The 56841-nt window shown below is 52.0% G+C and carries 56 protein-coding genes, 2 tRNA genes and 2 rRNA genes (1 of these 60 only partly in view); 22 read left to right on the forward strand and 38 right to left on the reverse strand.

The features are described from left to right. The 4 genes from L4D19_RS27715 to L4D19_RS27730 all read left to right on the forward strand — a co-directional run. A 23S ribosomal RNA gene (locus tag L4D19_RS27715) occupies positions 1–235 on the forward strand; the annotation flags it as partial. Between the two features lie 167 nt (positions 236–402). Continuing rightward, positions 403–518: ribosomal RNA gene (gene rrf / locus L4D19_RS27720) — 5S ribosomal RNA — on the forward strand. Between the two features lie 42 nt (positions 519–560). Further along, a tRNA-Asp gene (locus tag L4D19_RS27725) sits at positions 561–637 on the forward strand. 107 nt (positions 638–744) lie between these two features. Next, positions 745–821, forward strand: a tRNA-Trp gene (locus L4D19_RS27730). A gap of 198 nt (positions 822–1019) precedes the next feature. On the opposite strand, the gene L4D19_RS27735 is transcribed toward L4D19_RS27730, so the two are convergent. Then, positions 1020–1355 carry a hypothetical protein gene (locus tag L4D19_RS27735; protein WP_428455085.1) on the reverse strand — a complete coding sequence of 112 codons (336 nt, stop codon included), beginning with the start codon at positions 1353–1355 and terminating at the stop codon, positions 1020–1022. 333 nt (positions 1356–1688) lie between these two features. On the opposite strand from L4D19_RS27735, the gene L4D19_RS27740 reads away from it, so the two are divergent. Continuing rightward, positions 1689–2024 (forward strand): DUF1904 domain-containing protein, encoded by a 336-nt coding sequence (locus L4D19_RS27740; RefSeq protein ID WP_428455086.1) that lies wholly within the window; start codon positions 1689–1691, stop codon positions 2022–2024. Between the two features lie 73 nt (positions 2025–2097). Continuing rightward, entirely contained in the window at positions 2098–2943 is an 846-nt protein-coding gene (locus tag L4D19_RS27745) for an endonuclease/exonuclease/phosphatase family protein (RefSeq protein ID WP_428455087.1), read from the forward strand. Here the strand turns inward: L4D19_RS27745 and L4D19_RS27750 are convergent. From L4D19_RS27750 to gloB, 3 genes are all read right to left on the reverse strand, one after another. Continuing rightward, positions 2930–3619, reverse strand: a complete 690-nt coding sequence (locus L4D19_RS27750; protein WP_428455088.1) for a Yip1 family protein — start codon at positions 3617–3619, stop codon at positions 2930–2932. The genes L4D19_RS27745 and L4D19_RS27750 overlap by 14 nt on opposite strands. Next, complete coding sequence (locus L4D19_RS27755; protein WP_428455089.1) at positions 3616–5187, reverse strand: lytic transglycosylase; 1572 nt, start codon at positions 5185–5187, stop codon at positions 3616–3618. The genes L4D19_RS27750 and L4D19_RS27755 overlap by 4 nt, the downstream gene beginning before the upstream one ends. Positions 5188–5257: 70 nt before the next feature. Next, on the reverse strand, positions 5258–6016 hold the full coding sequence (gene gloB / locus L4D19_RS27760) for a hydroxyacylglutathione hydrolase (protein WP_160657543.1): 759 nt from the start codon (positions 6014–6016) through the stop codon (positions 5258–5260). Positions 6017–6055: 39 nt separating this feature from the next. Between gloB and L4D19_RS27765 the strand changes: the two genes are divergently transcribed. Next, positions 6056–6802, forward strand: a complete 747-nt coding sequence (locus L4D19_RS27765) for a methyltransferase domain-containing protein (protein WP_075765027.1) — start codon at positions 6056–6058, stop codon at positions 6800–6802. Positions 6803–6826: 24 nt separating this feature from the next. Here L4D19_RS27765 and rnhA read toward each other — a convergent pair whose 3' ends face one another. Beyond that, a complete protein-coding gene (gene rnhA, locus L4D19_RS27770; protein ID WP_428455090.1) occupies positions 6827–7288 on the reverse strand; it encodes a ribonuclease HI in 462 nt (153 codons plus the stop codon). A 51-nt stretch (positions 7289–7339) separates the two neighbouring features. Between rnhA and dnaQ the strand changes: the two genes are divergently transcribed. Both dnaQ and L4D19_RS27780 read left to right on the forward strand, forming a co-directional pair. Then, positions 7340–8071 (forward strand): DNA polymerase III subunit epsilon, encoded by a 732-nt coding sequence (dnaQ, locus tag L4D19_RS27775; RefSeq protein ID WP_075765023.1) that lies wholly within the window; start codon positions 7340–7342, stop codon positions 8069–8071. A gap of 7 nt (positions 8072–8078) precedes the next feature. Next, positions 8079–9320 carry a TIGR03503 family protein gene (locus L4D19_RS27780; protein ID WP_428455091.1) on the forward strand — a complete coding sequence of 414 codons (1242 nt, stop codon included), beginning with the start codon at positions 8079–8081 and terminating at the stop codon, positions 9318–9320. Between the two features lie 115 nt (positions 9321–9435). Here L4D19_RS27780 and fadE read toward each other — a convergent pair whose 3' ends face one another. Beyond that, on the reverse strand, positions 9436–11886 hold the full coding sequence (gene fadE, locus L4D19_RS27785) for an acyl-CoA dehydrogenase FadE (RefSeq protein ID WP_428455092.1): 2451 nt from the start codon (positions 11884–11886) through the stop codon (positions 9436–9438). A 427-nt stretch (positions 11887–12313) separates the two neighbouring features. Here fadE and dauA point away from each other — a divergent pair, with 427 nt between their 5' ends. The 3 genes from dauA to L4D19_RS27800 all read left to right on the forward strand — a co-directional run bounded on the left by dauA (position 12314) and on the right by L4D19_RS27800 (position 15516). Next, the gene (dauA, locus tag L4D19_RS27790; protein WP_428455093.1) at positions 12314–14032 is read left to right on the forward strand and encodes a C4-dicarboxylic acid transporter DauA; all 1719 of its coding nucleotides are present in this window, start codon (positions 12314–12316) and stop codon (positions 14030–14032) included. A 70-nt stretch (positions 14033–14102) separates the two neighbouring features. Then, the gene (gene lpcA, locus L4D19_RS27795) at positions 14103–14684 is read left to right on the forward strand and encodes a D-sedoheptulose 7-phosphate isomerase (protein ID WP_075765016.1); all 582 of its coding nucleotides are present in this window, start codon (positions 14103–14105) and stop codon (positions 14682–14684) included. 52 nt (positions 14685–14736) lie between these two features. Continuing rightward, a complete protein-coding gene (locus L4D19_RS27800; RefSeq protein WP_160657528.1) occupies positions 14737–15516 on the forward strand; it encodes a class II glutamine amidotransferase in 780 nt (259 codons plus the stop codon). Between the two features lie 88 nt (positions 15517–15604). Here the strand turns inward: L4D19_RS27800 and purN are convergent, their stop codons facing one another. Next, the gene (gene purN / locus L4D19_RS27805; RefSeq protein ID WP_428455094.1) at positions 15605–16249 is read right to left on the reverse strand and encodes a phosphoribosylglycinamide formyltransferase; all 645 of its coding nucleotides are present in this window, start codon (positions 16247–16249) and stop codon (positions 15605–15607) included. Between the two features lie 4 nt (positions 16250–16253). After that, positions 16254–17294, reverse strand: coding sequence for a phosphoribosylformylglycinamidine cyclo-ligase (gene purM / locus L4D19_RS27810; protein WP_428455095.1), 1041 nt, complete (start codon positions 17292–17294; stop codon positions 16254–16256). A gap of 196 nt (positions 17295–17490) precedes the next feature. Here purM and upp point away from each other — a divergent pair, with 196 nt between their 5' ends. Then, positions 17491–18117 (forward strand): uracil phosphoribosyltransferase, encoded by a 627-nt coding sequence (gene upp, locus L4D19_RS27815; RefSeq protein ID WP_428455096.1) that lies wholly within the window; start codon positions 17491–17493, stop codon positions 18115–18117. Between the two features lie 139 nt (positions 18118–18256). On the opposite strand, the gene L4D19_RS27820 is transcribed toward upp, so the two are convergent. Further along, entirely contained in the window at positions 18257–19507 is a 1251-nt protein-coding gene (locus L4D19_RS27820) for a uracil-xanthine permease family protein (RefSeq protein ID WP_160657520.1), read from the reverse strand. 354 nt (positions 19508–19861) lie between these two features. On the opposite strand from L4D19_RS27820, the gene L4D19_RS27825 reads away from it, so the two are divergent. Beyond that, entirely contained in the window at positions 19862–21097 is a 1236-nt protein-coding gene (locus tag L4D19_RS27825; RefSeq protein ID WP_428455097.1) for a DUF2066 domain-containing protein, read from the forward strand. Positions 21098–21191: 94 nt separating this feature from the next. Here L4D19_RS27825 and L4D19_RS27830 read toward each other — a convergent pair whose 3' ends face one another. From L4D19_RS27830 to bepA, 4 genes are all read right to left on the reverse strand, one after another. Then, positions 21192–21620: a DUF2069 domain-containing protein gene (locus tag L4D19_RS27830; RefSeq protein ID WP_075765002.1), complete on the reverse strand. Its 429-nt coding sequence runs from the start codon at positions 21618–21620 to the stop codon at positions 21192–21194. Positions 21621–21639: 19 nt separating this feature from the next. Then, a complete protein-coding gene (gene wrbA, locus L4D19_RS27835; protein ID WP_428455098.1) occupies positions 21640–22221 on the reverse strand; it encodes an NAD(P)H:quinone oxidoreductase in 582 nt (193 codons plus the stop codon). Further along, on the reverse strand, positions 22221–22571 hold the full coding sequence (gene arsC, locus L4D19_RS27840) for an arsenate reductase (glutaredoxin) (protein ID WP_428455099.1): 351 nt from the start codon (positions 22569–22571) through the stop codon (positions 22221–22223). Before arsC ends, wrbA begins: the two co-directional genes overlap by 1 nt. A 134-nt stretch (positions 22572–22705) precedes the next feature. Then, complete coding sequence (gene bepA / locus L4D19_RS27845) at positions 22706–24160, reverse strand: beta-barrel assembly-enhancing protease (RefSeq protein WP_428455100.1); 1455 nt, start codon at positions 24158–24160, stop codon at positions 22706–22708. A 200-nt stretch (positions 24161–24360) separates the two neighbouring features. Between bepA and L4D19_RS27850 the strand changes: the two genes are divergently transcribed. Both L4D19_RS27850 and L4D19_RS27855 read left to right on the forward strand, forming a co-directional pair. Further along, the gene (locus L4D19_RS27850; protein WP_239410425.1) at positions 24361–24588 is read left to right on the forward strand and encodes a sulfurtransferase TusA family protein; all 228 of its coding nucleotides are present in this window, start codon (positions 24361–24363) and stop codon (positions 24586–24588) included. A gap of 7 nt (positions 24589–24595) precedes the next feature. Continuing rightward, positions 24596–25669, forward strand: a complete 1074-nt coding sequence (locus tag L4D19_RS27855) for an AI-2E family transporter (RefSeq protein ID WP_428455101.1) — start codon at positions 24596–24598, stop codon at positions 25667–25669. A 138-nt stretch (positions 25670–25807) separates the two neighbouring features. On the opposite strand, the gene L4D19_RS27860 is transcribed toward L4D19_RS27855, so the two are convergent. From L4D19_RS27860 to L4D19_RS27870, 3 genes are read right to left on the reverse strand one after another with little or no spacing between them, the layout of a single operon-like run. Next, complete coding sequence (locus tag L4D19_RS27860) at positions 25808–26077, reverse strand: FeoB-associated Cys-rich membrane protein (protein ID WP_428455102.1); 270 nt, start codon at positions 26075–26077, stop codon at positions 25808–25810. Next, entirely contained in the window at positions 26077–28632 is a 2556-nt protein-coding gene (gene feoB, locus L4D19_RS27865; protein WP_428455103.1) for a ferrous iron transport protein B, read from the reverse strand. Before feoB ends, L4D19_RS27860 begins: the two co-directional genes overlap by 1 nt. 22 nt (positions 28633–28654) lie before the next feature. Next, positions 28655–28897 carry a FeoA family protein gene (locus tag L4D19_RS27870; protein WP_428455120.1) on the reverse strand — a complete coding sequence of 81 codons (243 nt, stop codon included), beginning with the start codon at positions 28895–28897 and terminating at the stop codon, positions 28655–28657. A 256-nt stretch (positions 28898–29153) separates the two neighbouring features. Here L4D19_RS27870 and L4D19_RS27875 point away from each other — a divergent pair, with 256 nt between their 5' ends. Together L4D19_RS27875 and L4D19_RS27880 are read left to right on the forward strand one after the other, a co-directional pair. Beyond that, on the forward strand, positions 29154–29468 hold the full coding sequence (locus tag L4D19_RS27875) for a hypothetical protein (protein WP_428455104.1): 315 nt from the start codon (positions 29154–29156) through the stop codon (positions 29466–29468). A 49-nt stretch (positions 29469–29517) separates the two neighbouring features. Beyond that, on the forward strand, positions 29518–30306 hold the full coding sequence (locus L4D19_RS27880) for a DUF4198 domain-containing protein (RefSeq protein WP_428455105.1): 789 nt from the start codon (positions 29518–29520) through the stop codon (positions 30304–30306). A gap of 91 nt (positions 30307–30397) precedes the next feature. On the opposite strand, the gene bcp is transcribed toward L4D19_RS27880, so the two are convergent. Together bcp and L4D19_RS27890 are read right to left on the reverse strand one after the other, a co-directional pair. Beyond that, positions 30398–30868, reverse strand: a complete 471-nt coding sequence (bcp, locus tag L4D19_RS27885; protein ID WP_428455106.1) for a thioredoxin-dependent thiol peroxidase — start codon at positions 30866–30868, stop codon at positions 30398–30400. Positions 30869–30879: 11 nt separating this feature from the next. Next, positions 30880–31419 (reverse strand): ACT domain-containing protein, encoded by a 540-nt coding sequence (locus L4D19_RS27890; protein ID WP_428455107.1) that lies wholly within the window; start codon positions 31417–31419, stop codon positions 30880–30882. Between the two features lie 305 nt (positions 31420–31724). Here L4D19_RS27890 and dapA point away from each other — a divergent pair, with 305 nt between their 5' ends. Next, positions 31725–32606: a 4-hydroxy-tetrahydrodipicolinate synthase gene (gene dapA / locus L4D19_RS27895; protein WP_160657494.1), complete on the forward strand. Its 882-nt coding sequence runs from the start codon at positions 31725–31727 to the stop codon at positions 32604–32606. Between the two features lie 30 nt (positions 32607–32636). After that, positions 32637–33665, forward strand: a complete 1029-nt coding sequence (gene bamC / locus L4D19_RS27900) for an outer membrane protein assembly factor BamC (RefSeq protein ID WP_428455108.1) — start codon at positions 32637–32639, stop codon at positions 33663–33665. 115 nt (positions 33666–33780) lie between these two features. Here bamC and lipA read toward each other — a convergent pair whose 3' ends face one another. The 12 genes from lipA to leuS all read right to left on the reverse strand — a co-directional run bounded on the left by lipA (position 33781) and on the right by leuS (position 46568). Further along, positions 33781–34749, reverse strand: a complete 969-nt coding sequence (gene lipA / locus L4D19_RS27905; protein WP_428455109.1) for a lipoyl synthase — start codon at positions 34747–34749, stop codon at positions 33781–33783. After that, entirely contained in the window at positions 34733–35407 is a 675-nt protein-coding gene (gene lipB, locus L4D19_RS27910) for a lipoyl(octanoyl) transferase LipB (protein ID WP_370646487.1), read from the reverse strand. Before lipB ends, lipA begins: the two co-directional genes overlap by 17 nt. 102 nt (positions 35408–35509) lie before the next feature. After that, positions 35510–35785 (reverse strand): DUF493 family protein YbeD, encoded by a 276-nt coding sequence (gene ybeD, locus L4D19_RS27915; protein WP_075764973.1) that lies wholly within the window; start codon positions 35783–35785, stop codon positions 35510–35512. 162 nt (positions 35786–35947) lie between these two features. Then, the gene (locus L4D19_RS27920) at positions 35948–37123 is read right to left on the reverse strand and encodes a serine hydrolase (RefSeq protein WP_160657488.1); all 1176 of its coding nucleotides are present in this window, start codon (positions 37121–37123) and stop codon (positions 35948–35950) included. Between the two features lie 159 nt (positions 37124–37282). Beyond that, complete coding sequence (locus L4D19_RS27925) at positions 37283–38089, reverse strand: septal ring lytic transglycosylase RlpA family protein (RefSeq protein WP_160657486.1); 807 nt, start codon at positions 38087–38089, stop codon at positions 37283–37285. Then, positions 38090–39211 (reverse strand): rod shape-determining protein RodA, encoded by a 1122-nt coding sequence (gene rodA / locus L4D19_RS27930; RefSeq protein ID WP_428455110.1) that lies wholly within the window; start codon positions 39209–39211, stop codon positions 38090–38092. Beyond that, positions 39208–41163, reverse strand: a complete 1956-nt coding sequence (gene mrdA / locus L4D19_RS27935) for a penicillin-binding protein 2 (RefSeq protein WP_428455111.1) — start codon at positions 41161–41163, stop codon at positions 39208–39210. Before mrdA ends, rodA begins: the two co-directional genes overlap by 4 nt. Before the next feature lie 6 nt (positions 41164–41169). Further along, on the reverse strand, positions 41170–41640 hold the full coding sequence (gene rlmH / locus L4D19_RS27940; RefSeq protein ID WP_075764963.1) for a 23S rRNA (pseudouridine(1915)-N(3))-methyltransferase RlmH: 471 nt from the start codon (positions 41638–41640) through the stop codon (positions 41170–41172). Positions 41641–41646: 6 nt separating this feature from the next. Further along, entirely contained in the window at positions 41647–41964 is a 318-nt protein-coding gene (rsfS, locus tag L4D19_RS27945) for a ribosome silencing factor (protein WP_075764961.1), read from the reverse strand. 182 nt (positions 41965–42146) lie between these two features. Further along, positions 42147–43178, reverse strand: a complete 1032-nt coding sequence (gene holA, locus L4D19_RS27950) for a DNA polymerase III subunit delta (protein ID WP_428455112.1) — start codon at positions 43176–43178, stop codon at positions 42147–42149. Then, positions 43175–43837: an LPS assembly lipoprotein LptE gene (locus tag L4D19_RS27955; protein ID WP_160657476.1), complete on the reverse strand. Its 663-nt coding sequence runs from the start codon at positions 43835–43837 to the stop codon at positions 43175–43177. The genes holA and L4D19_RS27955 overlap by 4 nt, the downstream gene beginning before the upstream one ends. A gap of 154 nt (positions 43838–43991) precedes the next feature. Continuing rightward, on the reverse strand, positions 43992–46568 hold the full coding sequence (gene leuS / locus L4D19_RS27960) for a leucine--tRNA ligase (protein WP_428455113.1): 2577 nt from the start codon (positions 46566–46568) through the stop codon (positions 43992–43994). A 186-nt stretch (positions 46569–46754) separates the two neighbouring features. On the opposite strand from leuS, the gene L4D19_RS27965 reads away from it, so the two are divergent. Continuing rightward, positions 46755–47237: a zinc ribbon-containing protein gene (locus L4D19_RS27965; protein WP_075764955.1), complete on the forward strand. Its 483-nt coding sequence runs from the start codon at positions 46755–46757 to the stop codon at positions 47235–47237. Positions 47238–47283: 46 nt separating this feature from the next. Here the strand turns inward: L4D19_RS27965 and L4D19_RS27970 are convergent, their stop codons facing one another. From L4D19_RS27970 to mtgA, 8 genes are all read right to left on the reverse strand, one after another. Further along, positions 47284–48846, reverse strand: coding sequence for a S8 family serine peptidase (locus L4D19_RS27970; protein ID WP_428455114.1), 1563 nt, complete (start codon positions 48844–48846; stop codon positions 47284–47286). A gap of 375 nt (positions 48847–49221) precedes the next feature. Beyond that, a complete protein-coding gene (locus tag L4D19_RS27975) occupies positions 49222–49794 on the reverse strand; it encodes a lipid-binding SYLF domain-containing protein (RefSeq protein WP_428455115.1) in 573 nt (190 codons plus the stop codon). Between the two features lie 153 nt (positions 49795–49947). Beyond that, a complete protein-coding gene (lnt, locus tag L4D19_RS27980) occupies positions 49948–51501 on the reverse strand; it encodes an apolipoprotein N-acyltransferase (protein ID WP_428455116.1) in 1554 nt (517 codons plus the stop codon). A gap of 3 nt (positions 51502–51504) precedes the next feature. Then, complete coding sequence (gene corC / locus L4D19_RS27985; protein WP_160657465.1) at positions 51505–52377, reverse strand: CNNM family magnesium/cobalt transport protein CorC; 873 nt, start codon at positions 52375–52377, stop codon at positions 51505–51507. A gap of 112 nt (positions 52378–52489) precedes the next feature. Continuing rightward, a complete protein-coding gene (gene ybeY, locus L4D19_RS27990) occupies positions 52490–52954 on the reverse strand; it encodes an rRNA maturation RNase YbeY (protein ID WP_428455117.1) in 465 nt (154 codons plus the stop codon). Beyond that, positions 52954–54039 carry a PhoH family protein gene (locus L4D19_RS27995; RefSeq protein WP_428455121.1) on the reverse strand — a complete coding sequence of 362 codons (1086 nt, stop codon included), beginning with the start codon at positions 54037–54039 and terminating at the stop codon, positions 52954–52956. The genes ybeY and L4D19_RS27995 overlap by 1 nt, the downstream gene beginning before the upstream one ends. A gap of 82 nt (positions 54040–54121) precedes the next feature. Next, a complete protein-coding gene (gene miaB, locus L4D19_RS28000) occupies positions 54122–55546 on the reverse strand; it encodes a tRNA (N6-isopentenyl adenosine(37)-C2)-methylthiotransferase MiaB (protein ID WP_075764941.1) in 1425 nt (474 codons plus the stop codon). 237 nt (positions 55547–55783) lie between these two features. Beyond that, complete coding sequence (mtgA, locus tag L4D19_RS28005) at positions 55784–56470, reverse strand: monofunctional biosynthetic peptidoglycan transglycosylase (protein WP_428455118.1); 687 nt, start codon at positions 56468–56470, stop codon at positions 55784–55786. Positions 56471–56684: 214 nt separating this feature from the next. Between mtgA and L4D19_RS28010 the strand changes: the two genes are divergently transcribed. After that, positions 56685–56841 carry the beginning of a 2-octaprenyl-3-methyl-6-methoxy-1,4-benzoquinol hydroxylase gene (locus L4D19_RS28010; protein ID WP_428455119.1) on the forward strand. 1004 nt of this gene lie beyond the right edge of the window, so 157 of the gene's 1161 nt are visible here — the first part of the coding sequence; the start codon lies at positions 56685–56687; the stop codon falls past the right edge of the window.

The raw sequence follows: 56841 nt of genomic DNA on the forward strand, positions 1-56841 counted from the left end.
AGTGGACGAACCTCTGGTGTTCGGGTTGTGTCGCCAGACGCATTGCCCGGTAGCTAAGTTCGGAATCGATAACCGCTGAAAGCATCTAAGCGGGAAGCGAGCCCTGAGATGAGTCATCCCTGATACTATAAGTATCCTGAAGGGTTGTTGGAGACTACGACGTAGATAGGCAGGGTGTGTAAGCGCTGTGAGGCGTTGAGCTAACCTGTACTAATTGCCCGTGAGGCTTAACCATACAACACCCAAGGGGTTTTATTACTGAAATCGTTCCAGACGATTATCAGTATTTCCTACATCCATGTAGGTCACGGACTCCACATACGCTTGAATGTAAGCGCGAGAATACTAGTTAACTTTCCAAGATTGTATCTTCCGTCAGCGACGTAAGATAAACAGAATTTGCTTGGCGACCATAGCATTATGGACCCACCTGATCCCATGCCGAACTCAGCAGTGAAACGTAATAGCGCCGATGGTAGTGTGGGGTCTCCCCATGTGAGAGTAGGACATCGCCAGGCTTCCAATTTAGATTATCGCAGTGAACGTGCGGTGATTTGAGTGGAGCGGTAGTTCAGTTGGTTAGAATACCGGCCTGTCACGCCGGGGGTCGCGGGTTCGAGTCCCGTCCGCTCCGCCACTTTATTTAGAAGGGTTCGCCCTTCGGTCGAATGAGTCCCGCTTGAACGCAAGCCCGGCCGTTCCGCCACTTTATTTAGAGTTTCAGCTCTTAAAAACTGAGACAACAGGGGTGTAGCTCCAATTGGCAGAGCAGCGGATTCCAAATCCGCGTGTTGGGAGTTCGAATCTCTCCACCCCTGCCATATATGAAGCCTCAGTCGAAAGACTGGGGCTTTTTTTCGTTTGTTGCTTCTGCGAAGTAATGTTGGGATAACTAGGCGTCCCCTTGGTTCGCCAGCTCACTTGCTGGCAAGTCCTATCGAATCCCTCTGAGTTCTGGCTCATATACAAAGCTTCACTATCGATGAGGCTTCACAGCTGTCTGTGCACAGAAAGCGATATTAATATTTCTGACACTGAACACTATCAGGGCGACAGAACATGTCTTCCTGGGCATCAGTACATGCATCGACAGCTTTGGTGACTGCACTTCCCCTGTTGGCAGAGCGGCCGGTATATTGTTCGCCAAAGACACGGATTTTGCACTGGTACATATGATCGCCGCTTTCATTGATACCATCCTGAAGTGCAATTTGTCTCTCTAGATATTTAATTTGCTTGGAGAGCAACCGGACCTGCTGCTCGAGTGATGCGATTCTTGTCTCATGATTACCCTGACCGAATGCCCAGCTAGGTACTGAAAATGCTAAGGCTGTGATTAAAATGATCTTTTTCATAAATAGTAATTGAATGGTGTTTTATTTGTGTGAAAGGGTATCAAATATGTAACCGGTAGCCAATTATTTCAGTAGCAAGCTCGTTTTTCTGAGTATGCTCTAGCGGGTTCTTGCTTAGTGGAATCGATAATAGTTGACGTTTAAATCCTAGAAGTGTGATCTTGGTTCAAGTGGGTTATTCTATTTTACCTTCAACCGATTAGCGTCAGAGCTGCTAAAATTGACTCTTATATATTGACGTTAATCGTCATCAAGAGCACAGAAATTGGTGCGCAACACACGAATTCAATGGTATCTTGTTGGCTTTTAGCAGTGAGCGATTTGGGAGTAAGTATGCCGCATCTTCGTTTCCGTGATGTAGAATTTGATACCGTAAAATCACTGTCGACGGCATTGGTAGATGATCTCCAGCCTCTGATGGCCTGTCCTCGCGAAGATTTCACTCTAGAGCATATTTCGACAACCTTCATTTTTGATGGTGAGGTGTCGTTTGCGTATCCATTCGTTGAGGTGCTTTGGTTCGACCGTGGCCAAGAGATCCAAGATCAGGTCGCGCAACATATCACAGAAGCCGTCCGTAATGCTCTGGAAGAGTCAGAGCAAGATGTTGCAGTTATTTTTACCGCGCTGACTCCAACGGCATATTACGATAACGGCAAACATTACTGATTAACTATCTTTTCTAGGTTTTCTATGGCAGCCCTGTTGCCAGGGCTGGTTTCGTTTCAAAAAGGGGATGTAAATGGCGCGGTATGCAAAAGTAGCGGCAGGGCTTGGTGTGGTAGCCGGAGTATTAGGTGTCAGTGCTTTTAACTGGTCATTTGATGTTGCCGACACACCTGAAGTCAGTGCGAATGTACTGGCTCCGCAGTTTTCCTATCGCTGTATTGAAAATGCTATCGCGCATCCTTTGGACACCGATGGTGAGTTTACTGTGTCGGTATGGAACATCTATAAGCAACAAAAAGAAAACTGGCGCTCAGCCCTGGAGACATTTTCACAAGATAGTGAACTTGTCCTGTTACAGGAAGCAAGCTTGAATACCGACTTACGTGATTACCTGGATGACAGCAACTGGAAAGTGCGGATGGCTAATGCGTTTAAGTTTATGAATACGCCGGCGGGAGTGATGAACTTATCGAGCGTCAACGCCAAAAGTACCTGTGCCTACCTGACGATGGAGCCCTGGCTCCGGTTGCCCAAATCAGCGCTATTGTCTGAGTTTGCGCTTTCAGACGGCAATACACTGATCGTTGTGAATTTGCATGGTGTGAACTTTGCGGTAGGGCTTGATGAATATCAGGAGCAGCTCGATAGCCTGCGGACGGTATTGGCTGTTCATTCCGGGCCAATTATTTTGGCCGGTGACTTTAACACCTGGCGCCAGGCTCGGATCGATGTTGTTAATACGTTTGCCGAAAGTCTGGGGCTTCGTGATGTCCATTTGAGAGAAGATCAGCGGATCAAGGTGTTTGGCAAGCCGCTGGATCATTTGTATTACCGCGATCTCCAGCTTGTCAGTGCAGAGGCACCGAAAACCGATGCCTCAGATCATAATCCCATTATTGCCAGCTTCAGACTGCAATGATCATGATTGGCCAAATGATCAGTGCGAGCAGCCACGGAAGAATGGCGACGACAATTGATTTGGCCCGATCAAAGTCAGTCCATGCTGTCACAACAGCATAAGTCAGTGTGATATACCATGGTGCCAGTAGCGGGATTGTTGCCGCAAAAGACGCCCATGGATTGCTCATCGGCAATTTTATCAGACCATTCAAGCTATTGAGATCAGCTGCATTCGGCATGATATTGTTGCTGTTGAACATGATGTTGGTGTAGCTGGCAAAATCGCCGATCAGAGTCGGTAGCATGATAAAGCACGATGCGGCCAACCATTTGCCATAGCTGTGCTGGTACTGATTACTCTTGGTGGCCAGGTGCAGCCAAAGTGCCAGAACAAAGACACACAACGTGCGTCCGGCAATATCAGCGACGACTTCGCTAGCATGCAAAGCTTCTTTGGTTAGCAATGACGGCTCCATCTGCTGGTTCAGATTGGTAAACTGAACCATTAGCTCCTGCTGTAGCCAGGCCATGTCCACATTGCTGAAATAACTGCTCCAGAAGAAAATGGGTCCCAAAATAGCGATCAGGTAGGGCAGAATGGCCCATCTAGGACGATCGTATACGGCCGCAAAGCAGTCAATAGGGGAGCGGAATGCATCGAATACCGCAATGAATGGGTTTTTAGACGGTGTCATACACTGACCTTAGTTACATCAACATAGAGTTTTAATTTTTGGCCGGGTTTTAGATACTTCTGGCCGTTAATTTGATTCCATTTTACAAGGTCTGAAACTTTGACTTTGTACCGCTGGGCTATGGCGCTGAGGTTATCACCGGAGCGGACCTTGTAGTAGACAGTACGGATGACGCCACCCGTTGCACTGTTCTTCCAAAGGGTCAGCTTCTGTCCGATACGTAGCGGCTTATTCTTGCTTAGGCCATTCCACTTGGTGATTTGGTCAATAGAGACTTTCTCACTGCGGGCAATAGTCCACAGACTGTCGCCAGACTTCACTACGTAGGTTGTACGATAGCCGCTGCCATGGCTTTTCTGGGTTCGGGCGGCAAGCTGAGCCGATATACTCTCGCCATCTTGCATCGCGACAGGGATCAGAATATGGCGGCCAACACGAATATTGCTGCCGGACATATTGTTGGCCCGCTGGATCTGTTTGGTGGTGGTCTTATGTTTCTGTGCAAGTACACTCAATGTATCGCCAGATTTCACTTTGTAGCGAACCACTTTCATTCCCTGGCGGCCGTTACTGGCAAACTGACTGTTGAAGTGGTCAACTTTGTCGATTGGCAATAGTAGGTGGTTAGGGCCATCCGGTGAGGTCGCCCAGTGGTTATAGGCAGGGTTGAGGTTTTGCAGATCTTTGAGCTTCATGCCGGCATAGCTGGCGGCCATGGCCAGATCCATCTGGGTACCCGGCTTGACGAGCTCAACCGCAGGTTCATTAGGGATCGCAGGGATGGTTATACCGTATTTCTTCTGGTTTTTGATCACGTCGGCAACAGCCAGCAGCTTAGGTACATAACCGCTGGTTTCTTTCGGAAGATCCAGTGACCAGAAGTCAGTCGGCTTGCCGGCAGCCTTATTCTTGCGAATTGCCCGGAATACACGTCCTTCACCGGTGTTGTAAGCTGCGAGGGCATGAAGCCAGTCGCCATCAAATTTTCGGTTCAGGTACTCCAGCAAGTCCAATGCTGCCTGGGTCGATTCAACAACATCGCGGCGACCGTCATACCACCAGTTTTGCTCTAATCCGAAACGACGACCGGTATCTGGAATAATTTGCCATAGACCTGCTGCTCTGCCGTGGGAGTAGGCAAACTGATCAAAAGAGCTTTCAACAATAGGAAGCAGGGCGAGTTCCAGTGGTAGGTTACGTTTTTCGATTTCTTCGGTGATGTAATATAGAAAGGGTTCGGCGCGCCCGGCAACGGTTTTAAGATGGCCCGGATAGCGCAGGTACCAGTTACGGTAGTATTTGACGCGTTTGTTCTCAGGAATATCGGCGGTCAGCTGCATGGTAATGCGCTTCCATACATCGTCTTGGTCCTGAGGCGTTGCTACGATGACCTTTTCAATGGCGACAGGTTTGGTTGTTTCTTCCTGTGCAGAAGCCGCTGGCACTTGTACAGAGGCTTCTTCGTTCTTATTGGTTGTATTTGTTTGTTCTTCTACTGTATTTGTCGTATTCGTAATTTGGCAACCAGCCAGTAATAGCGCGCTCGCTAAAAAAAATCGGGATTTCATGGAACCTGCCTAAAGCCAAAATAGTTGGAGATGATACTTGGCCAACTACCTTGGAGACAAGTGACCCAGGTCAAAATTCGTCTTTCCAACGACGCAGTGCAGCGAAGGTCTCCAGATCACTGTCGTCAAATGCCTTATCTGCAACGGATTTTTTGATACTGGCTTGATCACAGCGTAAAAACGGATTTATTAATTTTTCTTGTCGTAATGTCGACGGGATCGTGCTGATACCCTGTGCCCGCAGTCGGCTGACATCTTCGCGGTAACGTTGCAGGTGAGGGTTGTCCTGTTCGGCGACTAAGGCAAAGGCAATATTACTGCTTGTATATTCATGGGCACAGTAGACTTCAGTTTCGTCTGGTAGCGCTGCAATTTTCTGTAGCGAGCTGTACATTTGAGCCGGAGTGCCCTCGAACAAGCGGCCACAACCACCGGAGAACAGGGTATCGCCACAAAACAGCTTTTCGTCCCCGACATAGGCAACATGGCCTGCGGTGTGTCCGGGAACGCTCAGTACCATAAAGCGTTCGCCGAATATTTCTACCTGGTCGCCATCGTCGACAGACTGCGAGACGCCGGGAATGGGCTCGGCAGAAGGGGCAACTATATTGACATGGGGAAACGCGCGCTTGAGCTCGCTGATCCCGCCAATATGGTCATGATGGTGATGAGTGACCAGAATGGCATCAAGAGTGAGCTCTTCTTCTTGTAACACCTTGATTACTGGCGTTGCATCACCAGGATCAACGACGACGCAACGTTTGTCCGGACTGTGAATAAGCCAGATGTAATTGTCATTAAATGCAGGTATGCTTTTTACTGTAAGCATGTAATTTGTCTCCAGCCTTTAGGTGTTGAGCAATAACTTATGAAGCCAGCCCGCACGTTAACAGATATTGAATCACCACATACCTGGTCACAAGTCGTCAATGGCGAATGGGCGGCGGAGCTGCTCCAGGCCCAGCTTGATGAATGGTGGCCTAAGCTATTCGGCTATCATATGTTAAAGCTTGGTGGGCTAAGTTGTGAGCTCGCCAGTGGCCATTGTAACATCCAGCATCAGATTTGCATTGATAAGTTCAATCCGCTGCATACGGTCATTGCCGACCACTTTTCCTTGCCTTTTGTGGAAAAGTCGTTTGATGCCTGTGTGATCACCCATCAATTAGATTATTGTTCAGACCCCCACCGCTTGCTGCGGGAGATCGACCGGGTGATGGTGGACGACGGCTATATCCTGTTAAGTGGCTATAACCCGGTGAGTATTCTTGGTATGCGGGGCTTGCTGCCATGGAATCGCAAGCGCTTTCCGTGGAAAGGGCGGATGTTTATGCCGATGCGGGTGAAAGACTGGCTGGGAGTCCTGAATTACGAGGTGGTCTTTCACGAGAACTTTGCGGTACTGCCGGCGACAAAGCATCAGGCCTGCTCGGCCTGGGCAGAAAGCGTGTTGTCTGAAACGTGTTCGTCGGTTGGCAGCATGTACTTGATTGTCGCCCGTAAGCGGACGGTTCCTCTCAAGCCGATAAAACCAACCTGGAAGTTGCGGCGTCAGCTAACGCCGCTAGGCCTCAATTGCCGGACCAAGGCAAGCCAGAAAATAAAGGGGGCGTAACATTGTTGCTGTGAGTTGAAGTCGTTACGCCTTATAGCCGGTATCATCCTGGGTCGGGGACTCGGCAGCGGCACGGGCCAAATCGTCACAGCGTTCATTCTCCGGATGGCCTGCGTGGCCTTTTACCCAGTGCCACGACACTTGATGGCGCTGTGTCTCTGTATCGAGACGCTGCCAGAGATCGGCATTTTTAACCGGCTTTTTATCGGCAGTCTTCCAGCCGCGTTTCTTCCAGTTATGGATCCACTGGGTGATCCCCTGTCGGACATATTGGCTGTCGGTGGTGAGATCAACCTGGCAGGATTCTTTGAGGCTTGACAGGCCGATAATGGCTGCCAGCAGTTCCATTCTGTTATTTGTCGTCATGTGAAAGCCGCCACTGAGCTCTTTTTCGTGCTGCTTGTAACGCATGACGGTACCATAACCACCTGGCCCCGGGTTACCGAGGCAAGAACCATCGGTGAAAATTTCTACCTGCTTGGTCATATTTGGTAGTATTCGCTTTAGGAAAAACTTTAGTCTGACACAATCGCTACTATGAAAGCTACTAACGAACGTATTATCGTATTCGATACCGAAACAACCGGTATGAATATGACCGGCCCTCACTATGAAGGCCACTGTATTATCGAGATCGGTGCAGTTGAAATTATCAACCGTAAGCTGACGGGTAACAGTTTCCATGTCTATATCAAACCGGATCGGGAGATCGATGCGGAAGCGGTTGATGTTCACGGTATTACCGATGAGTTCTTGCTTGATAAGCCGACATACCGGGAAGTCCATGAAGAGTTTATGGAGTTTATCCGTGGGGCAGAGCTGGTGGCTCACAACGCGCCCTTCGATATCGGCTTCATGGATTACGAATTCAGGAAAATGGGTTCGTCAATCGGCAAGACCGAGGATTTTTGCAAGGTCACCGATACCCTGGAGATGGCCAAGCGGTTATTCCCGGGAAAAAGAAACAACCTTGATGTACTGTGTTCGCGATACGGTATAGATAACTCGCACCGTACTCTCCACGGGGCATTGCTCGATGCCGAGATCCTGGCTGATGTCTACCTGATGATGACAGGTGGCCAGACATCGCTGGCACTCAGCGCCGGCAGCGAAGAAAGTGACACTGGTACAGAAAGTGCCATCCGCCGTCTGGCATCGGGAAGAAAATCATTAAAGATCATCAAGGCATCGGCCGATGAAATACAAGCGCATGAATCGCGCTTGGATCTTATCGAGAAAAAAGGTGACGTCTCGCTGTGGCGTCAATAGAGGTGCTATGCGGCGGTTATTATTGCTAGTGATGCTGATACCGGTACTGTCTTGGGCAAAAGACAGTACGGCTATGTCGTGGCTGGATAACCGATTTCGTGTTGATCCGACGGTCGAACAGGTCTCGTTTGTCGTCAAACGGGGAGACAACAGCCGGGCGATTGTCTTGGTGCGTCCTGATGGCAAGAAATACTATTCCTTTCGTCATCCGAAGAATGTTGCTTGGTATGACGAGCCAGGGATGGACATCATTTCCATCGAAAATCCGATGCCGGGCCCCTGGCAGGCCGTCGGCAAGGTCACCCCTAAGAACCGGATCGTCGTCTTGTCCAACCTCCAGCTGACGGTGGAGGATCTGCCTTCGCGGCTCTATCAGTCCGAGACGATCAAGTTTACCGCCCGCCTGACCCAGGATGGAAAGCTGCTGACCATGCGCGATTTTCTTGATCGGGTAAAGATGTCTGTCGTTTTTTACGAATACATTGAAGATGCCGATAACCTCCCGAAGGAAGCACAGCCGAGCCCTATCGTTCTGGGCGAGTTTGCCGATGACGGACTGGCCTTTGATGAGGAACCCGGAGACGGTGTCTTTACGGTAGCTCTGCCTGTGACTGTCCAGCCGGGAAAATACCGGGTCAGGATCACCTCGGGCAATGGCGTTTTCCTGCGTACCGTCGAGCAGGAGATACTCGTGTATCCGCCGCCACTGCGGGCGAGCTTTATTCAGGGACGAGGACGCAGTGAGCCCCATCAGGTCGTGGTGGAAACGGAAGAGGGAGCATTACTTCCCGGCTCCCTTGCTGCCCACATTGTGCAGATAAACCCTGATGGCGATGAGACCATCAGCCAGCAGCATGCCCTGTCTGACGAAGACGGACTGAAGGTACGCCTGCCCAATGGCGAGGCGCCGGGTCGTTATGGCTGGTATGGGTGGTTATATGCGACTGATAACTTCAATAACCGGGAGCTGATCTTCAAGCTACCGGAAAATCATTTTGCGGTGATGGCCGAGCTGCAGCTGGATCGTAACCTGGAAGAGTTCAGGGCCCAGCAGGAAGCCAAAGCCAAACGGGAAGAGATGCTGCGAATTGAAGCGGAGAAGCAGGCTGAGCGCTCCAAGGTGATGAAAATTATCTTGGGTGCCAACGTACTGGTAGTGGTGCTGGTGGTTGTGATTGCCTTCCTATGGCGCAAGCGCAAAATGAAGAAAGTGCTGGAAGAAGATTCACTGGTTGTTCCGGCGTCCTGATAGCCACATAGAGGGCAAGGCGAACAGAACCTGCGGTTTGTTTGATAATTAACTCAAAAAGAAAGGGAAGCCATTGTGGCTTCCCTTTTTGTTAGCTTGAGCAATCTAAATGTTATCAGGCTGCAATGTCTTTTTCCGATGGCTGGTAGGGTTTGGCTGCCAGCTCTTCGGGTTCAAAATCATCGACATTGATCGTGCGTAAGCGACCTTCTTCAGCCCGGCGCAATAGCTCGGCTTCACTCTCGTTGATAGCATTAAGCTCCAGGCCAACCGTCGCCACATTATCCAGCTGCATGAACGGGAACTTCTTGCCGGCAGCCTGACAGACACGATCATAGATTGGCTCGGCTGCCAAAATATCTTTCAGTGTCTCTTCAATCATACCAACCGCATTGTTCTCGCATGCTTCCAGGAACTGACCGCGACCGATACGGTTACGGGTTTCACTCGGTGTCTGAATGATACGGGCAACTTTATGATCCAACTTGTCCGTTGGTCTTACACGCCCCAGCCCAAGAGGGAAGATCATGGTGCGCATAATCGCGGCAATCGGACGGTTTGGGAAGTTACGCAGGAACTCATCCAGTGCTTCCTGAGCCTGGTATAGCGAGTCCTGCAAGCCCCAGTGAACCAGTGGCAGGTCATCTTGCTTGCAGCCGTCGTCCGCATAACGCTTGAGGGTTGCTGACGAGAGGTAGAGCTGGCTGAGTACGTCACCCAAACGGGCAGACAGGCGCTCTTTGCGCTTCAGCGAACCGCCGAGCACTGCCATTGAAATATCGGCGAGCAGAGCAAGGTTGGCACTGTAGCGATTCAGTTGCTGGTAGTAACGGGCCGTGGCATCCTTGCGTGGTGCCGAGGACCCCCTGCCGTCAGTCAGGCCGAACCAGAATGAACGGACCATGTTGCTGATCACAAAGCCAACGTGGCCGAACAGAGCACTATCAAAACCATTCAGTGCTTTTTCTGCATCATCATTGTAAGCCGCATCCATCTCTTCCAGCACATAAGGATGGCAGCGTATTGCCCCTTGGCCGAAGATTATCATTGAGCGGGTGAGGATGTTTGCTCCTTCCACGGTAATCGCAATAGGCGCGCCCTGGTATCCACGTGCCAGGAAGTTGCTTGGCCCCATGGAGATCCCCTTGCCACCGACTACGTCCATGGCATCAATAACACTACGCTGGCTGCGGTGGGTACAGTGGTATTTGACGATGGCTGAGATGACCGAAGGTTTCTCACCTAAATCAATACCGGAGACCGTCAGGTTACTGGCTGAGTCCAGGACGTAGGCATTGCCTGCTATACGGGCCAACGGTTCTTCAATACCTTCCATTTTGCCGATCGGTAACTTGAACTGGCGGCGAATACGGGCATAGGCACCGGTTGCCATGGCTGCTGTCTTCAGGCCGCCTGTGGAGTTCGATGGCAAAGTGATACCACGGCCGACAGACAGGCATTCAACCAGCATGCGCCATCCCTGACCGGCCATTTCCTGGCCACCGATGATGAAACTGATGGGTACGAAGACTTTGTCACCCTGAGTCGGACCATTCTGGAATGGCACGTTTAACGGGAAGTGGCGACGGCCAATTTCAACCCCGTCGATATCGGTTGGGATCAAAGCACAGGTGATACCGAGATCTTCCTCATTACCCAGCAGGTGATCGGGATCGAATAGCTTAAAGGCCATACCTAACACAGTCGCGATAGGGGCCAACGTGATGTAGCGCTTATTCCAGGTCAGTTCCATCCCCAAGACTTCTTCACCTTGCCACATCCCTTTTTTGACGATACCAAAATCAGGAATTGAGCCTGCATCAGAGCCGGCTTCCGGGCTAGTTAGGGCGAAACAAGGAATTTCCTTACCTTCTGCCAGACGAGGCAGGTAGTGGTCTTTTTGCGCTTTGGTGCCGTAGTGCTGCAATAGCTCACCCGGGCCGAGTGAGTTCGGAACACCGACGGTCGAGGAGAGCACGGCAGAGACACCAGTTAGCTTTTGTAGCACCAGAGATTGGGCATAAGCTGAAAATTCCAGGCCGCCGTATTCTTTTTTGATGATCATAGCGAAAAATTTATGATCCTTGAGGTACTGCCAGACTTCGGGGGGCAGATCGGCCAGTTCATGTGTTACCTGAAAGTCGTTGACCATTCGGCACACTTCATTGACGGGACCGTCGAGAAAGGCTTTCTCCTCTGCGCTCAGGCGCGGGGCCGGAATATCATGCAATTTGTTCCAGTTAGGTGCGCCGCGGAACAGATCGGCTTCCCACCAGACGGTACCGGCATCAATGGCTTCTTTTTCGGTACGGGACATCTCGGGCATGACGCCTTTAAACGCTTTGAGAGCGGGTTTACTCAATAGGTTTTTGCGTAATGAAATCACGTTTAATGGTATTGCAATCAGCAGGAAAGCTAACCAGCTGTACTGGCCGACGATATCGAGTACCGAGCCTACAGCCAGTGCTGCCACAAACATGGCGGTAAAGGTTCTGAGGTTGGCACGGTGGTAGGCGAGTACACCGGTTATACCAATTAGCCCTAGTAGGTACACAAGTGTAACCATGATGATTCTCCTTATCGGTGGGCGTTGATTTATTATTATTGGGTACGTTTTATGCAAGGTAAGAGGTCTTACCACTTGTGATAAGTGTAAGGCGATCTTTAATGAAATGTAAAATAATTTTCTGTTCTGAAAGGATGGCGTTATGTAAAGATGTCCTGTCATCCCTTGTTACATAAGGGCTTGATCAAGATCAGCGAGTTGGAAAAATGTGCTTGCGAAAATAAGTCATACAATTAATATGGACCGTATTGTGATGCCGTTCACGCTATTTACCAAGTTGACACCAGTGTCAATCTAGGCTGTGGATGACTCATGGCGTCATTTGTTGCCTTTCCCGAACTCCGACTGACACATGCCCGCCGGATCCCTCACTCGGGATGACAGCTTTTCTTAAATTTTCTTTTGTACGCAAGTGCAGGGGTTTGTCGTGTTGTTATTTCATGCTTTAAAACAAGCGTGGCGAAAAGGTTATTCTTTCTCTACGCTTCGTGCCGATATTGTTGCAGGTATTACTGTGGGTGTTGTGGCCATTCCGCTGGGGATGGCGCTGGCGATTGCCGTTGGTGTGCCGCCACAGCATGGTTTGTATACGGTGGTTGTTGCTGGTTTGCTGGCAGCCTTGTTTGGTGGCTCGCGATTTAATATTACTGGCCCGACGGCCGCATTTGTCGTGATTTTACTGCCGATTACTCAGCAATACGGCCTGTCCGGCCTGATGCTGGCCACTCTGATGTCCGGGGTGATCCTGTTATTGATGGGGGTGCTGCGCCTTGGCCAGCTGGTGGCCTATGTACCGTATCCTGTAACGACAGGGTTTACTGCCGGAATAGGGCTGGTTATTGCCTTCCTACAGCTAAAGGATTTGCTCGGACTGGCGGTTGAAGGTAATCCAGTGCACTTTCCCGAGAAAGTCATGGCGTATATGAGTGCCCTGCCAAGTATTAACTATGCCGATGCGATGGTCGGATTTGGTACGATTGCGACATTCATTCTATGGGCCAAGCTTAAGAATCGGATCCCTCCACATGTAGTTGCTCTTGCGACAGGTACCGTGCTGGCCTTACTGATGAACCAGTGGGGCAGCACGCATGTTGGCTTGCTCGGTGAAAAGTTCCACTATCAAATCGGCGATTTGGTTGGCCAGGGGATCCCGCAGGTATTACCGCAACTGGTGATGCCGTGGCAAGATGCCCAGTTCAGCTGGGGGCTGGTGGTTGAGTTGTTGCCGGCCGCCTTTACCATTGCGATGCTCGGGTGTATTGAATCGCTGCTCTGCGCGGTGGTGGCAGACGGCATGACCGGCAGCAAGCATAACCCGAACGCCGAGTTGGTGGGGCAGGGGCTGGCCAATATGGTGGTGCCATTTTTTGGCGGGATCCCGGCAACGGCTGCCATCGCCCGTACTGCCACCAATATTCGGGCCGGTGCATTTTCTCCGGTGTCGGCCATTACTCACGCACTGTTTGTGCTGGCGGCGATGATAGTACTGGCACCGATGTTGTCGTTTATCCCGATGAGCGCCCTGGCCGGTTTGCTGATCATGGTCGCCTGGAATATGTCGGAAGCGCCGCACTTTGTCCATACCCTGAAGGTGGCCCCACGTCGTGATGTTGCTGTACTGGTGAGCTGTTTTACCCTGACAGTGGTCTTTGACATGGTTATTGCCGTCGTCGTTGGCCTTTTGCTGGCCGGAGTGCTGTTTATTCAGCGTATCGCGACACTGACCAGTGTGACGGAAGTGAACGGGGAGCACCAGCATCAGGAGTTTGGTGACGATGTGGTGGTATATGATATCAATGGCCCGCTTTTCTTCGCGGCCAGCGAAAAAGCATTCAATGTTATTGATCATTCGCAAGTTGAGACCCGGGCCGTGGTGCTTGATTTCAGCGATGTCACGACAATAGATATTACGGCTATCCATGCCTTTGAAAATGCGCTGGACAGAATCCGTCAGTATCCGGTGTATCTGCTCGGGGTTGCAGGTCATGTCGAGAGAAAGTTGACGACGGCCGGCGTGTTGATGGCCGACAACATCTCGCTTTACCCATCTGCGCAGCTATTACGTGAGCATTTGGCCATAAACCGTCACAATGTGCTGTCTCAGGAGTCGACACCTTCGGCCGTTTCTTTGTACACTGCAAGCTAAGGCGTATAAGTGCTTAGCCGGAGGGCTCCGGCTAGGCGATAATATTGTATGAATAACCCGAGATTAGTCTATGTACCAAGATTTGATCCGTGCAGAACTCAATGAAGCTGCTGAAGTATTGAACCGCTTTTTAAGCGATGAAAAAAACATTGCAGATATCGAAGCTGCTGCCAAAGTACTGGCCGAGTCCTTTAAGCAGGGCGGCAAGGTACTGTCTTGCGGTAACGGTGGCTCACACTGTGATGCGATGCACTTTGCCGAGGAACTGACAGGACGCTACCGTGAAAACCGTCCGGGTTACCCGGGTATTGCGATTTCAGATCCTAGCCACCTTTCTTGCGTGAGCAATGATTTCGGCTACGACTATGTGTTCTCTCGCTACCTGGAAGCTGTCGGTGCGAAGGGCGATGTCCTGTTCGGTCTGTCGACCTCGGGCAATTCTGGCAATATTCTTAAAGCGATTGATGCCGCCAAGGCCAAAGGCATGAAAACCATTGCCCTGACCGGTAAAGACGGCGGCAAGATGGCAGGCTTGGCTGATGTGGAGATCCGTGTGCCGCATTTCGGATTTGCTGACCGAATTCAGGAAGTGCATATTAAAATTATCCACATTTTAATTATGCTGGTTGAGAAAGAGATGGCTTCGAGCTAATTTCAGTTATTGTTAGACATGTCTCAATCCTGCAGAGAGGGCATAAAGGACTATGTGTGAATTGCTTGGCATGAGTGCCAATGTGCCAACCGATATTTGTTTTAGCTTTACCGGCCTGATGCAGCGAGGCGGAAAGACCGGCCCTCACAGGGACGGCTGGGGGATCACCTTCTATGAAGGGCGGGGATTTCGTACCTTTAAAGATCCCAACCCGAGCTGCCGGTCGCGAATTGCTGAACTGGTGCAGGAGTATCCGATAAAAAGCTGTGCCGTCGTTAGCCATATCCGTCAGGCCAACCGTGGTGGTGTCAGCCTCGAAAATACTCACCCGTTTACCCGGGAGCTATGGGGGCGCTATTGGACATTTGCTCACAATGGCCAGCTAACAGGCTATGAAAAGCTAGATACCGGACGCTTCAGGCCTGTTGGCGATACCGACAGTGAGATAGCCTTCTGCTGGCTGCTCAACCAGCTGGAGGCCAAGTTTCCTGATCTTCCGGAAGATATGGTCGCGGTTTACGACTATGTCGCGGTGTGCTGTGATCGCCTCAGGGAGCTGGGTGTCTATAATATGCTGCTTAGCAATGGCGAGTGCGTACTGACATATTGCACCAATAATCTGCATTGGATCACGCGCAGGGCACCGTTTGGCCAGGCCTCTTTGATTGACGAAGATGTCACTATCGACTTTCAGATGGAAACTACGCCAAATGATGTGGTTACGGTGATTGCCACTCAACCGCTGACTAATGACGAGAGCTGGCACAAAATGCAGCCGGGTGAATTTAGCGTATTCCACTACGGTGAGTTGATCCATAACCGAACGTTGTAGACATTGTTGTTTTAGTCATCTGTTTGCTAAATCAAAAACGCGACCACAAGGTCGCGTTTTTTATCGCTATGGTTTTATGCTGTATCGACTACTCTTCCGCGGCATAGCCATGCGGCGGCAGAGGGAGTCCGTCAAAAACAGCTTTGTCTTCAGCCATACAGACCCTGCCTTGCAAGAACCAGTTGGCTACCAGCGGATATATACGGTGCTCCTGCTCCTGGACCCGAGCCATGACCTCTTCAGCTGTATCAGTGTCAAAGATAGGCACCTTGGCCTGAAGGATCACCGGACCACCGTCTAACTCTTCGGTAACAAAATGCACACTGGTGCCGTGCTCCTTGTCACCTGCATCAATGGCCCGCTGATGGGTATGCAAGCCGGTGTACTTCGGCAGCAGCGAAGGGTGTACATTGAGCATCCGGCCCTGGTAGTGACGGACAAACTCATGGCTCAAAATACGCATGAACCCGGCTAGTATGACCAAATCTGGCTGGAAAGCATCAATGTGCTCTGCCAGAGCCCGGTCATACGTTTCACGGTCACTGTAGTCACTGGCTACGAGGTGTACGGTATCAATACCCGCCTGACGGGCCCGTTCCAGGCCATAGGCATCAGCCTTGTTTGATACCACAGCGGCAATGCGTGCATTTTGAATGATGCCGCTGTCACAGGCATCAATCATCGCCTGAAGGTTCGAGCCGCTCCCGGAAATCAGAACTACGATGCTTTTCATCGTCTTATTTAATCTCCACCTGCTCTTCACCGGCTTCGGCATCAGCAATTTCACCCAGAAGCCAGGCGTTTTCGCCTTCGGCTTTCAGGATGTCGATAGCCTGCTCGGCCTGTGCCTGTGGCAGGGCAATAACCAGGCCGACGCCACAGTTGAAGGTACGGTACATTTCGTAGGTTTCAACGTTGCCGGCTTCTTGCAGCCAGTTGAAGATGGCAGGCCATTCCCAGCTCTTGCCGTCAACAACGGCTTTCGTGCCTGCTGGCAATACGCGAGGGATATTTTCCCAGAAACCACCACCTGTGATATGAGAAATAGCGTGAATATTACAGCTTTCCATCATCTTCAGCGTGGATTTAACGTAGATCTTTGTTGGCTCAAGCAAGTGATCGGCCAGTGGTTTGCCATTAAGCTCTTTGCTTAGGTCGGCCTGAGAGACTTCAATGATCTTGCGGATCAGGGAGAAGCCGTTAGAGTGCGGACCGCTTGAGCCCACAGCGATAAGTGCATCGCCGGCTTTGACTTTGCTGCCGTCAATGATATCGGCCTTTTCGACGACACCGACACAGAAGCCCGCGACATCATAGTCTTCGCCGTGGTACATCCCCGGCATTTCCGCGGTTTCACCACCAATTAGGGCACAGCCAGACTGGATACAACCTTCGCCGATCCCCGCAACAACGGCTGCTGCGGTATCGACCTCAAGCTTGCCAGTCGCATAATAGTCCAGGAAGAACAGCGGCTCTCCCCCTTGCACAATCAGATCGTTGACGCACATGGCCACCAAATCGATACCGATTGTGTCATGCTTGTTCAGATCCATCGCCAAGCGAAGCTTGGTGCCCACACCGTCGGTTCCGGAAACCAATACCGGCTCTTTATACTTGGTCGGTAGCGAGCAGAGCGCGCCGAAGCCACCAATACCGCCCATGACCTCGGGACGGTGGGTGCGTTTTACCACCCCTTTAATACGATCAACCAATGCATTTCCCGCATCGATATCAACACCTGCATCTTTGTAACTAAGAGAAGAGTTATTGCCGCTCACAAGAGATCCCTCACCGCATTAAAGTAAAAAAGCGGGGGTATGATAACAGCAGTCAGGGCGGAAAGGGAAACGTTTGCGTCAATAAATCTCAGTGGCTATTTCCTAAGCAAACGAAACATCAACCCCTATCAGAGCACTCATGGTCTAGTGTATAATAATGCGATTTTTTTAAATTTTGTTTGCTTAGGAGTCAGAAATGAAAGTCGTTGAGGTTAAACACCCACTGGTAAAACATAAGATCGGTCTTATGCGCGAAGGCGACATCAGCACTAAGCGTTTTCGTGAGCTAGCAACGGAAGTAGGCAGCTTGCTGACGTATGAAGCGACTTCAGACTTCGAAACAGAAAAAGTTACCATTGAAGGCTGGAATGGTCCAGTTGAAATTGACCAAATTAAAGGTAAAAAGGTAACTGTTGTGCCAATTCTGCGTGCTGGCCTGGGTATGATGGACGGTGTTCTTGAGCATGTACCTAGCGCACGTATCAGCGTGGTCGGTATTTACCGTGATGAAGAAACCCTTGAGCCGGTTCCTTACTTCAACAAGCTGGCATCAAACATTGATGAGCGTATTGCACTGGTTGTCGATCCTATGCTGGCTACTGGTGGCTCAATGATTGCCACACTGGATCTGCTGAAAGAGCAGGGCTGTAAGCAGTTCAAAGTACTGGTTCTGGTTGCGGCTCCTGAAGGTATTGAAGCTCTGAAAAAAGCTCACCCAGACGTTGAGCTGTTCACAGCTGCAATCGATGAGAAGCTGAATGACAAGGGCTACATCGTTCCTGGTCTGGGCGATGCGGGTGACAAAATCTTCGGCACCAAATAATTTTATGCCCTAACGCTGAAACCGGACTGATGTCCGGTTTTTTTGTACCTGCCGGGCAGTGAGCAACTGCTGTAAAAAAGCGCCGATGGTTGATAACCACCGGCGCTTTTTCATGATTGGATATTGTCAGCAGCGCATGTTAGTTGGCTGTGTCTTCTATCTGAGCATTATCGACCACATGGTTTTCCCCCAGGTCGTCCGGCAGAACCAGATTCAGCAAGATAGCTACGATGCCGCACAGGCTGACTCCCTGCAGGCTGAACTCGCCGATGCCAAATGCCATACCACCAATGCCGAAGACCAGCGTGACAGCGACGATCACCAGGTTGCGGGCTTTGTGCAGGTCAACATTGTTTTTGATCAATGTGTTCAGGCCGACTGTGGCAATTGAACCGAACAGCAGGATCATGATACCGCCCATGACAGGAACCGGGATTGTCTGCAGTGCAGAACCTAGCTTGCCAACGAATGCCAGTACCAGTGCAGTTACCGCAGCCCAGGTCATAATCACAGGGTTAAATGCCTTGGTCAGCATCACCGCACCGGTCACTTCTGAGTAGGTGGTATTCGGTGGCGCGCCAAACATAGAGGCTGCAATGGTCGCAACCCCGTCACCAGCCATTGTGCGGTGCAGGCCGGGCTTTTTCAGGTAGTCCTTACCGGTTACGTTGGAGATAGCCAGCATATCACCGACGTGCTCTACCGCCGGGGCGATGGCGACCGGGATCATAAAGAGAATGGCGTTGATATTGAACTCCGGGAAAGTGAAGTTTGGCAGAGCCAGCCAGCTTGCCTGAGCAACCGGAGTAAAGTCGACAACACCAAATCCAAGGCTCACGCAGTAACCGGCGACAATCCCTCCCATGATAGGGATCAGCTTCAGGAATCCTTTGGCGAAAACGCTCAGTGCGATGGTTACCAGCAGAGAGATACTTGAAATCCACAGTGCTGCATTACCGTCAATGAGCTGAACGGCACCGTCCCCGGTTTTGCCCAAAGCCATGTTGACAGCTACAGGTGCCAGACCCAGGCCGATAACCATAATCACAGGTCCGACAACAACAGGCGGAAGGAGTTTATGAATAATACCTACCCCGCGGACTTTGATGACCGCGCCCATGCAGACATAGATAACCCCAGCCATCATCAGGCCGCCCATCGTACCGGGAACGCCCCAGGTCTGGACGCCGTACATAATAGGAGCAATAAAAGCAAAAGAGGAAGCAAGGAAGATAGGAACGGAACGTTTGGTGATGACTTGAAAGAGGAGGGTACCAATACCTGCGCCGAAGAGCGCAACACTAGGATCTAACCCCGTAAGCAACGGAACCAGAACCAACGCACCAAATGCAACGAATAGCATCTGTGCACCTTGTAGTACCTGCATCATTATACTTTTCCACCCTGTCTGAAAAAAAAATCGCGCAATGCTAGCACGGGTGTAATCGTTTGCCTATCTGCTTTTTGCTTAAGTTATCATTTGCAACAAAGTCTTGCTGCTTTTGTGATCTCTGGTTGATTTTGTTGTAATGATTACATTTGATGATGACTAAAAGCGTATTTATATAGCACCTTGGTACTGAGATATCGCCTAAATAAGTTGCTAGAACGGCACAAGGCAAGCGGAAGCGATAGTCAATCCAATAAATATCAGATAGTCTGGGATTTTGTGGCAGTTGCAGTTGCCGATACTGGCTCGTTCATTTTATGATCGGGGAATAACTAAGTGATTAATGAGTTTTCTATGTTGCGTTTTGCTCTACTACTGTTTGCTTTAATGGCCCTGCCGCTTAAAGCGGCAACGGTAACCAATTTATATCAGGCAGAGGTGGCGTTGCCTGACACGGATAAACAGTCGGAAAAAAAAGCCCGTGAGGAAGCGCTGGAGCAGGTACTGATTAAAGTGTCAGGCCAGAGCACAATTACTCAGAATGAGATTATTCGCAAGGCGCTGTCGAACAGCAGCCCGTATGTGAGCCAGTTTGGCTACGGTAGCCAAGATGGGCAGCAGACACTGGAGCTGACCTTCGACCGATCCCGGATCCGCAACCTGCTGACCCAGGCCAATGCCACGCTATGGAGCGAGCAGCGTCCGAGTGTGCTGGTCTGGATGGTGAATGATGCGAATCGTAGTCGTGACATCATCTGGGATCAGTCAGGAAACAGTTTCGAGCCGCAACTGAAAAATGCGGCGGATAACCGAGGCGTCCCGGTTATGATGCCGATCGGAGATTTTGAAGACGTAACGGCAATCAACATCCCGGATATCTGGGGCGGCTTTGTTCAGCCGATTGCCGGAGCAAGTGCCCGCTATCAGCCTGATGCTGTATTGGTTGTCCGAGTGCGCCAGCAGGCAGATAATAATGTCCAACTGGGCTGGCAACTGTTTGCCGACAAGCCAGAGTATCTAGTGTCATCGCAAGTTGCACCAGCAGAGGGCCGGGCGGCAGGCATATCAGCCGACGCGCTGACAGAGATGATGAATCAGGTTGCCGATCAGCTGGCAGGCAAATATGCCGTGCAGCTAGGAGGTGCCAGCGACGGCGAGTATGCGATTCAGGTTGCCAACATTCAGTCGACAGAAGATTTCTTTGCCCTGGAGCGTATGCTGACCAACCTGACCTCAGTGGCGTCGGTCAATGCCAGCAAGCTTAAAGGGGATACCGTGATCTTTGGGGTGAACTTGCTGAGTTCTGAGATGGCATTTCAGCGTGAGCTAAGCCAGGATCGTCGTTTGACCTCGCAACCTGCCGATAACGGCTATACGGTTGCTGCTGAGTCTGAGACCGGATTGGTTGAGACGACTGAGCCGCAAGACGCTGTTGTTGGAGAAGACGTTGTTGGGGAGAGTGTTGCTAAAGAAGTGCCGCTGAGCGCCGAGCCAACAGCTGATGTGCCCCAGGATCCACAGGCTGTCGATGTAACGGCAACCATGATGCCAGCACTTAGCCAAGTTAATCAGTATTACTGGCAGCCTTAAGGTGCGTTAGGCGTATCTCTTGATGTAGCGAGTTGACGAAATGCGGTGGTATTCCACCGCATTTTTGTTTGTGTACGGTTCGTTCCCGGAGAGGCTATTTCTTATCGCCGTGGTTCTCTCTTTCTTCCTTCTCAACCTGCGACAGCTTCTTCAGCTTGATACCCAGTTCTCTGCCTCTATGACGGGCAAAAAGAATATTGGAAACGAATGCCCAGGAGGTGATCCCCAGCTCGACAAGTGCCAGCAGGCGCTCACCGCCGTCGATCCAAAGAATGGTCAGGGCATGTAGGAAGTAGAGCATCAGGATGAAATTTGCCCATGCGTGGGTATAGGGCCTGCCCTCAAGGATCCCCTTTAGCGGGAACAGCATGGGCAATACCCACATGCCGGCCAGAACAAAGCTGTTCAGGTGCGGATGGGGGGAAAGAGTACTTTGCCATACGCCCACCCACAAAATGAGAGAGAGGTTGGCGATTAAGGCGGAATAGCGCAAATTCTGAGTCGATTTGCTCATTGCTGTCATACGGTTGTCCTTCACTTAGTCATGCAAGCTTGATTGCCGCCTCGGCAAGCCGCTTGCCCAATGCCTGGGCAAGCGCTGATTCGTCGTTGTCTAGAACCTTCTGCCGGCCATGGCTAAGGTGCGAGGCACCGTAAGGCGTCCCTCCCGAGCGGGTCGTATGCAGCAGAGGTTCAGAGTACGGGATGCCGACAATCAGCATACCGTGATGTAACAACGGCAGCATCATTGACTGCAGCGTGGTCTCCTGGCCTCCGTGCATGGATGAGGAGGAGGTAAAGACACAGCCCGGTTTTCCTATCAAGGTTCCGGAAAGCCAGTGGCTGCTGGTACTGTCGATAAAGTGTTTTAGCGGCGCGGCCATATTGCCAAACCGAACCGGACTGCCCATGGCCAGTCCCGAGCAGGCCTTGAGGTCATCCAGGGTTACAACAGGATCGCCCTTTGCCGGGGCGCCGACGAGTGCTCCCTGGCTATCAAGATCTTTCACTGTTCTCAAGATGGCCTCGCAACCGTCAACCTGCTCGATCCCACGGCCAATATGGCGTGCCAGCTGCTGGGTGCCTCCATGGCGGCTGTAGTAGAGCACCAGGATTTTATGCATTACAGAATGTCCAGCACTTGCTCAGGCGGGCGGCCCATTGCTGCCTTGTCACCTTTGACGACAATCGGACGCTCGATAAGCTTCGGATTCTCGGCCATCGCTTCAAACAGTTGCTGTTCGGTAACACTTTCTTCGCCGAGGGACAGCTCTTTGTAGATGGCTTCCTTGGTACGCATCATGTCACGCGCCGAGCTATAGCCCAGCTGGCTTAGCAGGACTTTAAGCTGGTCGACACTCGGAGTTTGCTCAAGGTATTTGACCACGTCTGGAGTGATCCCATTTTCTTCAAGCAGTGCCAGAGTCTGGCGGCTTTTCGAGCAGCGAGGGTTGTGATAGATAGTAACTGACATGATTTCTCCCAATTGATATTTTGCCATTTGCTGTAGCCTGAGTGAGCTGTCAGGTTAGCAGAATGGAGAATTTATGTTGCAGTCCTATTGTAGAGGAACTGCAACCCGGAAGAAAAGCAAAGAGGCTAACAGGATCAGAGATTTGCGACGCGAGCGCGGGCAAGGCGAAGCTGATCGATCCGTGCGTCGTAACGCGCCTGATCCAGCGAGTCAACCTCGACCAGTTGACTAGCCTGAATATAATGCTGAATCGCCTTGTCCCATTGACCGCGCAGTGCCATTAGCTCGGCACGAGACGCCAGCTCGGCATCACGGCGACCGTTGTCGGCATAGGCCTGTGCCAGCATGTGCCAGCCGTTGGTGTCGTTTGTATTGTCGTAGGTGTAGCGTGTCAGGATTGAAATGCTCTCGGTACTGCGGCCAGCCTTCTGAAGGGCATGGGCGAGATTGAGGCGAAGTACCTTATTGTTGGGATTATCTTTCAGCGCTTTTTCGAGGCGCGTAATGGCTTGGTCGTATTTTTTCTCGTAGAGATCAAGATCGGTCGCCGAATCGATATAGAAGCGGTTGCTCGGCTCGGCTGCCAGCAAAGGATCCAGCAGCTCATGGGCCTGCTGGTATTTGCCGGAATCGATATGTACCAGCGCCTTGCCGTAATTGAGGGCGTTCTTCTGCTGCGCATTGGCTTTTTTCAGCTGACGGTTGAACCAGTCCAGAGCAGCTTCGCTATCGATCCCCGCATAGCGGGCGACAATTCGTGCCCGCGCATGCTGGTAGCGTTCGGAGGTACTAACTCGCTTGGCCGGGAACTGGTTGGCCCGGCTACGGGAATCCGAGATACGAGATTCAGGCAATGGGTGAGTCAGCAGCATCGCGGGAGGTGTACTGGCATAGCGGTATTGATCGGCCAGGCGGCCAAAGAAACGGGGCATGGCCTGAACGTTGAAGCCGGATTTCGCCAGGGTAGCAATACCGATACGGTCGGCTTCTTTTTCGTTGCTGCGGGTATAGTTGATCTGCCCCTGGGCTGATGCCGCCGTCGTGGCATGTATGGCGGCGATCCCGGCTTCGGGCGAGGCGATGGCCAGCATCAGGGAACCTATGAGCGCGGCCATGGTGGCCGGCGACTTCTTAGCCTGATCTTCCATGCTTCGTGCAAGGTGGCGTTGGGTAATATGGGCGATTTCGTGGGCAACGACCGAGGCAAGCTCACTTTCAGATTGAGCATGTAAGAACAGACCGCTATGGATAGCGACATGGCCGCCAAAGAAAGCAAAGGCGTTGATTTCACGATTCTGGATCATGAAAAAGTTAAACGGTGTGCGAACATCATTGGCATTGGCGACCAGGCGATGGCCGAGATCCTGGATGTATTCCGATAGCAACGGGTCGCTGATCACCGGCATGCTGGCACGCAGCATCCGCATATAAGCGTCACCGTATTCCATTTCTTTCTCGATGGTCAGCGTAGAGGCTGCCGTGGTTCCAATTTCCGGCAGCGCATTAAAGTTTTCGGCCTGAGCAGTAAAGCTCGAGCTCAGCAGGGCGCTGACTAAGAGATAGGTTGGAGCTTTGGCAAATCGAAACATGTTAATAATACAACCGCCTTTGTGAAAATAGGTTCCTTTCCTGTTTGGCCGATAACTTGGAACTATCAAAATAGCTAAATTATTCCTGAACAGGTATAACTTACAAAGAATATGACAACGAAAGCTGCAACAGGTTTCTTTTTTGTCGCACCGATGTCATTTACAATACTCCGATGGATAATAACTGTCAGCATACCGGAATGGAAACCCCATCGCTCAATTTGACTTCAGAACGTTGCCCTATGGCACTTTTATTGGCTAAGCGAGCAACCAAGGAGCTCTGTTGCGGGCAGCGCCTGAAAATTCATATTTCTGATCAGGGCGCCAGACAAGATATTCCCCGTTACTTGTTAAACCACGGGTTTGACATTGAACAGCAGGCTGCTTGTCCGCAAGAGCTTGTAATTATCGTGACCAAAAGGCAGTAAAGATTTTATGCTGGACATGCTAAACCGCTGGTATAAGCGGAGATTTTCAGACCCCCACGCCGTGAGCCTCGTTGCCATTCTATTAGCTGGCTTTTTGACCATATACTTTTTTGGCAACCTGATCGCCCCTCTGCTGGTGGCAATAGTTCTGGCATATTTGCTGGAGTGGCCCGTTATGCGGCTGACCCGGTTAGGGCTGCCGCGCTCAATCGCCGTGATGGTGGTATTGCTGCTCTTTGTCGGGTTGATGGTGATGGCAGTCTTCGGTCTGGTGCCGACGATCTGGCATCAGGTCGGCAATCTGATTGCCGACGTGCCGAACATGTTCAATGGCCTGCAGCAGTATGTCTCCAGCCTGCCCGAGCGTTATCCTGATTTTTTCCAGCCGCATCAGGTCGGCACCTTTATGAACACGCTACGCGAGAATGTGCTGGGTATGGGTGAAAGTGTGGTTAAGAGCTCTCTGTCCTCTCTGGTGAGCCTTGCTACCCTGGCTGTATATCTGATCCTTGTACCCCTGCTGGTTTTTTTCTTGCTGAAAGATAAAGAAGAAATGCTGGAAACCCTGAGTGGCCTGTTGCCGAAGAACCGCCGTCTGGCCAGCAAGGTGGGCGTCGAGATGAACCAGCAGATCTCGAACTATATTCGCGGCAAGGTGACGGAAATATTCATTGTCGGTATTGTCAGCTACATCACTTTTGCGGTCATGGATTTGCGTTATGCCGTGCTGTTGGGTGTACTGGTGGGCTTTTCGGTACTGATCCCGTACATCGGGGCGGCAGCTGTGACCTTGCCGGTTGCCATGGTCGGTCTGTTTCAGTGGGGGATCAGCCCGGACTTCTGGTGGCTGCTGGTAGCATACGGCATAATCCAGGCACTTGATGGTAACGTATTGGTTCCTATTCTTTTTTCTGAGGCGGTAAATTTGCATCCGGTTGCCATCATTGTTGCCGTACTGGTGTTTGGTGGCCTGTGGGGATTCTGGGGCGTATTTTTTGCGATTCCTTTGGCCACCCTGGTCAAGGCTGTGTGGAACGCCTTGCCGTCGACTAGCCTCGAGGATGAGGAAATCACGGAGTAGCCCAGCTCTCTGTCTACGAATTGCGTTTAAAAAAGCCAGTCGATATAGTCGACTGGCTTTTTTGCGTAGAGTGCCAAGTAGTTACCCCTGGAGCCGTAACAGCCTGTTGCTTTGTTGAGCGGCTGGGGCTAACGATTTTTACGGCGCAGAAGAGCCGGTGGGCTTATCACTGTCTTCGTCCATAGGACGAATCGTTGCGATAGTGCCTATCTGGCGGCATTGAGGCTGCCGGGCTGGTTTGTCGCAGCGGTTGCAGCCGTCACAACGCCCCTTGTTTTTCCATAGCCTGATATAGAGATAAAACAGTGCGGCGATGATAACAAGACCGACGATAGCAAGATCGCCCCACCCGGAAGGGGCGGCGAGATCTGGCAATACCGGTGCAGTGGACGTTGTGTTTGTCGTCATTAGATCACTCCATGGCTATCTTGTGGTGTAGTGGGAATGGCTGGTTTTTGCTTGCGCCGAAAGACCGGATACAGTCCGACCAGTAGCAGCAGAGCAAGGCCGCTAAAGTAGACGCCACTCATCATGGTGATACCGGAAATGCCCAGCGCCATACCCAGGCTATAGGTGGTACTGGATACGCCGAGCCCTAATGCCGTCGGGAACAACAGAGCCAGCAACATCCAGCGGTATTGTCCGGTCTGAACACGAACCATAATCATTGTGGCAAGGCACGGCGGGTACAGGGCAAAGAACAGGATCATCGAAACGGCAGTCAGCGATGTCAGGTTATTGCCCTGATCGCCCATGCGTTCCTCTAGCGTGGTGTTTTGATCATCCTCCTGCTGGAACAGCACCCCTAGCGTGGCCACGCTGCTCTCGCGGGCAGCAAAAGAGGACAGTAGGGCGACATTAATCTTCCAGTCGAATCCAGCGAAGTGGGTGACAGGCTCCAGAGAGCGGCCGATTGAACCCAGCAGTGAATGGCTCAGGCGCTCTTCTTTGATTTCTCGGCGGATTGATTTGCGTGCTTTGGCCAATTTGCGTAGTGCCCGGTTGGCTTTCTTCGCCAGCTTGTCGCCTTTCGGCGCTTTGACGAAGGGGAAAAATTCAGGGCTGCGCTGCTTGAATGTCTCGTTGACTGCTCTTGAGGCTGTCGCCCCTTTGGCATTGAGTTTGGCACGCTTGAAGTCATTGTAGTAATTCATCAGCGAAACCAGCTGCTCGCCCTGAGCCAGTTCAAGGTAAGGGTTATTGTTCATGGCTTTGTTGAAGCGGCTGATGGCTTGCTCGGAGCGTTGCTGATAGAAGGCGCTCCGGTCTTCCGGCAAGCCTGGGTATTGTAGCAGGGTGAAGATCACGACTGATACCGCAACAACAATGGTGCCGACCTTCTTGATATAGATCCAGGTACGCTCGACCGAGCGGGTCAGGACGGACCGGACGGTTGGCAAGTTATAGCGAGGAAGCTCGATAACAAACGGCGCACTTTCTTCACCGCGCAGCACCGTCACAGAAAGCAGCTTGGCAACCAGCAGCGCCGCAATGATGGTCATGGTCGAGATGTAGAACATCATCAACGCTTTGTCCTGCTCGAAGAATATCCCGACCAGCAGGGCATACAGCGGGACTTTGGCCAGACAGTTCATAAATGGCACTGTCAGGATCGTTGCCATTCTTGCTCGGTGATCCGGTATGCCCTTGGTCGCCATGATGCCTGGTACGGCACAGCCACCGGCGAAAACACCACTTAGGATCAGCGGTAGCGTACTCTGACCATGGAGACCGAACCGGTGCAGGATCTTGTCGACGACAAAGGCAATACGCGCCATATATCCGGAATCTTCCAGGATCGCGATCAGGGCGAACAGAATGATAAAGATAGGCACATAATTCAGCAGCGTATTGGCCGAGTCGACGATCCACAAGCCCAGTGAGCGGGTATAGGGATCAAACAGGAACCCGGCTTCAGGCAACAGGGCGGCTACCCACTCCCTCATGGCGGCAAGATACGGCCAGGTATAATTGGTCAGCTCGTAACCCTGCACGATCGCCAGCTGGTAGATCAGAAATACTGTCATGATCAGAAACACAGGTGCCAGGAAGCGATTGAGCACCAGCTTGTCAATCTTCTGGGACAGAGTCGGTCCCTGATTGGGGCTGACGGTAACCGTCGCCATGATCAGCGACTGGACAAATGCTTCCCGCTGGGCGGCGATATAGTCATTGATGCTGGTGTCGTGCTGCTGTTCGAACCGGGTACGCAGATCGACAAGGAGATTTTGCAGCGAGAGCAGCTGTTCGTCAGATACCCGGGCGGCGAGCCTGCCGATAAGCTGGGCATCATTTTCCAGCAGTTTTAGCTTTAACCAACGGTATGGCAACTGGACGATTTGAGCGGTCAGCGGTGCAAGGGCGCTATCTAGCTCGGCCATCGCGGCGGTTAATGCCGGGTAGTAGGGCTGGCTTTCGTGTCTGGTGTTGTCTGCATTCTCTACAGAGCCTGAATGCGTCCCGGAGGATGTGCGGGCCTGGATCAGCTCGCACAGCTCCGAGCGGCCTTCCCCTTTGCGTCCGATCGTCGTTACGACCGGAACGGCAAGTCGCTGGCTCAGGGTATCCGTATCTATTGTGATTCCTTCCCGGTCGGCAACATCCATCATGTTCAGGGCGAGTACGGTTGGGCATTCCATTTCAAGTAGCTGAACGGTGAGATGTAGTGATCGCTTCAGGTTGGCTGCATCGACCACGTTGATCACCAGATCAGGGTTTTCGTCACAGAGAAAGTCCCGCGCCACCCGCTCCTCGAGAGAGAATGACGACAAGCTGTAGGTACCGGGCAAGTCAACCGCCTGATAGGACTGGTTATTATGGCTGAAGTAGCCGTACTTCTTGTCGACGGTGACACCGGGATAGTTCGCTATGTGCTGCCTGGCACCGGTAAGCAGGTTGAACAGGGTTGATTTACCGGCATTTTGTTGGCCGGACAGAGCAACCAGCGGAGTTCTGTTTGTCATTGTTTGGTTCCTTGTTCCGGCATTACACCGTTTCTGTCGGAGTGGCCGAGGTGACTTCAATGCTTGACGCTTCCGCACGGCGCAGAGAGACGTGGGTGTTGTCTATTTTGATCTCGATGGGATCGCCCAGAGGAGCACTTCTGACCATGGTGACTTGGGCCTGCGGCATGATGCCTAAATCCATCAGGCGTTGTCTTATCACTCCCGTTGCGTGATGACGGAGAACAACAACGGTCTGATTCGGTAGGGTATCGTTCAATGTCATAAATACTGCTCGCAAATTGTTGAAAAGGAATAATTTTTCTAAAATTGATCGTAAATATTATTTATATAAATCAATAACTTTCAAGCTAAATGAGAATAGTTATCACTGTTTTTGATTTAGCTCAATAAAAGTATCAATAAGAAAGATTCTTATTTCGGTTGCTGATATCTTTCTTCTCGTATTCAATTCGCTGCTCATTTGCGTCGTATCTATAAATCGCAATAGGCATCGCTAACAATAAAGATCAGGTCATTACATGAATAGAAAACAACTATCGTTCGCGCTCATGTTATCCATGATGCCGATGGCAAGTATGGCGCATACTCCATTGTGTTCCTGCTACGACAATGGTGATGGCACAGTATTATGTGAGGGAGGCTTCTCCGACGGGTCTTCCGCTGCGGGTGTTGAGCTTGCTGTTGTCGATGCCAATGGTAACAAGCTGCTAGACGGCGCGATGAACGAGGACAGCGAGTTTGAGTTCGACAAGCCTGCAGGCGACTACAAGGTACAGTTTAATGCTGGACCGGGCCATCTGGTTGAAATTTCAAGCGAAGATATTACCGAATAATACGCAGTCATGAGGCTTGGCCTCTAAGTATCAATAGGAACAAAAAATAATGAAAAAGACACTTCTTACTTCACTTGGTGTTGCCGCTTTGGCTGTTTCTGGTGCGGCAAACGCTCACTTCCAGCTGGTGTACACGCCGGATGTGATTGTTGAAAAGCCGACGAATCTGGATATGAAACTTGTATTTGGTCATCCAATGGAAAACGGTCATGTCATGGACATGGACAAACCGGAACAGTTTTTCGTTCAGTTTAAAGACAAGCGTATTGATTTGATGGACAAGCTGAAGTCTATCAGCTGGACAGGCCCTGATAATAAGGCAAAAGCTTACCAGGCTGACTTCAAAGTGAAGCGTAACGGTGATTACGTCTTTGCGGTTGTTCCGGCACCTTACTATGAGAAAGGCGAAGACATCTACATTCAGCAAATCACCAAGTCATATGTGAACAAAGGCGGCCTGCCAACAGGTTGGGAGCAGCCATTGGAGCTGGCTACCGAGATTGTTCCGCTGAACAAGCCTTACCAGGTTTTCGCTGGCGGTACCTTTACCGGTCAACTGCTGAGCGAAGGCAAACCAGCACCGGGTGTCGAGTGTGAGATTGAGTACATCAACACAGATATCGACATGAAGGGCAATGCATTCGGTAAAGAGAACTACCGTGAAGCGCCGGAAACCGCGATTGTTGCGATCACAGATCAAGACGGCGAATTTACGTTTGGTATTCCGAAAGCCGGCGTTTGGGGCTTTGCGTGTCTGGGTTCAGGCCCAGCGACAGAGCACAAAGGCAAGGAACTTTCTCAGGATGCGGTTATCTGGGTGAATGCTCAGGAACTGTAAGCTCATTCTTGCAGGCTTAATCGTTTTCTAGATTCAAGCTCCCTAGGTTTACCCTGAGGGAGCTTGTCTAATAAATTTTCTATTCAACAGGTTACGCGTTGTCGCTAAAGTAGTTAAGCACTACTTCGTGGTGATCTTTGGTCTTGAACTTGTTGAATACATGTTCAATGACACCATCTTCGTTGATCAGAAAACTGATGCGGTGCAGACCGTCATAAACCTTCCCCATGAATTTCTTCTCGCCCCAGACACCAAACTGATCTGCCACAGCGTGGTCTTCGTCAGATAGCAGGGTGAAGTTCAGGTTATCGCGCTCGATAAACTTCGGCAGTCGTTTGACAGGGTCAATACTGATCCCCAGTACCACAATGTTCAGTGCGTCCAGCTCCGCCTTGCTGTCGCGCAAGCCGCAGGCCTGAACTGTACAGCCCGGGGTCATGGCCTTGGGATAAAAGTAAGCAAGTACTTTCTTACCTTTGAAGTCTGCCAGGCTGACAGGCTGGCTATCTTGGTTGAGCAGTGTGAAGGCTGGCGCAGGCGTACCGGCGGTCAAAGTCTTCATATATATTTTCCTTATTGATTGTGGCCGATGAATGTCACGTTGCCTGAGACGAGCAAGTCCTGGCAAAGCGCTTCATATTCTTCTTGTAAAGACATTAAGTTACAGCCTTCAGGCAAGTTGGTGCTGATCTGCAACTGAAAACGGTTCGGGCTGTCTCCCTCGCAGGCTTCATGGGTATGGGCACTTAGCGAGGCAATATCGATCTCCCGGGTGGCAAAAAAATGGGTGAACTGTTCGATGATTCCCGGGGAGTCGTCGGCTTCGATATGGAAGTCAGCCGTATAGGGGAAAAAGCGGCACTCGTGTTTGGTGGTACGTTTCATCACCGTCAACAGGTCATGTTCGTGCGCTTTGAGAGGCAGGGTCGACTCGACACGGGAAATTGCGTTGCCATTGCCGGCAACGAGCATGATAAGGGTAAACTCACTGCCGAAGATGGCAAGTCGGCTATCGACGATATTGCAGCCGCAGTGGGTGATCAGTCGGGTGACTTCATCTGAGATGCCCGGGCGGTCCGTACCAATAGCCGTGATTACTAGGTAATGTTCCATATTTATACACATCGTGTTTTGATTATCATATGCATGGTAGCACAGTCATTGTAAATCAAGCTATTTGAGGGCAGGGAGGGATCGGTCGCAAATTGGCGATAGCCGCATTCCCTAGAGTGATATTCTGTAAAAAGTGGAAAGCAGCGCACTTTTATATTAACTCTCTGATTGGTTTTACTTCACTGATTTACATACTCCTGTCTTGAGTTTACTGTAACTGAAAAGTACCATGGATACACTAGGCAGCATCGCTATCAGAGTAGATAGTTATGCTGCTTGGTATTCATTTTTAAGGGGAGATGGACATGTTTTCAGGAAGCATGGTAGCGCTAGTTACACCATTGGATGAAGCCGGCGAAGTTGATTACGCAGGTCTGGCTTCACTGGTGGAATACCACATTGCAGCAGGGACAGATGCAATAGTGGCAGTCGGGACCACGGGCGAGTCAGCCACATTAACGGTTGATGAGCATGTAAAAGTGGTTTTGAAAACATTAGAATTTGCGAACGGCCGCATTCCGGTCATTGCCGGCACCGGTGCAAATGCAACCCACGAAGCCATCACCTTCAGTAAACTCTTTTCGGGCACGGGGGTCGCCGCTTGTCTGAGCGTGACGCCTTATTACAACAAGCCGACCCAGGAAGGCCTGTACCAGCATTATAAAGCGATTGCAGAAGCCACTGAATTGCCTCAGATCCTGTATAATGTGCCAGGACGTACTGCCGTTGACATGCTACCTGAAACGGTCGCCCGTCTCGCCAGGATCGATAATATTGTCGGGATCAAAGATGCAACCGGCGATTTAGCGCGAGTGCAAAAAACTCGGGAACTTTGTGGCGAAGACTTCATCCAACTAAGCGGCGATGATGCCACCGGGTTGGATTTTGTTGCCGCGGGTGGTCACGGGGTGATTTCGGTCACGGCGAATGTGGCTGCCGACGATATGGCAACCATGTTTAAGTTGGCGCTTTCTGGTCAGATTGATGCCGCACGAGAGATTAACGAGCGCTTGATGCCACTGCACAAGACATTGTTTGTCGAATCTAACCCAATTCCGGTTAAATGGGCAGCTCACCAACTTGGTTTGATTAAGCACGGGCAGTTGCGTTTGCCACTTACTGAGTTGAGCGAATCAGCACAACCTGCTGTCACTGCGGCGCTTAAGGACGCCAAAGTGCTGCCGTAATTTGCTAGAGCGTAGGAGCGCAGAAGCTTAATGAATTATAAATACAGGCTGGCGGTAACTGCTGTAATGGTTGCCACATTGGCGGGATGCTCTGGTGGAGCAGAACGTCGTCGCCAGGCAAATCAAGATTTTACCTATCTTGAGACAAAGCCGCTGGAATCGTGGGCGTTGCCGAGTGGAGCTCAGGCCTCCCAGGTGAATGATTATGCGATTCCGGTTCAGAGCTTTCCCGGCGAGCTAGGCCCCGCGGTTGATATCCGTCCGCCTCAACAGGTACTTGCGTTGATCCCCGGTGCGCGCACCGTCAAGGATGCAGACGGTGTCACACTGCTGTTGGCAAAGCCTGAAGAGCTGACCAAGGTATGGACGCTGACACAGCGTTTGATCGCCGAGCGGAATATCCAGCTACTTAGTCAGTCGGCCAACGTGATGGAAACAGACTGGGTGAACTGGGTCAACGAGGACGAGGAAAACCCGGTTGGCAGCCGATACCGGATTGAGAAATCCTCCGGTTCAGCAAACAATAGCTACAAGATCACTTTGGTTGACTGGCGTGAAGGCGGTGTTGAAAAACCGGTGTCAGCAATTAACAAAGAACGCTATAGCATTCTGATGACCAACCTGGTTACGTCACGTTATGATCAGCAGGAGCGTGATTTGGCCAGATTGCGTGCACAGGAGCTGGTCAAGCAGATCCCTATCTCGATGGGTCAGGACCGCAGCGGTCTGCCGGTCATTATTGCCCGCGCACCATATAATGTGTTCTGGGAGCGTCTGCCGGATCTACTGGGACAACTTGGCTTTACTGTTGAAGGGCGTAACCGTTCACAGGGTGTGGTGGAAGTGAAGTTCCGTTCCCCGGATGATGCATTCTGGACTGAGCTTGGAACCAAGCCGATTCAGCTCGATGACCGTTCCTACAACCTCCAGCTAGGTGACTTGGGTAACCGGACATCGGTGAATGTGACAGACAGCGACGGTAAACCTGTTACCGAGGAAGCCCTGAAGAGCCTGGCTCCGGTCTTCGCTGCTGCAATTGATCGTGCCAACAATAGCTAGCCTGCTGTTTGACAACGATTAAAGAAAAAAAAACCGCTTCGGCAATGCCGTAGCGGTTTTTTTGTAGGCGTTCCTCGAAGCAGCTATTGCTTGAAGGCTTCGGTGCTCGACGTGATTATTTCACTTCTTCGCCTTTCGCCTGCATATCAGCATGGTATGAAGAGCGAACAAACGGGCCACAGGCTGCATGGGTAAAGCCCAGCTCCAGGGCGATTTCTTTCAGTTCGTCAAACTCTGACGGTGGTACGTAGCGCTCAACAGGCAGGTGATGGCGGCTAGGTGCCAGATACTGACCCAGCGTCAGCATAGTCACGCCGTGTGCACGCAGGTCTTTCAGTACCTCGACAATCTCTTCTTTGGTTTCACCCAATCCCATCATCAGTCCCGACTTGGTCGGTACGTCCGGGTGCATTTCCTTGAATTTTTTCAGAAGATCCAATGACCACTGGTAGTTGGCGCCAGGTCGTGCCTTACGGTACAGGCGAGGAGCCGTCTCTAGGTTGTGGTTGAAAACATCAGGCGGATTATCACGCAGGATATCCAGAGCGCGATCCATGCGGCCACGGAAGTCTGGTACCAGTGTTTCAATCTTAATCTCCGGGCTCTTGGCACGGATTTCACGGGTACAGTCAGCAAAGTGCTGGGCACCACCGTCACGCAGATCATCACGGTCAACCGAAGTGACAACTACATAACGCAGTTTCATATCAGCAATTGTCTGCGCTAGCTGGGTTGGCTCTTCTGCATTAGGCGGTAGCGGACGGCCGTGTGCAACGTCGCAGAATGGGCAACGACGGGTACAGATTGCACCCAGAATCATAAAGGTTGCGGTACCGTGGTTAAAACATTCCGCCAGGTTCGGGCAAGAGGCTTCTTCACACACAGAGTGAAGATTGTTCTTGCGCATCGCTGACTTGATGTCCTGAATACGCTGGCTGTCAGACGGAAGCTTGATTTTCATCCATTCCGGCTTGCGCAGCATTTCTTTCGGTGCTTCCTCTGTCACACTACGGACAGGGATCAGCGCCATTTTATCGGCATCACGGTATTTGACACCTTGTTCGATCTTAATTGGTTTGCTCATATGAATTGCTTTCCGTTTTCCACTCAACGCTCTGGTAATCGAGCAGTTTGACTAGCTCTTCTATAAGTACAGGCTGAACTTCTGCCAGTTCAGATGGGCCATTCATTGTTGCTAGCTGGGTCATTTCCATCCCCTGATAGCCGCATGGGTTAATGCGTAAAAATGGCGCCAGGTCCATGTTGATATTGAGTGCCAGACCATGAAAAGAGCAACCACGCCTGATACGAAGTCCAAGTGAGCATATCTTCTTGCCGTCGACATACACACCTGGGGCATCCGGGCGGGCATTGGACTCAACCCCAAAACGGGAAAGAGTGTTTATTACCGTATTCTCGATGTGAGTGACGAGGTCGCGCACGCCAAGTTTAATACGTCGCAGATCAATCAGAATATAAGCGACCTGCTGACCGGGGCCGTGATAGGTTACCTGGCCGCCACGATCGCTTTGGACTACTGGAATATCGCCTGTATCGAGCAAGTGCTCGGCTTTTCCCGCCTGGCCCTGGGTGAATACCGGATTGTGTTCAACCAGCCAGACTTCGTCCGTTGTTTCCGAACCGCGTTGATCTGTGAATTCGTGCATGGCCTGCCAAGTTGCTTCGTAGTCTCGGCGACCAAGGTTCCGAATAATAATAGTTTTTTGCAATTTAACACCCATATTGTCACCAGGTTACACCTGGGTTAATGACACCACATGGGTGCATTATAAAACTTGGCGGACAGTTATACAGCCGCCAAATTGTAGGGACTTTCTGAGGTATTACAGTACCACACGGACAATATCAATCTCGCCCAGCTCTTTGTAAAGCGTCTCAACCTGCTCGATCGATGTTGCGGTGATCGAAACTGAAACGGCGCTGTAAGTACCCTTGCCGCTTGGTTTTACCGTCGGGCTATAATCGCCTGGTGCATGGCGCTGAATGACTTCAACAACCAGATCCGGTAGTTCAGGTTTGTTGTAACCCATTACCTTGTAGGAAAACTTACAAGGAAACTCGAGTAGGTCTTTTAGTTTTGGTTGTTCTTGCTGTTGCATTCTGAACTCCAGGGTTTTGCATTCGGTATTACTGTGTTTTAGCAGAGCATATTAATGGCTCAACCGCTATAAAACAAGCATCTGACTGTGGCGGTGGTGGGTAACAGATACAAAAAGAGGCAACATCCGTTGCCTCTTTCTATTGCTTTTCAGTAAGCTGGATTAGCTAAGCCAACCTTTGAACAGCAACATAATATAATCAATTAAGCGACTGAACAGACCACCTTCGTTAACATCATTTAACGCTAGCAGCGGGTATTCGGCAATATCTTCTTCGCCGACGCGATAGTACAGTTTGCCGACAACGTCACCCTTGGAAATCGGGGCCTTCAGTTCTTTTTCCAGTACGAAGCTGGCTTTAAGATCTTTGGTCTGACCGCGAGGCAGGGTAACAAAGGTATCCTGGCTTACACCCAGAGACACTTCATCCGTATCGCCCATCCAGACTTTTTCGGTGACGAAGGTTTCGTTGGCTTTGTGCGGTGAAACCGTCTCGAAGAAACGGAAACCGTAATTCAGCAGTTTCTTGCTTTCAGCTTTACGGGCGTTAGGACTCTTGGTGCCCATTACGACCGAGATAAGGCGCATCTTACCTTCGGTTGCCGTGCTGACCAGGCTGTAACCGGCATTGTTGGTGTGACCGGTCTTCAGGCCGTCAACATTGAGGCTTTTATCCCACAGCAGGCTGTTGCGGTTGTACTGGGTTATACCGTTATAAGTGAATGACTTTTCTTTATAGATCGCAAACTCTTCCGGTACATCACGGATCAAGCCTTGTGCCAGCAGCGCCATATCGTACGGCGTGGTAAGGAGTCTCGGGTTGTCCAGGCCGTGAACATTGGCAAAATTGGTGTTGTCCATGCCCAGCGTCTTGGCCCAGGCATTCATTAAATCGACAAACGACTCTTCAGAGCCAGCCACATGTTCAGCCATTGCGACACAGGCATCATTGCCCGACTGGATAATGATACCGCGGTTAAGGTCGGCAACTTTGACTTCGCTGCCCACTTCGATAAACATCTTTGACGAGCCCGGAAAGTTCTTGGCCCAGGCGTTTTTGCTGATCACCACGGTATCGTCCATCGAGATGTTGCCTCGATTGACTTCTTGGCCGATGACGTAGCTGGTCATCATTTTGGTCAGGCTGGCTGGTGGTATCTGAACATTTTCCTTGTTTCCGGCCAGAATCTTGCCGGAATGGTAGTCCATCAGGACATAGCCCTTAGCCGCAATCTGAGGGGCTTCAGGTACTACAGCTGGTGCAGCTGCGACAGAAGCTGAAGCTAGCAGAGTCGCCGATACAGCTACAGAACGAATAAGTGCAGCAGATTTCTTCATGATAGTTGTAACTTAATTTGTCGATTGCAAAAAAACTTTACACACTATATCAGATTGAAAACTTAGAACCAGTTTTGCCGCCTACGAAGGCTGCAAGTTTGGCATTCTTACGGTTCTCTGACATTAGTTGGTGTAAGACCGTTGTAGATAGAGTCGAGATTATTGTTTTTGTTCCAGTTCGCGTTGCGAAGTTATGATAAAAGCCTGCGGGAACTGGCTGGTTTTGGCCTTGTCTCGCTGAAGTACTGCCTCGTCACGATCCAGATAGGGACCGAGGCGCAGGCGATAGACTTCAGCCGAGTCGGCTTTCTTCAGGTCGACCTGGGTAGCAAAGTCCTGTTCTAGCTGTGTGGCCATCTGCTTGGCTTTGGCCTCGTCGGTGACGGCAGCCAGCTGGACAAAATAAAAGTGCGGGTTGGCACTTTGCCATTCGTCGGTAGATGCCGGTTTGGAGATCTGGATCAGCTCAATCTTTACCGGGGCGGTGCCGTGCTTGACGACATCGAGCTTTACCGCCGCTGCCATACTCAAATCGATGATTCGCCCTTCATGAAAAGGACCGCGGTCATTGACCCGGACAATCGCCGTTTTGCCGTTATCGGTATTGGTGACCCTGACATAACTTGGCAGGGGCAGGGTTTTGTGCGCCGCTGTCATCGAGTACATGTCATAAATCTCGCCGTTCGAGGTTTTATGGCCGTGGAACTTCTTGCCGTACCACGAGGCATAGCCTTCCTCGCTAAACGGTGTACTGGTATCAACGATTTGGTAGTCCTGGCCACGTAGCGTGTAGTCCTTGTTGCCTGCAAGACTCCTTGCTTCATAGCGTGGCTGGGCATCTTCGATATGATCCAGAGTCGGTGACGACTCAGGAGCGACATCATCGGCAATATCGTAGCGCTCATTGCTCGGTGCCGAGCTACAGCCTGCCAGTAGGAGTAATAATATAATTGGATACGCGCGCATTTAGGTCGCCTTAGACAACATTTTTCTATGGGTGTGAATCGACATCAGGATCCCGAAGCCCGCCATCAGGGTAACCATGGAGGTTCCGCCATAGCTGACCAGAGGCAGGGGAACCCCTACCACCGGCAATAGTCCGCTGACCATGCCGATGTTAACAAAAATATAGACAAAAAAGCTCAGTACGATACTGCCGGCCATCATGCGGCCAAATGCCGTCTGGGCACGGCTGGCTAGCATCAGCCCCCGGCCAATAATGAACAGATAGATGGCGAGCAGGCACATCACCCCGATCAGACCCCACTCCTCGGCAATCACCGCGAAGATAAAGTCGGTATGACGTTCAGGCAGAAACTCCAGCTGGGACTGGGTGCCTTGCATCCATCCCTTGCCGGTCATGCCGCCCGAGCCGATGGCTATTTTTGACTGGATGATGTGGTAGCCGGCACCGAGCGGGTCGGATTCCGGGTTGAACAGGGTCAGGACCCGGGTACGCTGGTAGTCGCGCATCAGGAACAGCCATAACACCGGGATAAAGGCCCCGAGCAGTACTCCCGCGGCACCGATGATCCGCCAGCTGATCCCGGACAGGAACAGGACAAATACCCCGGAGGCGGCAATTAGAATCGATGTGCCGAGATCGGGCTGTTTGGCGATCAGCACGGTCGGAACAAATATCATGACAAGGGCAATGACGATATTACGAAAACTTGGCGGCAGCGGCTGGTTACCAATAAACCGTGCGACCATCAGCGGTACCGCCAGCTTGATCAGCTCAGAGGGCTGGAAGCGGACGAAGCCGAAGTTCAGCCAGCGCTGCGCCCCTTTAGATGCCTCGCCAAAAAACAGGACACCGAGTAGCAACAGCAATCCGACGCCGAACAGATAGGGGGCCCAGGTTTCATAGTGGCGCGGGGCAATCTGGGCGAGGATAAACATCACGCCCAGCGACAGGCACATGCGCACAGCCTGGCGTTCCATCATCGGCAGGCTCTGACCACTGGCGCTGTACATTACCATCAGGGCGAAAGCCATCAGGGCCAGAATACCCAGCAGCAGCGGCATATCGAGATGCAGGCGATCACTGAGAGTTCGTTTATTTCCCGTCGCGGCCATGACACTCATTGGCTTACCTCGGTTAGTTTGGCACCAGTTACTGGTTGTGATTGTTCCGGCTGCTTGGGCTTGAGCAGCATATGGTCAAAGATCTTCCGCGCGACTGGGCCGCCGTTGGACGAGCCGCCGCCCGCATTCTCAAGTACCATGGAAACGACAACTTCAGGTTTTTCATACGGGGCGAAGGCGGTAAACAAAGCGTGATCGCGCAGATGCTCTTCCAGCTCTTCGGCGTTGTATTCCTGATCCTCTGCGAGGCCAAAGACCTGCGCCGAACCGGACTTGCCCCCGGCCTTGTATTCGGCGCCGTAAAAGGCGCGGCGTGCCGTACCGCGTGTCCCGAACAATACCCGGTACATACCGTCTTTGGCGATATCCCAGTACTTCTGGTCGACATTGGTAATCGGCGGATAGTCGTCAAACTTGGCCGGTACGCTAGCCTCGCTGTCGATCACATCTTTGAGCAGGTGCGGTGCATGGACCAGACCGTTGTTGACCAGTACCGTCGTCGCCTTGGCAATCTGCAGCGGGGTTGCCGTCCAGTATCCCTGGCCGATCCCGACCGGAATGGTATCGCCCTGATACCAAGGCTGGCGGAATCTTGCCTGTTTCCATTCCCTGGTTGGCATGTTGGCCTTGCTCTCTTCGTGAATATCGATGCCGGTATAGTCACCGTAGCCAAAGCGGCTCATCCATTCAGAAATGCGGTCGATGCCGAGATCATAGGCAACCTGATAAAAGAAGGTATCGACTGACTCCTCGATGGCCTTGCTGATGTTGACCTTGCCGTGTCCCCAGCGCAGCCAGTCACGGAACGGGCGGCTTTTGGAGTTCGGGATCTTCCAGTACCCCGGATCATTACGGGTGGTACGGGTGGTGATCACTCCCTCGCTTAACGCGGCAACCGCAATCATAGGTTTTACTGTCGAGGCCGGCGGATATATCCCCAGGGTGACCCGGTTAACCAGCGGGCGGTTCTTGTCGTTCAGGAGCTCGCGGTATTTCTTGCCGGAAATACCGTGAACGAACAGGTTCGGATCGTAGCTCGGGCTCGATACCATGGCCAATACAGAAGAATCCCGCGGATCGAGAACTACCACCGAACCACGTTTGTACTTGATGATTTCCTCGCCGGTATCCGGGTCCTGGTTGCGTACTGTCAGCAGCTCTTTGACATACAGCTGTAGCTCGATATCAAGGTTCAGGCGGATATCTTTGCCCGGAATAGGCGGGACGTACTTCAGGGTACGAATAACCCGGCCGCGGCTGTTGACCTCAACTTCTTGGTAGCCGGAAGTACCGTGCAGTAAATCCTCGTAATATTTTTCGATCCCGAGCTTACCCATATCGCGGGTGGCTTTGTAGTTGCTGATCTTCTCCTCGCGCTCAAGGCGCTGGAGATCGCGGTCGTTGATTTTGGCCACGTAGCCCAGCACATGGGTCAGGGCATCGCCATACGGATAATGCCGCTTGAGGTAGGCCTTGACCTCGACACCCGGGAACTTATGCTGGTTGACTGAAAACAGGGCAACCTGCTGTTCGGACAGCTGGTTTAGAATAGGGACCGACTTGAAGCGACGGGTTCGGCGGCGCTCTTTGCGAAAGCGCTCGATATTCTCGTCGGTGATAGCCATCAGCGCCCTGAGGCGGGTAAATGTGTCTTCAAGGTCGGCGACTTTTTCCGTGGTGATCTCCAGCGAATAGACCGGGCGGTTCTCTGCCAGAAGAATCCCGTTGCGATCATAGATCAGCCCGCGGTTGGGAGAAACCGGGACAATTTTAATGCGGTTATCGTTGGAGCGGGTCTGGTAGTCTTCGTGTTGGCTGACCTGGATGTGATACAGGTTGGTCAGCAGCAGACCTACCAGCATGAGAATGCCGATAAATGAGACAAGAGCCCGGCGGAAAAAGAGCGCCGACTCAGCCCGATGGTCGCGGATCTGGGTTCGCTTTTGTCTCATTGGCAATTATTCTCTGTGGTAAGGGTGGTTAGCGGTAATGCTCCACGCGCGGTAGAGGCTTTCAGCCATCACCACCCGTACCAGAGGGTGGGGAAGCGTCAGAGGCGACAGTGACCAGCTTTGATCTGCCGCGGCTTTGCACGCAGGTGCCAGACCTTCCGGCCCGCCGATCAGGATCGAGACATCACGACCGTCCAGTTTCCAGCTTTCCAGCTGGCCTGCCAGCTGTTCGGTATCCCAGCGCTTGCCCGGAATATCCAGAGTAACAATGCGGTTACCCTTAGGTACCGCAGCTAGCATAGCCTCGCCTTCTTTTTGCAGAATACGGGCGATATCGGCATTCTTGCCTCGTTTGCCGGCCGGAATTTCGATCAGTTCCAACGGCATGTCTTTCGGGAAGCGGCGGCTATATTCTTTATAGCCTTCCTCGATCCATTTGGGCATCTTGTTGCCCACAGCAATCAATTGAAGCTTCATTGTCAGTTAGCCCCAAAGCTTCTCCAGTTGATACAGGTTACGTGCGTCTTCCTGCATAATGTGCAGCATCACACTGCCCATGTCGACCACGACCCATTCGCCATCTTCTTCACCGCTGATGCCAAACGGAGGAAAATCGATCAGCTTTGACTCTTTGTTGACGTGATCCGCAATCGAGGCTACATGGCGATTAGATGTACCCGTACACACTACCATGAACTCCGTGATGCTCGACTTGCCGCGTACGTCAAGTGTCACAATGTCCTGGGCTTTAATATCGTCAACTTTATCAACAATAAAATCGTGTAGTTCTTGAACCTGCAAAGGAATCCCCTCATTTGAGTGATTGTTGTAATTTCGTTGGCCTCAGACCGATCTGAGTCACAATTTAGCGGCGCAGTATACCATGCACAACCCCGTTCGAAACAAGTTGGCAGTAACTTTACATAAATAGCGGATAATTAATTATCCGCTACCGGAAGATAGCCGCCAGCCCGGTCTTGTTCTTAAAACGACTGGGTCATGGTATGCGTTCTGACGCCACACATTTCAGCACACAGGGCCGAGAGTGCCGGCCATGGCTGATAGTCAAAGTTGGTCTTGACCTCAACCTCGATGACCGCAAGCTGCTGCAGCAGCTGTACCAGTGTTTTAAGCGGCAGCCGGTGAAGCGCGCCGATATACACCTCCCGGCGGCTCTGCCAGATGCGGAACTGCTCGAAAATAATGTTCAGCGGGGTGCCCTTGCTGCCCAGTTCCTGCATTTTATACAGTTGGGTCAGTTCTCGCTGCAGGGTACGTAGCAGAATGACGGCTTCGATCCCTTCGCCTTCCAACTGACGCAGAACCCGCTGGCTGCGCTTGCTCTGTCCGGCCAGGACGGCATCGACAAGCTGGAACGGGGTGTAATGGTTATGGCGGCTTAGGGCTTCCTCCAGGCGGAGAACAGTCAGTGCGCCGTCCGGATAGAGCAAGGTCAGTTTTTGCAGGCTTTGTGCCAGTGCCAGCAGGTTTCCCTCATGCCATTGTGCCAGCATGAGAACAGATTCATGATCCGGGTTGAGTCCCAGTTGCTGGCAGCGAGCCTGGATAAAGCGCGGAAGATGCCGGGCATCGGGGGTATTACACGGAACATACAGTCCCTGTTCGGCGACGGCCTTGAACCACTTGGCATTCTCCTGCTTCTTGTTCAGGCGCGGGCCATGCATCAGCAATAAAATATCGTTATGCAGGGTCGCCGTTACGTCTTGCAGCGACTTGGCCTGGTTGGCATTGAGGCCGCTTTCCGGTACTTCCAGCTCGATGATCTGGCGAGCAGAAAACAGGCTCATCGCCTGAGTACAGTCGAGTACCTGGTTCCAGTCTAGCTGGGCATCAATGGTAAAGGTGTGGCGTTCGTCAAAGCCGGCCTGCTGCGCGGCTTGTCGGATTTGCTGGCCGCACTCTTGTTTTAGCAAGGGTTCGTTGCCGAACAGTAGGTAGGTTTGACGCAGCCCCTTGTTCAGTTGCTGCGTCAGTTGTTCCGGATATATTCTCATTGTACTGTGTTGCTCGGGCTTGTCTCGTCGGCAAAGAGGGCATTGCCTGCCTGGGTGTCTTCCAGTGCTTCCGTGGTTATTGTGCTGTCGTAAGACCCATTGCCATTGTCCTCAAGCATCGCTTCCAGCTCTTCTTCTTCCAGCTTGTTGAATACGGCTGTCAGGCGGGCTAGCTGGCGCATGATCTGGCGAGAGGCCTGCTGGCGCATCTCGTCTTCAATCATGTCGCGCTCGACCGATTTTGCCAGCGCCGTTAACGGGTTGTCGAGGAAGGTGCGGTTGACCCGGGTGGTATAGCTCTGGCTGCCTTTTTCTGGAACGACGATGTTATAGCTGACCACATAGGTCAGTTCGTACTCCGCTGCCCGGCTGTTTTGGTACAGTGACAGGGTACGTTCGCCGAGTGATTCGCTGATTAGGTGCAGGTTCGGGACCTTGCTCGATGGCGGCACGGATTCGATACCATGCAGCTTGAACTGGGATTCAACCTGACGGGTTAGCTGGCCGTACTGGTCGAAACTGGTCAGGGATAGTTTGGCGATGTCATCGGGTAACATGTAGTTACCGCGAAGGTGGAAACCACAAGAAGCAGTGGCAAGAGCCATAACTGCGACAAAGAGGGTTCGGATTGTGCTTTTTAGAGAAAAGAAAGCTTTCACCGAGTCTGCTCCATGAATAATAGGTGGAAACTGACCGGTCAACATTGGTAAACCGGCAAAGAGAGTAGGTGGACCGGTTGGGTGCCACTAGTGGCTCCCGGTTTGCGGGAGCCACTGATTAGGCACTAATAAATTGCTTTAGTTCGCGACCTTTTTAGTTCGCAACAATATTCAGCAATTTACCAGGTACGTAGATCACTTTACGAATGGTCTTGTCGTCAGTGAACTTAGTGACGTTCTCATCGTTAAGGGCAAGTTCTTCAACCTGCTCTTTGGTTGAGTCAGCCGCTACGGTCAGCTTGGCGCGTAGTTTGCCGTTAACCTGAACGATGATCAGCTTTTCGTCTTCAACCAATGCCTTGGTATCTGCTTCCGGCCATACAGCCTGGTCGACGTTGCTTTCACCTAGCAGCTCCCACATTTCGAAACAGATGTGCGGAGTCATTGGGTATAGCATGCGGACGATAGCTTTTAGGGCTTCATCCAGCAGCGCACGGTCTTGTGCCGATTCTTGAGAGGCTTTCGCCAGCTTGTTCATCAGCTCCATGATGGCTGCAATCGCGGTATTGAACGTCTGGCGACGGCCAATATCATCGCCGACTTTGGCAATGGTCTTGTGAACATCGCGACGAAGTGCTTTCTGGTCCGAAGACAGGGCAGCAACGTCGACGGCGTCAGCGGCACCTTTCGCGGCGTGCTCATTAACCAGTTTCCAGACACGTTTCAGGAAGCGGTTCGCCCCTTCAACACCAGATTCCTGCCACTCAAGGGTCATGTCCGCCGGTGAAGCAAACATCATGAACAGACGCACGGTATCGGCACCGTACTTGTTGATCATTTCCTGCGGATCGATACCGTTGTTCTTCGACTTGGACATCTTGGTCATGCCGGTATGAACGACATCGTTGCCCTCGTTGTCTGTTGCCTTGACGATACGGCCCTTCTCGTCACGCTCAATAGTGACATCGTTTGGTGATACCCATACTTTGGCACCTTTGTCGCTGGTGTAGTAGAAGGCATCAGCCAGTACCATACCCTGACATAGAAGCTGCTTGAACGGCTCGTCAGATTTTACGTAACCGGCATCACGTAGCAGTTTGTGGAAGAAGCGCGAGTACAGCAGGTGCATACAAGCGTGCTCGATACCACCAATGTACTGGTCTACCGGCAGCCAGTAGTTGGCTTTTTCCGGATCAAGAATATCGTCAGCCTGTGGCGAGCAGTAACGTGCGTAGTACCAAGACGACTCCATGAAGGTATCAAAGGTATCGGTTTCGCGCAGTGCCGGCTCACCGTTAAAGGTGGTCTTTGCCCACTCTTTATCAGCTTTGATTGGGCTGGTTACGCCGTCCATTACCACGTCTTCCGGTAGGATCACCGGTAGTTGATCAGCTGGTACCGGGTGTACTTCACCGTCTTCAGTGGTGACCATCGGGATAGGCGCGCCCCAGTAACGCTGGCGAGATACACCCCAGTCACGCAGACGGAAGTTAACGGTCTTCTTACCTTTGCCTTCGGCTTCAAGTTTCGCAGCAATCGCATCGAACGCAGCCTGGAAGTTAAGGCCGTCAAATTCGCCAGAATCAAACAGGACACCTTTCTCGGTGTATGCCGCTTCTGACACGTCTAGTTCGCTACCGTCTTCTGGTTTGATAACAGGAACGATATCCAGGCCGTATTTGGTTGCAAATTCAAAGTCACGCTGATCGTGCGCAGGTACTGCCATTACCGCACCCGTGCCGTAATCCATCAGTACGAAGTTCGCGACGAATACAGGTACACGGCGACCGTTTAGCGGGTGAATTGCGTAAAGGCCTGTTGCCATGCCTTTTTTCTCCATCGTTGCCAGCTCAGCTTCGGCAACTTTGGTGTTTTTGCATTCTTCGTTAAATGCCGCAAGTTCAAGGTTTGATTTCGCGGCTAGCTCAGCCAGAGGGTGACCGGCTGCGATACCCACGTATGTTACACCCATAAGGGTATCAGGACGTGTGGTGTACACTTCCAGCGGTGTGTTCTGGCCTTCTACCTCGAAAGACAGCTCGACACCTTCAGAGCGGCCAATCCAGTTACGCTGCATGGTTTTTACCATGTCAGGCCAACCGTCAAGGTTGTCCAGATCGTCAAGCAGCTCTTGGGCGTATTCGGTGATCTTGATGAACCACTGCGGAATTTCTTTTTGCTCTACCGGCGTATCACAACGCCAGCAGCAGCCGTCTTCTACCTGCTCGTTCGCCAGTACTGTCTGGTCATTCGGACACCAGTTTACAGACGAGGTTTTCTTGTAAACCAAGCCCTTGTTGTACAGCTTAGTGAAAAACTCTTGTTCCCAGCGGTAGTACTCGGGAGTACAGGTCGCGAATTCACGGCTCCAGTCGTAGCCCAGGCCCAGTGATTTCAGCTGGTTTTTCATGTACTCAATGTTTTCATAAGTCCATGGTGCTGGCGCGGTGTTGTTTTTAACAGCGGCGTTTTCTGCAGGCAGGCCAAATGCGTCCCAACCAATTGGTTGCATCACGTTTTTGCCTTGCAGACGCTGGTAACGAGAAACAACATCACCGATGGTGTAGTTACGAACGTGACCCATGTGCAGTCGACCGCTTGGGTACGGGAACATGGAGAGACAGTAGAATTTTTCTTTATTTGGGTCTTCACTTACAACAAAGGTCTTGTTGTTGTCCCAGTGTTCTTGAACTTTCTGTTCAATGTCCTGTGGGCGATATTGTTCTTGCATCGATGACATCCAGGATTTTGTGAGTTGAGTACAAACACATTCAATATAATCGACATAGAATAACTAAAGGTAGAGGTGTCAACAATAGCTGAGGCCAATTCGGAGAGTAATTGTTAGTTCTGGTCTCGATAGTTGGAGAATTTGGCTCTATTAGCGCAATGCGTGCACTGAGATGGGAGGTGACCTATGCCTAAGCAAAAAAAGGATTATGAAGCGCTGCTCGAACAGGTAACTGAAACCCTGAAACATAGCCCCGAAGAACTTAAGCACTGGGCTGAAACTACCGCGAAATACCAGCAGGCTGCCAGTGATATGACCAAGGATGAATGGGCATTGATCTCAGCCTATCTGAAGCGGGATCTTAAAGAGTTCGGTAAAAATGTCGAAGAAAGCCCCGAACCGTTCTCTGAAAGCCCGTTCTACCGGGTGGTGTCGGAAACAATCTGGGAAGGATTGGCTGAAATTACCGATAAAACCCAAATCGAATGGCACGAGGTGATGGACGACCTTCACCACCAGGGTGTCTATCAGGCCGGTGAAATCATCGGGTTGGGCAACCTGGTCTGTGAAAAGTGCGGGCACCATGAGCTGATCACACACGTGAAAAAAATTGAACCTTGTTTGAAGTGCGGCCACACCCAGTTTACCCGTCGGCCGCTGTCCCCTTAACTCTTGTAAACCGTAAAAACGCGGGCTTTACAGCCCGCGATAACCCCTATTTACACTGACCTAGCTTGTTCCATACGCTCCAGGCTGCGCTGAACTCGGCCGGTGACTGGCTCTGGGTCCACCAGTTGGCCTGGTAGGCAATGCCGTTTTGCTGGGCTTGCTCGCCAGCCAGGTAGATGTGGCTGGCTGTCCACTGCGGGATATTGCTGCAATCGACGGTACCCGGTCCAGGATTGGGATTGGGGGTTGGCTCGATCCCTTTCACTCGCTGCAGGGCGGCAAAGGTGTCGGCAATACCTGTACCGCAGTTGGCGGTATTACAGCTGCTACCGGCCGGGAAGGCTCTTGAGGTCTCGGTAATGTACTGCTCGACTTGATCCGGTGTCAGGCTGGCATCGAGCGAATACATCAGCGCGGCGATACCGGCTACATGTGGTGCTGCCATACTGGTTCCCATCGAATAGTCATAGCTGTGCTGTGCGGCTTGCCGCTGGCCTGTGTTGTAGGTCGACAGGATCCCGCCCGAACGCCCGCCGCCCGGTGCTGCCACGTCTATCAATCTGCCGAAGTTGGAATAAAAGGCACGGCTGCCTTCCTTGTTGTTGGACGCGACAGAGATGACGCCTTGACAACTGCCGGGAGTGAACCCGCTGACATCCTGGTTGCTATTACCCGCCGCAACAACCACTGACGCCCCTTCGGCCCTGACATCATTGATGGCCTGCTGGTAGGTATGTCCGCACGCGCCTTTGCCACCCAGGCTGAGATTCAGTACTTTGGCCGGGTAGGGGTTGGCCGGAACACCAGCGACAGGCAGGCCTGCTGCCCAGCGCATGCCGTCGGTAATATCGGAGGTATAGCCGCCGCAGGCTCCGAGCACACGAACCGGCAGGACACTGGCTGACCAGGCGACCCCGGTGACACCCTGGCCGTTATTACCTTCGGCCGCTACGGTACCGGCGACATGGGTACCATGCCAGGAAGAGGTACGGTCTCGCGGCGGATAGTTGGGACCACACTGACCGGCAACCAGCCAGTCACCTTCGTCGGTCGCATCGCTATCCCGGCCGTTGCCGTCACGGGCCTTTTCGGCATCTTTGATAAAGTCGTAGCCGGGCAGGAGATTGTTCATCAAATCCGGATGGTCGGGCAGTATGCCGGTATCGATAACGGCAACCACCACGTCGGCTCCGCCGGTAGTGAGATCCCAGGCCTTGGGCAGGTTGAGCCCGCTGACGGATGACGAGTAGTGCCACTGCCTGGTGTATTCGGGATCATTCGGGATAGCTGTCGGCCACATGATCCGGTCGGGTTCGGCATATTCAATATTGGGATCTTGCTTGAGCTGCTCGATAACCGCCCCGAGCTTTTGCTGCTCGGTGACTTTCAGTATATGGGTGTCATTGGCGCTGGCTCTTACATACTGAATATCGGCTCCGAATGCCTGCTGCAGCTGGTTAATGCTGTGTTGCGGTGTGGTCTCGGAAAGCATCGCGGCACTGCTGCTACGGTATTTGACGATGATTTGATCGGTGACAGGCTCATTGCTTTGCGCGAAAGCCGGGCTGCTGGCGATCATCACCGCCAGCGCAGAGAGTAATGTTCTCATGATTCTTCCTTGTTCCGTTATTCTTATTGGGTAAGTTTGTTGCTCGCCCTCTAGTGTTCATGTTTTCGGGGTATTATCAGAAGAAATAATAAGACTCTAGATGCATATCAATGAAATAAATGTCCATTGCAGCCGTCTTGTTTGCAGATGTGATATTTGCTGGAAAAATATATCGGCCGATGTTAGTTGGCTGGTGAATGATTCTGGTGTTGAGGTTCAGACTCTGGGTGAAATGCTGTGTTACACGCTGGGGACGGGCGGCTATGTAACTGTAGCTATACGGCAGTGGCCATGTGAGGGAGAATTGTGAAGGCAGTTGGCTGGAGGAGAGGTGTCGGTGAGACATGTTGTTCATGCCCCACCGATGTTGTCTGGTTAGTTTCGCGGTTCAAAGCTGAACGTTTGCCCGGCAAGTGATGCTTCGATCATCATTCCGCCCTTGGCATAGGTAAAGATAGCGATGCCATTGGTATAGCTGGCATCGATAAACTGCTGGCCCGAGCTGGCACTGAGGCCGGCGGTTCCGGCCTTGGCCTGCGCCCCCTCGGTCAGCGCGACGGCAGATGCCTGGGCGTCGAGTTCAAAACTGCCGCTGGTAAAGCGCTCGTAGGCCCGTTTGTCCTGGAAGAAAATGATCTCACTGTACGACTGGCCACCGAACTGCAAGCCAAAGGAAACCTGATAGAGTTTGGCCGAACCGGTAACCGTTCCGGCTTTATAGACGGTGCCGCTACCGTAAGCGCCGCCAATCCAGAAACCGCCTTTGCCTACCGAAGGAAACACGGCATAGCCATAGGCTGAATTAAAAAACGGTTGGGTTTGGCTGGCTGACTGAAAATGGCTCAAGGTGGCCTGGGTATCTATATTTTCCTCGGCGACGGAACCGGAGGCAATGCAGAGCAGGGCTAGTGAACCCAACATAGCGAACAGTCGGTTGACGGCTTTCATAGGCTGCTTCCTTGTTGGAACTGGGCGGTATTTATAACTACTTTCATAGTAGCAATATCAATAAAAAGGCGAAGGGTTTACCTTCGCCTTGTCAGTTCCTATTCAGCTTACCTGCGAGTATCGCAATCCGAGCAAGTCTTTGTTCAGGTTACCTTATTCAATCTCTTGCGGTCGGTGATCACGAAAGTGCCCCGCCCGGCGCTTGATGAGGATCATCGAGAGAGTGAGCGACCAGAGGATATAGATATAGAGCGGCCAGCTACCCAGGGAGGTATAAGGCGTCAGCCCTTCGGTCGGCACAACCGTTGCCCGCAGGACGGCGGTTTCAAACTGCGGCAGCTGCTTGGTGATTTGGCCACGATGATCGACAACACCGGTGACGCCGTTGTTGGTTGCCCGAAGCAGGGGCTTGCCGAGCTCTAGCGAGCGCATCTGCGCAATCTCCATATGCTGGAACGGGCCGATAGAGGTACCGAACCAGGCATCGTTGGACAGGGTCAGGAGAAGCTCGGTATCGATGCCGACGTTTTGGCGGACCTGCTCGCTGAAGGCAATTTCATAGCAGAGTGCCGGTGCTAGCGAGTAACCGCTGGCTTCCAGGTTGGGCTGGATAAAGCCGCCACGGCTAAACGAAGACATCGGCAGGTTGAACAGTGGGGCTAACGGGCGGAGCAAGTCGCCAAACGGCACAAATTCGCCAAACGGCAACAGGTGATGCTTGCTGTAGCGGGTGGCATTTTCATACTGGTAAGGACCGTCGGTATTCATGCCCAGTGTCAGGATATTATTGAAATACTCACCGTTGTCTTTTTGATCCAGCACGCCGGTAATAACAGTACTGCCATTGTTGCGGGCGGCACTGTCGAGATTCTGCAGGAAAGTGGGTACCTGTGTTTCCAGCGCCGGAATGGCGGCTTCTGGCCAGATGATCAGATCGGCATCCCAGTTTTCGCGGGTCAGATCGGTGTATTTCATCAGGGTCGGCCAGCGCTGACTCGGGAGCCACTTGAGCTCCTGGGGCACATTGCCCTGGATCAGTGCCACATCGACACTTTTCTCCGGGGCCGGAACAACCCACTGGATGCTGTTGGCCAGGCTGCTGAAGCCGAGGATGAGCAGCGGGATCAGCAGAGGTTTCCAGTTACGGTCACACCAGGCGGCAACCAGGGAACCGCTGATTAAGACTAAGGCAAGGGTGATCCCTTCTACCCCAAGAATAGGTGCAATGCCGGACAGCGGGCTGTCAATCTGGCTATAGCCCATCCACAGCCACGGAAAGCCAGTCAGGAACCAGCCCCGGAACCAGTCCAGCAACAGCCAGATCACCGGACCGCTCAGCAGCAGCTGGTGGAATGGCCGGCCCCGGTTGAAGCGGTTGAACAGGGCACCGAATGCCGCCGGGAACAGCGACAGGTAGCTGATCAGCATGCTCATGAGAAACAGGCTGGCCAGTTTGGGCATGCCGCCAAAGGTATCGATACTGACATGTACCCAGCTAATGCCGGTGCCAAACAGGCCTAGCCCCCACAGGAAGCCGATCAATGCCGAGCGTTTGATATTCTGGTGCTGGAGCAGGTAGAAAAAGCAGAAAAGGGAAACCGGTGCGAGAAACCAGTAGTTATAGGGAGCAAACGAAAGGGTGGCAAGCGCACCCGCCGGGACAGCGGCTGCGAGCTGTCCCAACGTAATGAATGAATTTTTTTTCATTATCTATGATGTAGTTGTCGGTTGGTGTGCTTCGTGAGGCACGGTCACTTGCAACTGAATAACCCGTCGGCTGTCGGCAGATGTTACCTTGAATGAGTAGCCATCAAGCTCAACAACTTCGCCCCGGTTCGGCAGATGACCGAAACTGGTCATGATCAGGCCGCCGACGGTGTCGACCTCTTCATCGCTGAAGTGGGTCTGGAACATGTCATTGAAGTCTTCGATGGTCGTCAGTGCCTTGACCGCGAAAGTGTGCTTACTTAACTGACGGATATCCTCTTCTTCCTCATCGTCGAATTCGTCTTCGATTTCGCCGACAATCTGTTCCAGGATGTCCTCGATGGTGATAACACCTGATACCCCGCCAAACTCATCAACGACGATCGCCATGTGGTAGCGTTCCTCGCGGAACTCTTTCAGCAGACGGTCTACGCGCTTGCTTTCCGGTACGACAACGGCCGGACGAAGCACTTTGTCCATATCGAATGGCTCGCTATTTGGGAGCAGGTAACGCAGCAGATCTTTGGCCAGCAATATGCCTTCGACATGATCTTTGTCGTCACTGATCACCGGGTAGCGGGAGTGTTGGGTATCTACAATTAAATCAATCAGGTCCTCTAACTTCTGAGAACGTTCGATGGTGACCATCTGCGAGCGCGGGATCATGATGTCACGAACACGCATTTCCGAGATTTCCATCACACCTTCGAGCATGTCGCGGGTGTCGTGGTCAATCAAATCGTTGACTTCCGAATCTCGGAAGACCTCGACCAGTTCCTCGCGGTTTTGAGGTTCACCCTGGAACAGTTGGCCGATACGTTCAAAGAAGGACTTTCTACTCGGACCTTCAGAATTTTGTGAGTTATCTTCGTTCATTGCTTTAAGAAAAAATTCTCTCAGTTAAGTGGCTGTGCCACGGGGTGCTATCTGATACCTCACCGGGTGTATCCGGTCGAGGTATCTATACGACAACGGTTTTCCGATAATGTTACCGCTTTTCTTCGGCGTACGGATCGGTGAAACCCATGTTTTCCATAATTTCCGTTTCCAAAGATTCCATTTCTTCGGCTTCATCATCATCGATATGATCATAACCTAGCAGATGGAGACTGCCGTGTACAACCATATGTGCCCAGTGGGCATTCAGGGGTTTATCCTGCTCTTTTGCCTCATCTTCGACAACTTGACGACAGATGATCAGGTCACCCAGCAGATCTAACTCTACCCCAGGTGGCGCTTCAAACGGGAATGACAATACGTTGGTCGGTTTGTCCTTACCGCGGTACTCGTGGTTCAGGGCATGGCTCTCGGCGCCGTCGACAAGACGGACCGTGACTTCGGCATCAGCCTGGAACGGGGTGATGGCCGCATTGAGCCATTGCTGAAAGTCAGCTTCGCTTGGCATGCCTTCCTGGCTTTCAGTGGCATATTGCAGATCGAGATAAATCGCCATTAGTTACTTTTTTCCGGTTCGGCAAGGGAGGCTGCGGCTTGTTGCAGGGCCTGCTGCTCTTCGCGGCGGCGCTGTTCGGCCTGCTTGCGTTGTTTCTGGTCTTCGGTTTCCCATACTTCATAGGCTTGTACGATACGCGCAACCACAGGGTGGCGAACAACATCGTCGGCCTGGAAGAAGTTAAAGCTGATCTCGTCGACATCCGCCAGGACCTCGATCGCATGACGCAGACCGGAGCGGGCACCGCGCGGCAGGTCGATCTGGGTAACGTCACCGGTGATCACGGCCCGGGAATTGAAACCGATACGGGTAAGGAACATTTTCATCTGCTCGACCGTGGTGTTCTGGCTTTCGTCAAGAATGATAAAGGCGTCATTCAGGGTACGGCCACGCATGTAAGCCAGCGGGGCAACTTCAATCACGTTGCGCTCGATGAGCTTCTCGACACGCTCGAAGCCCAGCATTTCGAATAGGGCATCGTAGAGCGGACGCAGGTACGGGTCGACTTTCTGGCTCAGATCACCTGGCAGGAAGCCCAGTTTTTCACCGGCTTCAACCGCAGGGCGGGTCAGCAGAATACGGCGAATTTCCTGGCGCTCGAGAGCATCGACGGCGGCTGCCACGGCCAGGTAGGTTTTACCGGTACCGGCAGGGCCTACACCAAAGGTAATGTCATGGGTAACCATGTTGGTGATGTACTGGGCCTGATTTGGCGTACGCGGTTTGATCACCCCTTTTTTAGTCTTGATGGTGGCTTCTTTGCCGTAAGGGATGGTGCTCTCGGTGGTTTGCTCTAGTACACCGCATTCTTTGATGGCCAGATGAATCTGCTCGGGCTCGATATCGGGGATCGTATTGCGAACCGGTGCCGTATCGACATACAGAGTTTTGATGATATGGGCAGCAGCCTGGGCTGTATGGGGCTGGCCGACAACGCTGAAGCTGTTGCCACGATGGTTGATTTCTACACCCAAACGGCGTTCAAGTTGTTTGATATTATCGTCGAAAGGGCCGCAAAGGCTGGAAAGGCGCTGGTTATTGGCGGGTTCCAGATTGAATTCTACAGTGTTAATTTTGCTCAAGATTTGCCTCTCATTGCGGTCGCCCGGAGAGCCAGGCGACCATTTGTTCAGGGCGCGTCCTACTGGTATTCAGACAGGCGTTATACTATGGAGTATATACGCCTACACCCAATTCATCTTCTTTACGTGTTTTCTCCATCACCTCGGTTGGTGACATCGCCACACGCAGGTCCATTTCGGCCTCGGTACGAACCAGATCACCACGCAGTGAGTTGGTGAATACGTCAGTGATCTTCACGTCTACAAACTGGCCGATCAGCTCGGCAGAGCCTTCGAAGTTGACCACTCGGTTGTTTTCGGTACGGCCACGCAGCTCCATGATGTTCTTCTTCGACGGGCCTTCAACCAGAATACGCTGTTCGGTGTCCAGCATCTGGCGAGAGTAGCGCATCGCCTGAGTATTGATCTGTTGCTGCAGCTCGTACAAGCGCTCTTTTTTCACATTCTCTGGCAGATCACAAGGATAGTCCGCTGCCGGTGTGCCCGGGCGTGCCGAGAAGATAAAGCTGAAGCTCATGTCGAAATCGATATCGCGGATCAGCTTCATGGTGTCCTGGAAGTCCTGGTCACTCTCGCCCGGGAAGGCGACAATGAAGTCTGAGCTGATAGTGATATCCGGGCGAGCCTTACGCAGCTTGCGGATCTTAGACTTGTATTCCAGTGCCGTGTGCGGACGCTTCATCATAGTCAGGATGCGATCCGAGCCGCTCTGTACCGGCAGGTGCAGGAAGCTCACCAGCTCCGGAGTATCTTCGTATACGGCAATGATATCGTCGGTAAACTCGATTGGATGGCTGGTGGTATAGCGGATACGGTCGATACCGTCGATTGCCGCAACCAGGCGCAACAGCTCGGCAAAGGTGGCGATATCATCGTCGTGAGTTGCACCGCGGTAGGCGTTAACGTTCTGGCCTAGCAGGTTGACTTCACGTACGCCTTGCTCAGCAAGCTGGGCTACTTCGAACAGGACATCATCCAGCGGGCGGCTGACTTCCTCACCGCGGGTGTAAGGTACCACGCAGTAAGTACAGTACTTGGAACAGCCTTCCATGATGGATACGAATGCTGTCGCTCCATCGGCGCGAGGCTCCGGCAGGCTGTCGAATTTTTCGATTTCAGGGAAAGAGATGTCCATCACTGGCGCATGATCAGACTGCGACTGTTTGATCATCTCTGGCAAGCGGTGCAGGGTCTGCGGGCCAAAGATAACATCCACGTAAGGGGCGCGCTGACGAATTGAGTCGCCTTCTTGAGTTGCTACACAACCGCCCACGCCAATCACTAGGTCCGGCTTTTTGTCTTTCAGTGTCTTCCAGCGGCCTAGCTGGTGGAAAACTTTTTCTTGTGCCTTTTCACGGATTGAGCAGGTGTTCAGTAGCAGAACGTCTGCTTCTTCTGGTTCTTCCGTTAACTCGAAGCCATTGGCTGCATTTAGAAGATCGGCCATTTTTGATGAATCGTATTCGTTCATCTGGCAGCCCCAGGTTTTAATAAGCAGTTTCTTAGCCATGTCTAACTCTTCACTCGTAGTGTTTATTCATTGCATTCAACATTGCTTCATTCGGCGAACAGTACGTTAAACGAGCTGTTCGCTGTAGCAAGCCGCGTATTGTACTGCTTTAAACCCGGCCTGACCAGAACATCACCACCCCGATTAAAGTATGGTTTTTGGAATTAGGGACTACTTATTGTATTTACTGCCGTTTGCCGGGTAACGGATACCGGGGCGAAAGTGCTGGCAACGGTGCTACAGCTCGTTCAGTGTTCCTTTGCCCAACTGGCGCATCTGCCGGGTGATCCAGCGGCTTCGCTTGCTGACGTAGGCACTCATCGGGCTGGCCTTGATCTTATAGGGGTTGGGCAGAACTGCGGCGAGCTGGGCGGCCTGCTGGGCTGACAGCCGACTTGATGGGATCGCAAAGTAGTTCTGGCTGGCGGCTTCTATGCCATAGAGGCCCGGACCAAATTCGATGATGTTGAGGTAGACCTCAAGAATGCGGCGCTTGTCCCAGATGATCTCCATCAGCTGGGCAAAGTACAGCTCAACTCCTTTTCGGATAAATGAGCGGGCAGGGAAGAGAAAGAGATTTTTCGCTGTTTGCTGGGTGATGGTACTGCCCCCCCGGCTGGGCCCGTCGGTACCGGTTTTCTTGAGGATGCCAAGCACGGCATTGATATCGACGCCATGGTGATTGGTGAAATGCTGATCTTCAGAAGCAATGACCGCCAGCTGGGCATTGGGGGAAATATCCTCAATATCGGCCCAGAGGTGTGTCGTCTGTTCCGGATAGCCTGCCGGCGGAAACAGGCTGCGGTGGATCTTCCAGCCCCAGGCCGGTGGGTCGATGTATTTTAGCGTTGCGACCAGCACGACTGGCAGGCCAAGCGCTAACAGTACAAGCCGGAATAACCAGCGTTTGAGTCGAGCGATCACCGGTGATATCACCTTCTAGCTAAGTTCGGTGTCCTATCATAGTAAAGAAATATGCGAAGGGGCAGAGTTCAGAGGAATTTCCGAAGGATTATCGCTGATGGCGAAAGGGGAATCAGGTAACATGGGGGTAATTATTTGACTCCGTTACGGAATGTCAGATCCAGATAGTTAATCTGTTTACACCGTTTGGTATAGCACTGAGATGAGACCAGATATGGAACAATATGATGTAGTCGTTGCTGGTGGCGGGATGGTCGGTGCCGCGACGGCACTGGGGCTGGCACAGCAAGGGCTGACTGTCGCCGTGATTGAAGGTATGGCGCCACAGCCTTATCACCCGGAGCAGCCAATGGATCTGCGGGTGTCTGCAA

It is taken from the genome of Photobacterium kasasachensis, assembly GCF_050336885.1.
Lineage (GTDB): Bacteria > Pseudomonadota > Gammaproteobacteria > Enterobacterales > Vibrionaceae > Photobacterium > Photobacterium kasasachensis.

Coding starts and splice junctions, on each gene's coding strand:
- L4D19_RS27735 (WP_428455085.1), bottom strand. CDS start 1,355: ATGAAAAAGATCATTTTAATCACAGCCTTAGCATTTTCAGTACCTAGC.
- L4D19_RS27740 (WP_428455086.1), top strand. CDS start 1,689: ATGCCGCATCTTCGTTTCCGTGATGTAGAATTTGATACCGTAAAATCA.
- L4D19_RS27745 (WP_428455087.1), top strand. CDS start 2,098: ATGGCGCGGTATGCAAAAGTAGCGGCAGGGCTTGGTGTGGTAGCCGGA.
- L4D19_RS27750 (WP_428455088.1), bottom strand. CDS start 3,619: ATGACACCGTCTAAAAACCCATTCATTGCGGTATTCGATGCATTCCGC.
- L4D19_RS27755 (WP_428455089.1), bottom strand. CDS start 5,187: ATGAAATCCCGATTTTTTTTAGCGAGCGCGCTATTACTGGCTGGTTGC.
- gloB (WP_160657543.1), bottom strand. CDS start 6,016: ATGCTTACAGTAAAAAGCATACCTGCATTTAATGACAATTACATCTGG.
- L4D19_RS27765 (WP_075765027.1), top strand. CDS start 6,056: ATGAAGCCAGCCCGCACGTTAACAGATATTGAATCACCACATACCTGG.
- rnhA (WP_428455090.1), bottom strand. CDS start 7,288: ATGACCAAGCAGGTAGAAATTTTCACCGATGGTTCTTGCCTCGGTAAC.
- dnaQ (WP_075765023.1), top strand. CDS start 7,340: ATGAAAGCTACTAACGAACGTATTATCGTATTCGATACCGAAACAACC.
- L4D19_RS27780 (WP_428455091.1), top strand. CDS start 8,079: ATGCGGCGGTTATTATTGCTAGTGATGCTGATACCGGTACTGTCTTGG.
- fadE (WP_428455092.1), bottom strand. CDS start 11,886: ATGGTTACACTTGTGTACCTACTAGGGCTAATTGGTATAACCGGTGTA.
- lpcA (WP_075765016.1), top strand. CDS start 14,103: ATGTACCAAGATTTGATCCGTGCAGAACTCAATGAAGCTGCTGAAGTA.
- L4D19_RS27800 (WP_160657528.1), top strand. CDS start 14,737: ATGTGTGAATTGCTTGGCATGAGTGCCAATGTGCCAACCGATATTTGT.
- purN (WP_428455094.1), bottom strand. CDS start 16,249: ATGAAAAGCATCGTAGTTCTGATTTCCGGGAGCGGCTCGAACCTTCAG.
- upp (WP_428455096.1), top strand. CDS start 17,491: ATGAAAGTCGTTGAGGTTAAACACCCACTGGTAAAACATAAGATCGGT.
- L4D19_RS27820 (WP_160657520.1), bottom strand. CDS start 19,507: ATGATGCAGGTACTACAAGGTGCACAGATGCTATTCGTTGCATTTGGT.
- L4D19_RS27825 (WP_428455097.1), top strand. CDS start 19,862: ATGTTGCGTTTTGCTCTACTACTGTTTGCTTTAATGGCCCTGCCGCTT.
- L4D19_RS27830 (WP_075765002.1), bottom strand. CDS start 21,620: ATGACAGCAATGAGCAAATCGACTCAGAATTTGCGCTATTCCGCCTTA.
- wrbA (WP_428455098.1), bottom strand. CDS start 22,221: ATGCATAAAATCCTGGTGCTCTACTACAGCCGCCATGGAGGCACCCAG.
- arsC (WP_428455099.1), bottom strand. CDS start 22,571: ATGTCAGTTACTATCTATCACAACCCTCGCTGCTCGAAAAGCCGCCAG.
- bepA (WP_428455100.1), bottom strand. CDS start 24,160: ATGTTTCGATTTGCCAAAGCTCCAACCTATCTCTTAGTCAGCGCCCTG.
- L4D19_RS27850 (WP_239410425.1), top strand. CDS start 24,361: ATGGAAACCCCATCGCTCAATTTGACTTCAGAACGTTGCCCTATGGCA.
- L4D19_RS27855 (WP_428455101.1), top strand. CDS start 24,596: ATGCTGGACATGCTAAACCGCTGGTATAAGCGGAGATTTTCAGACCCC.
- L4D19_RS27860 (WP_428455102.1), bottom strand. CDS start 26,077: ATGACGACAAACACAACGTCCACTGCACCGGTATTGCCAGATCTCGCC.
- feoB (WP_428455103.1), bottom strand. CDS start 28,632: ATGACAAACAGAACTCCGCTGGTTGCTCTGTCCGGCCAACAAAATGCC.
- L4D19_RS27870 (WP_428455120.1), bottom strand. CDS start 28,897: ATGACATTGAACGATACCCTACCGAATCAGACCGTTGTTGTTCTCCGT.
- L4D19_RS27875 (WP_428455104.1), top strand. CDS start 29,154: ATGAATAGAAAACAACTATCGTTCGCGCTCATGTTATCCATGATGCCG.
- L4D19_RS27880 (WP_428455105.1), top strand. CDS start 29,518: ATGAAAAAGACACTTCTTACTTCACTTGGTGTTGCCGCTTTGGCTGTT.
- bcp (WP_428455106.1), bottom strand. CDS start 30,868: ATGAAGACTTTGACCGCCGGTACGCCTGCGCCAGCCTTCACACTGCTC.
- L4D19_RS27890 (WP_428455107.1), bottom strand. CDS start 31,419: ATGGAACATTACCTAGTAATCACGGCTATTGGTACGGACCGCCCGGGC.
- dapA (WP_160657494.1), top strand. CDS start 31,725: ATGTTTTCAGGAAGCATGGTAGCGCTAGTTACACCATTGGATGAAGCC.
- bamC (WP_428455108.1), top strand. CDS start 32,637: ATGAATTATAAATACAGGCTGGCGGTAACTGCTGTAATGGTTGCCACA.
- lipA (WP_428455109.1), bottom strand. CDS start 34,749: ATGAGCAAACCAATTAAGATCGAACAAGGTGTCAAATACCGTGATGCC.
- lipB (WP_370646487.1), bottom strand. CDS start 35,407: ATGGGTGTTAAATTGCAAAAAACTATTATTATTCGGAACCTTGGTCGC.
- ybeD (WP_075764973.1), bottom strand. CDS start 35,785: ATGCAACAGCAAGAACAACCAAAACTAAAAGACCTACTCGAGTTTCCT.
- L4D19_RS27920 (WP_160657488.1), bottom strand. CDS start 37,123: ATGAAGAAATCTGCTGCACTTATTCGTTCTGTAGCTGTATCGGCGACT.
- L4D19_RS27925 (WP_160657486.1), bottom strand. CDS start 38,089: ATGCGCGCGTATCCAATTATATTATTACTCCTACTGGCAGGCTGTAGC.
- rodA (WP_428455110.1), bottom strand. CDS start 39,211: ATGAGTGTCATGGCCGCGACGGGAAATAAACGAACTCTCAGTGATCGC.
- mrdA (WP_428455111.1), bottom strand. CDS start 41,163: ATGAGACAAAAGCGAACCCAGATCCGCGACCATCGGGCTGAGTCGGCG.
- rlmH (WP_075764963.1), bottom strand. CDS start 41,640: ATGAAGCTTCAATTGATTGCTGTGGGCAACAAGATGCCCAAATGGATC.
- holA (WP_428455112.1), bottom strand. CDS start 43,178: ATGAGAATATATCCGGAACAACTGACGCAGCAACTGAACAAGGGGCTG.
- leuS (WP_428455113.1), bottom strand. CDS start 46,568: ATGCAAGAACAATATCGCCCACAGGACATTGAACAGAAAGTTCAAGAA.
- L4D19_RS27965 (WP_075764955.1), top strand. CDS start 46,755: ATGCCTAAGCAAAAAAAGGATTATGAAGCGCTGCTCGAACAGGTAACT.
- L4D19_RS27970 (WP_428455114.1), bottom strand. CDS start 48,846: ATGAGAACATTACTCTCTGCGCTGGCGGTGATGATCGCCAGCAGCCCG.
- L4D19_RS27975 (WP_428455115.1), bottom strand. CDS start 49,794: ATGAAAGCCGTCAACCGACTGTTCGCTATGTTGGGTTCACTAGCCCTG.
- lnt (WP_428455116.1), bottom strand. CDS start 51,501: ATGAAAAAAAATTCATTCATTACGTTGGGACAGCTCGCAGCCGCTGTC.
- corC (WP_160657465.1), bottom strand. CDS start 52,377: ATGAACGAAGATAACTCACAAAATTCTGAAGGTCCGAGTAGAAAGTCC.
- ybeY (WP_428455117.1), bottom strand. CDS start 52,954: ATGGCGATTTATCTCGATCTGCAATATGCCACTGAAAGCCAGGAAGGC.
- miaB (WP_075764941.1), bottom strand. CDS start 55,546: ATGGCTAAGAAACTGCTTATTAAAACCTGGGGCTGCCAGATGAACGAA.